At 36.6% G+C, this 57,671-nt stretch carries 52 protein-coding genes, 5 tRNA genes, 1 rRNA gene and 1 pseudogene (1 of these 59 running past the window's edge); 47 read left to right on the top strand and 12 right to left on the bottom strand.

Features of this window, described 5'->3' with window-relative positions:
* The 3 genes from yaaA to dnaA all read right to left on the bottom strand — a co-directional run.
* Positions 1–58 carry the start of a S4 domain-containing protein YaaA gene (yaaA, locus tag J0N78_RS21775; protein WP_209125226.1) on the bottom strand. 164 nt of this gene lie to the left of the window's left edge, so 58 of the gene's 222 nt are visible here — the first part of the coding sequence; it begins with the start codon at positions 56–58; its stop codon lies off the left edge, out of view.
* A 268-nt stretch (positions 59–326) separates the two neighbouring features.
* Positions 327–1,469: a DNA polymerase III subunit beta gene (gene dnaN / locus J0N78_RS21770; protein ID WP_209125225.1), complete on the bottom strand. Its 1,143-nt coding sequence runs from the start codon at positions 1,467–1,469 to the stop codon at positions 327–329.
* Between the two features lie 166 nt (positions 1,470–1,635).
* The gene (dnaA, locus tag J0N78_RS21765) at positions 1,636–2,988 is read right to left on the bottom strand and encodes a chromosomal replication initiator protein DnaA (RefSeq protein ID WP_247747479.1); all 1,353 of its coding nucleotides are present in this window, start codon (positions 2,986–2,988) and stop codon (positions 1,636–1,638) included.
* A gap of 654 nt (positions 2,989–3,642) precedes the next feature.
* Here dnaA and rpmH point away from each other — a divergent pair.
* The 12 genes from rpmH (at position 3,643) to J0N78_RS21705 (ending at position 15,716) form a co-directional block, all read left to right on the top strand.
* A complete protein-coding gene (gene rpmH, locus J0N78_RS21760; protein WP_209125223.1) occupies positions 3,643–3,780 on the top strand; it encodes a 50S ribosomal protein L34 in 138 nt (45 codons plus the stop codon).
* A 113-nt stretch (positions 3,781–3,893) separates the two neighbouring features.
* On the top strand, positions 3,894–4,244 hold the full coding sequence (rnpA, locus tag J0N78_RS21755; protein WP_209125222.1) for a ribonuclease P protein component: 351 nt from the start codon (positions 3,894–3,896) through the stop codon (positions 4,242–4,244).
* Between the two features lie 118 nt (positions 4,245–4,362).
* The gene (gene spoIIIJ, locus J0N78_RS21750; RefSeq protein WP_209125221.1) at positions 4,363–5,130 is read left to right on the top strand and encodes a YidC family membrane integrase SpoIIIJ; all 768 of its coding nucleotides are present in this window, start codon (positions 4,363–4,365) and stop codon (positions 5,128–5,130) included.
* A complete protein-coding gene (jag, locus tag J0N78_RS21745; RefSeq protein ID WP_209125220.1) occupies positions 5,127–5,747 on the top strand; it encodes an RNA-binding cell elongation regulator Jag/EloR in 621 nt (206 codons plus the stop codon). The genes spoIIIJ and jag overlap by 4 nt, the downstream gene beginning before the upstream one ends.
* A 318-nt stretch (positions 5,748–6,065) precedes the next feature.
* Positions 6,066–7,442 (top strand): tRNA uridine-5-carboxymethylaminomethyl(34) synthesis GTPase MnmE, encoded by a 1,377-nt coding sequence (mnmE, locus tag J0N78_RS21740; protein WP_209125219.1) that lies wholly within the window; start codon positions 6,066–6,068, stop codon positions 7,440–7,442.
* A gap of 21 nt (positions 7,443–7,463) precedes the next feature.
* Entirely contained in the window at positions 7,464–9,353 is a 1,890-nt protein-coding gene (gene mnmG / locus J0N78_RS21735) for a tRNA uridine-5-carboxymethylaminomethyl(34) synthesis enzyme MnmG (protein ID WP_209125218.1), read from the top strand.
* Between the two features lie 16 nt (positions 9,354–9,369).
* Complete coding sequence (gene rsmG, locus J0N78_RS21730; protein WP_209125217.1) at positions 9,370–10,086, top strand: 16S rRNA (guanine(527)-N(7))-methyltransferase RsmG; 717 nt, start codon at positions 9,370–9,372, stop codon at positions 10,084–10,086.
* Between the two features lie 546 nt (positions 10,087–10,632).
* The gene (gene noc / locus J0N78_RS21725) at positions 10,633–11,520 is read left to right on the top strand and encodes a nucleoid occlusion protein (protein WP_209125216.1); all 888 of its coding nucleotides are present in this window, start codon (positions 10,633–10,635) and stop codon (positions 11,518–11,520) included.
* A gap of 349 nt (positions 11,521–11,869) precedes the next feature.
* Complete coding sequence (locus J0N78_RS21720; RefSeq protein ID WP_209125215.1) at positions 11,870–12,643, top strand: ParA family protein; 774 nt, start codon at positions 11,870–11,872, stop codon at positions 12,641–12,643.
* The gene (locus J0N78_RS21715; protein WP_209125214.1) at positions 12,624–13,475 is read left to right on the top strand and encodes a ParB/RepB/Spo0J family partition protein; all 852 of its coding nucleotides are present in this window, start codon (positions 12,624–12,626) and stop codon (positions 13,473–13,475) included. Before J0N78_RS21720 ends, J0N78_RS21715 begins: the two co-directional genes overlap by 20 nt.
* Before the next feature lie 310 nt (positions 13,476–13,785).
* Positions 13,786–14,940 carry an aminotransferase class V-fold PLP-dependent enzyme gene (locus J0N78_RS21710; RefSeq protein WP_209125213.1) on the top strand — a complete coding sequence of 385 codons (1,155 nt, stop codon included), beginning with the start codon at positions 13,786–13,788 and terminating at the stop codon, positions 14,938–14,940.
* Positions 14,941–14,981: 41 nt separating this feature from the next.
* Positions 14,982–15,716 (top strand): DUF554 domain-containing protein, encoded by a 735-nt coding sequence (locus tag J0N78_RS21705; protein ID WP_209125212.1) that lies wholly within the window; start codon positions 14,982–14,984, stop codon positions 15,714–15,716.
* A gap of 18 nt (positions 15,717–15,734) precedes the next feature.
* Here the strand turns inward: J0N78_RS21705 and yyaC are convergent, their stop codons facing one another.
* Complete coding sequence (gene yyaC, locus J0N78_RS21700; RefSeq protein WP_209125211.1) at positions 15,735–16,385, bottom strand: spore protease YyaC; 651 nt, start codon at positions 16,383–16,385, stop codon at positions 15,735–15,737.
* A gap of 155 nt (positions 16,386–16,540) precedes the next feature.
* Here yyaC and J0N78_RS21695 point away from each other — a divergent pair, with 155 nt between their 5' ends.
* From J0N78_RS21695 to J0N78_RS21635, 13 genes are all read left to right on the top strand, one after another.
* Positions 16,541–17,554 carry a YkvI family membrane protein gene (locus J0N78_RS21695; protein WP_209125210.1) on the top strand — a complete coding sequence of 338 codons (1,014 nt, stop codon included), beginning with the start codon at positions 16,541–16,543 and terminating at the stop codon, positions 17,552–17,554.
* A 161-nt stretch (positions 17,555–17,715) separates the two neighbouring features.
* Positions 17,716–17,913, top strand: a complete 198-nt coding sequence (locus J0N78_RS21690) for a DUF951 domain-containing protein (RefSeq protein WP_209125209.1) — start codon at positions 17,716–17,718, stop codon at positions 17,911–17,913.
* Positions 17,914–18,128: 215 nt separating this feature from the next.
* Positions 18,129–19,226, top strand: a complete 1,098-nt coding sequence (ychF, locus tag J0N78_RS21685) for a redox-regulated ATPase YchF (RefSeq protein ID WP_209125208.1) — start codon at positions 18,129–18,131, stop codon at positions 19,224–19,226.
* A gap of 121 nt (positions 19,227–19,347) precedes the next feature.
* Positions 19,348–19,632, top strand: coding sequence for a 30S ribosomal protein S6 (gene rpsF, locus J0N78_RS21680; protein ID WP_209125207.1), 285 nt, complete (start codon positions 19,348–19,350; stop codon positions 19,630–19,632).
* A gap of 44 nt (positions 19,633–19,676) precedes the next feature.
* Positions 19,677–20,177: a single-stranded DNA-binding protein gene (ssb, locus tag J0N78_RS21675; protein ID WP_209125206.1), complete on the top strand. Its 501-nt coding sequence runs from the start codon at positions 19,677–19,679 to the stop codon at positions 20,175–20,177.
* A gap of 81 nt (positions 20,178–20,258) precedes the next feature.
* On the top strand, positions 20,259–20,495 hold the full coding sequence (gene rpsR, locus J0N78_RS21670; protein ID WP_209125205.1) for a 30S ribosomal protein S18: 237 nt from the start codon (positions 20,259–20,261) through the stop codon (positions 20,493–20,495).
* Between the two features lie 953 nt (positions 20,496–21,448).
* On the top strand, positions 21,449–22,354 hold the full coding sequence (locus J0N78_RS21665) for a dihydrodipicolinate synthase family protein (RefSeq protein WP_209125204.1): 906 nt from the start codon (positions 21,449–21,451) through the stop codon (positions 22,352–22,354).
* 37 nt (positions 22,355–22,391) lie between these two features.
* A complete protein-coding gene (gene rbsK, locus J0N78_RS21660) occupies positions 22,392–23,294 on the top strand; it encodes a ribokinase (RefSeq protein WP_209125203.1) in 903 nt (300 codons plus the stop codon).
* Positions 23,295–23,411: 117 nt separating this feature from the next.
* The gene (locus J0N78_RS21655) at positions 23,412–24,428 is read left to right on the top strand and encodes a LacI family DNA-binding transcriptional regulator (RefSeq protein ID WP_209125202.1); all 1,017 of its coding nucleotides are present in this window, start codon (positions 23,412–23,414) and stop codon (positions 24,426–24,428) included.
* A 33-nt stretch (positions 24,429–24,461) separates the two neighbouring features.
* Positions 24,462–25,430, top strand: a complete 969-nt coding sequence (locus J0N78_RS21650; RefSeq protein ID WP_209125201.1) for a C-terminal binding protein — start codon at positions 24,462–24,464, stop codon at positions 25,428–25,430.
* Positions 25,431–25,457: 27 nt separating this feature from the next.
* Positions 25,458–26,516: a DctP family TRAP transporter solute-binding subunit gene (locus J0N78_RS21645; protein WP_209125200.1), complete on the top strand. Its 1,059-nt coding sequence runs from the start codon at positions 25,458–25,460 to the stop codon at positions 26,514–26,516.
* A gap of 95 nt (positions 26,517–26,611) precedes the next feature.
* Complete coding sequence (locus J0N78_RS21640; RefSeq protein ID WP_209125199.1) at positions 26,612–27,106, top strand: TRAP transporter small permease; 495 nt, start codon at positions 26,612–26,614, stop codon at positions 27,104–27,106.
* A 12-nt stretch (positions 27,107–27,118) separates the two neighbouring features.
* Positions 27,119–28,384 (top strand): TRAP transporter large permease, encoded by a 1,266-nt coding sequence (locus J0N78_RS21635; RefSeq protein WP_209125198.1) that lies wholly within the window; start codon positions 27,119–27,121, stop codon positions 28,382–28,384.
* A gap of 179 nt (positions 28,385–28,563) precedes the next feature.
* On the opposite strand, the gene J0N78_RS21630 is transcribed toward J0N78_RS21635, so the two are convergent.
* Positions 28,564–29,055 carry an Lrp/AsnC family transcriptional regulator gene (locus J0N78_RS21630; protein ID WP_209125197.1) on the bottom strand — a complete coding sequence of 164 codons (492 nt, stop codon included), beginning with the start codon at positions 29,053–29,055 and terminating at the stop codon, positions 28,564–28,566.
* Between the two features lie 243 nt (positions 29,056–29,298).
* Between J0N78_RS21630 and J0N78_RS21625 the strand changes: the two genes are divergently transcribed.
* The 21 genes from J0N78_RS21625 (at position 29,299) to rlmH (ending at position 48,241) form a co-directional block, all read left to right on the top strand.
* Complete coding sequence (locus tag J0N78_RS21625; RefSeq protein ID WP_209125196.1) at positions 29,299–30,216, top strand: DMT family transporter; 918 nt, start codon at positions 29,299–29,301, stop codon at positions 30,214–30,216.
* Positions 30,217–30,436: 220 nt separating this feature from the next.
* A complete protein-coding gene (locus J0N78_RS21620; RefSeq protein WP_209125195.1) occupies positions 30,437–31,366 on the top strand; it encodes a YybS family protein in 930 nt (309 codons plus the stop codon).
* Between the two features lie 35 nt (positions 31,367–31,401).
* Entirely contained in the window at positions 31,402–33,366 is a 1,965-nt protein-coding gene (locus J0N78_RS21615) for a DHH family phosphoesterase (protein WP_209125194.1), read from the top strand.
* Between the two features lie 3 nt (positions 33,367–33,369).
* Positions 33,370–33,813 carry a 50S ribosomal protein L9 gene (gene rplI / locus J0N78_RS21610; protein WP_209125193.1) on the top strand — a complete coding sequence of 148 codons (444 nt, stop codon included), beginning with the start codon at positions 33,370–33,372 and terminating at the stop codon, positions 33,811–33,813.
* Positions 33,814–34,085: 272 nt separating this feature from the next.
* Positions 34,086–35,450, top strand: a complete 1,365-nt coding sequence (gene dnaB / locus J0N78_RS21605) for a replicative DNA helicase (protein ID WP_209125192.1) — start codon at positions 34,086–34,088, stop codon at positions 35,448–35,450.
* A gap of 369 nt (positions 35,451–35,819) precedes the next feature.
* The gene (locus tag J0N78_RS21600; protein ID WP_209125191.1) at positions 35,820–37,106 is read left to right on the top strand and encodes an adenylosuccinate synthase; all 1,287 of its coding nucleotides are present in this window, start codon (positions 35,820–35,822) and stop codon (positions 37,104–37,106) included.
* A gap of 340 nt (positions 37,107–37,446) precedes the next feature.
* Positions 37,447–37,522 (top strand) — tRNA-Lys (locus tag J0N78_RS21595).
* 15 nt (positions 37,523–37,537) lie between these two features.
* Positions 37,538–37,612, top strand: a tRNA-Glu gene (locus J0N78_RS21590).
* A gap of 25 nt (positions 37,613–37,637) precedes the next feature.
* Positions 37,638–37,713, top strand: a tRNA-Asp gene (locus J0N78_RS21585).
* A 10-nt stretch (positions 37,714–37,723) separates the two neighbouring features.
* Positions 37,724–37,839, top strand: a 5S ribosomal RNA gene (rrf, locus tag J0N78_RS21580).
* 12 nt (positions 37,840–37,851) lie between these two features.
* Positions 37,852–37,927 (top strand) — tRNA-Phe (locus J0N78_RS21575).
* Between the two features lie 95 nt (positions 37,928–38,022).
* A tRNA-Thr gene (locus J0N78_RS21570) sits at positions 38,023–38,098 on the top strand.
* Between the two features lie 418 nt (positions 38,099–38,516).
* Entirely contained in the window at positions 38,517–40,022 is a 1,506-nt protein-coding gene (locus tag J0N78_RS21565; RefSeq protein WP_209125190.1) for a peptidoglycan DD-metalloendopeptidase family protein, read from the top strand.
* 189 nt (positions 40,023–40,211) lie between these two features.
* On the top strand, positions 40,212–40,916 hold the full coding sequence (gene yycF, locus J0N78_RS21560; protein ID WP_209125189.1) for a response regulator YycF: 705 nt from the start codon (positions 40,212–40,214) through the stop codon (positions 40,914–40,916).
* 2 nt (positions 40,917–40,918) lie between these two features.
* Positions 40,919–42,748 carry a cell wall metabolism sensor histidine kinase WalK gene (gene walK / locus J0N78_RS21555; protein WP_209125188.1) on the top strand — a complete coding sequence of 610 codons (1,830 nt, stop codon included), beginning with the start codon at positions 40,919–40,921 and terminating at the stop codon, positions 42,746–42,748.
* Positions 42,738–44,081, top strand: coding sequence for a YycH family regulatory protein (locus J0N78_RS21550; protein ID WP_209125187.1), 1,344 nt, complete (start codon positions 42,738–42,740; stop codon positions 44,079–44,081). The genes walK and J0N78_RS21550 overlap by 11 nt, the downstream gene beginning before the upstream one ends.
* A complete protein-coding gene (locus tag J0N78_RS21545) occupies positions 44,068–44,838 on the top strand; it encodes a two-component system regulatory protein YycI (protein WP_209125186.1) in 771 nt (256 codons plus the stop codon). Before J0N78_RS21550 ends, J0N78_RS21545 begins: the two co-directional genes overlap by 14 nt.
* A 32-nt stretch (positions 44,839–44,870) precedes the next feature.
* Entirely contained in the window at positions 44,871–45,665 is a 795-nt protein-coding gene (locus tag J0N78_RS21540) for an MBL fold metallo-hydrolase (protein ID WP_209125185.1), read from the top strand.
* Positions 45,666–46,138: 473 nt separating this feature from the next.
* Positions 46,139–47,356, top strand: coding sequence for a S1C family serine protease (locus J0N78_RS21535; RefSeq protein ID WP_209125184.1), 1,218 nt, complete (start codon positions 46,139–46,141; stop codon positions 47,354–47,356).
* Positions 47,357–47,530: 174 nt separating this feature from the next.
* Positions 47,531–47,692: a CxxH/CxxC protein gene (locus J0N78_RS21530; RefSeq protein ID WP_209125183.1), complete on the top strand. Its 162-nt coding sequence runs from the start codon at positions 47,531–47,533 to the stop codon at positions 47,690–47,692.
* A 69-nt stretch (positions 47,693–47,761) separates the two neighbouring features.
* Positions 47,762–48,241 carry a 23S rRNA (pseudouridine(1915)-N(3))-methyltransferase RlmH gene (rlmH, locus tag J0N78_RS21525; protein WP_209125182.1) on the top strand — a complete coding sequence of 160 codons (480 nt, stop codon included), beginning with the start codon at positions 47,762–47,764 and terminating at the stop codon, positions 48,239–48,241.
* Between the two features lie 208 nt (positions 48,242–48,449).
* Here rlmH and J0N78_RS21520 read toward each other — a convergent pair whose 3' ends face one another.
* From J0N78_RS21520 to J0N78_RS21490, 7 genes and pseudogenes are all read right to left on the bottom strand, one after another.
* Positions 48,450–49,061: a hypothetical protein gene (locus tag J0N78_RS21520; protein ID WP_209125181.1), complete on the bottom strand. Its 612-nt coding sequence runs from the start codon at positions 49,059–49,061 to the stop codon at positions 48,450–48,452.
* Positions 49,062–49,395: 334 nt separating this feature from the next.
* A complete protein-coding gene (locus J0N78_RS21515) occupies positions 49,396–51,261 on the bottom strand; it encodes a glycoside hydrolase family 15 protein (RefSeq protein WP_209125180.1) in 1,866 nt (621 codons plus the stop codon).
* A gap of 419 nt (positions 51,262–51,680) precedes the next feature.
* Positions 51,681–52,769: a GerAB/ArcD/ProY family transporter gene (locus J0N78_RS21510; RefSeq protein ID WP_209125179.1), complete on the bottom strand. Its 1,089-nt coding sequence runs from the start codon at positions 52,767–52,769 to the stop codon at positions 51,681–51,683.
* A gap of 38 nt (positions 52,770–52,807) precedes the next feature.
* A complete protein-coding gene (locus tag J0N78_RS21505; RefSeq protein WP_209125178.1) occupies positions 52,808–54,004 on the bottom strand; it encodes a Ger(x)C family spore germination protein in 1,197 nt (398 codons plus the stop codon).
* 65 nt (positions 54,005–54,069) lie between these two features.
* The gene (locus J0N78_RS21500; RefSeq protein ID WP_209125177.1) at positions 54,070–55,608 is read right to left on the bottom strand and encodes a spore germination protein; all 1,539 of its coding nucleotides are present in this window, start codon (positions 55,606–55,608) and stop codon (positions 54,070–54,072) included.
* Between the two features lie 254 nt (positions 55,609–55,862).
* Positions 55,863–55,965 (bottom strand): annotated as a pseudogene (locus J0N78_RS21495) (Cys-tRNA(Pro) deacylase); the annotation flags it as partial.
* Positions 55,965–56,690, bottom strand: coding sequence for a hypothetical protein (locus J0N78_RS21490; protein ID WP_209125176.1), 726 nt, complete (start codon positions 56,688–56,690; stop codon positions 55,965–55,967). The pseudogene J0N78_RS21495 and the gene J0N78_RS21490, both read right to left, overlap by 1 nt.
* Before the next feature lie 397 nt (positions 56,691–57,087).
* On the opposite strand from J0N78_RS21490, the gene J0N78_RS21485 reads away from it, so the two are divergent.
* Positions 57,088–57,351: a hypothetical protein gene (locus J0N78_RS21485; RefSeq protein ID WP_209125175.1), complete on the top strand. Its 264-nt coding sequence runs from the start codon at positions 57,088–57,090 to the stop codon at positions 57,349–57,351.
* The last annotated feature ends 320 nt before the right edge of the window (positions 57,352–57,671 follow it).

Genomic DNA, 57,671 nt, shown 5'->3' with positions numbered 1-57,671 from the left:
CTTTAAGTAGTTGACCTAAAGTAATATATTCAGAATCAATGACGATTTCTTTTGGCATAGAGATCTCTCACTTCCTTTGATTTTAAATACCATAGAGTGCAATTTAAAGTTAGAAAAAAATAATTCCTACAGAAAATGGTAAACGTCAATATATTTCTTTATTTCTCTAAAAAATTTTTAACTTTCTTCAAGCGCAAAGATAAAACAGCAATCTCTTCGGCAATTGCTGTTATTCATCCGTTTCCCTTTACTTTTTATTTGGGTAATCAAGTTTCTTTATCTCTATTGTACTAAACTATTAGTAGAACGCCAATAGCTGTTCATCATTAATACGTTCTGACAGGTGAAAATAAATGAAGCGCTAATTCATGCTCTGTCGGGCGGATTACAAATGGACTCATCGCTCCAGTAAATACAATATGAATCTCCTCACTATCAACAACCTTCAACGCATCTATAACATTTTTACCATTAAAGGAAATTCTTAGTTCCTCACCGTTTAACCCGTTACTTTTTATTTTTTCTGTAACTTTCCCAATCTCTGGTGTAATTGATGTAATTTCAATTTCATTCTCTTCAAGTGTCTTTAAATTAATGACATTATTTTTACCTTCTCTTGAAAGTAACAAAGCTCTTTCTAACGTTTGTAAAAATGGCTTTGTGTTAATTTTAAATTCAGTTTTCGAATGGGTCGGAATCATATTTTTGGTTACTGGGTACTTTCCGTCTAACAACCTAGAGAAAAACAATAAATTTTTTAACCGAAACAATACTTGACTTTCAGTAACAACAACATCAATTAACTCATCGCTATCTTCTAACACCTTACTTAATTCACTTAAGCTCTTCCCAGGAATTACAACATTTTCAAAATGTAAATCACTGTTAGTTGTTTCTACATTTGCTTTTCTTAACGCTAGACGATGGCTATCTGTTGCAGTACAGGTCAACTCGCTATTTTCCACTGTTAAGTTTACACCTGTCAACACCGGTCGTGTTTCCTGAGTGGACACTGCGAATCCTGTTTGTCGAATAATATTTTTTAATAAATCTTGTGGTAATCGAAAAACATGATGCTCTTCGACTTGTGGTAATCGAGGATACTCTTCAGGATCTAATCCATTCAAATTAAAAACAGCAGACCCTGAACGAATCGTTGTCGCAAATTGGTCTTGAACTGAGATTTCAATTTGATTATCCGGTAGTTTTTTAACGATTTCTGTAAAATATTTTGCTTGGAGAACGATACTTCCTTCGGCTAATACTTCAACTAAAATTTTTTCGTTTTCTTCTGTTGGAATAAAGCTTTCGATCGAAATATCTGAATCACTTCCCGTTAATGTGACACCTTCTTTTGTAGCAACAATTTTTATACCCGTTAAAATCGGAATTGTTGTTCGCGAAGATACAGCTTTTGATACATGTTGAACGCTATGTACGAATCGATCTCTATTAATTACAAATTGCATGATTGATCACCTTTATTATTAATTTATTTTTATTAAAAAAGTAATAGTAATAGTAGTAGGGCTTGTGAATTTGTGGATAAGTATAAAAAGAAGCGAAAGATAAAGCCTATACACATGTGGATAATGTGTGCATAGGCTAGGGTGAGTTATTCACAAAAGTCACAATTTAATTTCTAAGCTGCTCGATGATCTCTTGGATTTTTTGTTGAAGTTCATGATCTGTCGTAAGCAATTTTGAAATTTTTTCATGAGCGTGAATGACTGTTGTATGATCTCGGCCTCCAAATTCACTACCGATTTTAGGTAAAGAAGCATCTGTCAACTCACGAGATAAATACATCGCAATTTGACGAGGAAAAGCAACAGATTTTGTTCGTTTCTTTGCTTTAAAATCATCTAATTTGACACTATAGTGTTCTCCAACTGCTTTTTGAATATCAATGATTGTTAGTACTTTTGGTTTGGAATTAGGAATAATATCTTTTAATGCATCAGCAGCTAAGTCAGCATTCATATCTTGGTTAATCAAGGATGAATAAGCGACTACTCGAATAAGAGCTCCCTCTAATTCACGAATGTTCGTGTCGATTTGATTTGCAATATATAGCATTACTTCATTAGGGATATCTAAATTTTCTGCTTTTGCTTTTTTCCTTAAAATTGCAATCCGTGTCTCTAAGTCAGGAGGCGTAATATCAGTTATTAGTCCCCACTCAAAACGAGAACGTAATCTATCCTCCAATGTCGGAATTTCTTTCGGTGGACGATCACTTGAAATGACAATTTGCTTACTTTCTTCATGTAACGCATTAAATGTATGGAAAAACTCTTCTTGAGTTTGTTCTTTTCCAGCTAAGAACTGAATATCATCTATTAAAAGCACATCCACATTTCGATATTTATTGCGAAAATGAACAGCTTTATTGTCACGTATTGCGTTAATAAACTCATTTGTAAACTTTTCTGAAGATAAATAGACAACTTTTGCATTCGGATTATGATCAATGACATAATGGCCAATCGCGTGCATTAAGTGTGTTTTTCCTAAACCTACTCCACCATATATAAATAAGGGGTTATATGCTTTTGCTGGTGCCTCAGCAACGGCAAGAGATGCAGCATGAGCAAAGCGGTTCCCTGATCCAATAACAAAAGTATCAAATGTGTATTTTGGGTTTAGCATGCTTTTAGGGATATCACCATTTGATGGTAGAGGATCCTTAGGCAACTTTTTAACTTCCGGCTCAACTAGAAAATCATCTTCTAACTGATTTTTGGGAATAATAAATTTAACATTTAATTCGGATCCAGTAATATCCTCTAACGTTTCAGAAATAATACTTGAATAACGATTTTCTAACCAATCCCTTGCAAACTCATTAGGTGCTGTGATTATGATCGTATCACTTTCAATGTTATTTGCTTTTGTAGCCTTTAACCAAGTTTCAAAACTTGGCTTGCTCACTTTAACTTCCATCGCAGCTAGAGCTCGGTCCCATAAATCGTTTATGTTCTCCAAAGATTGTTCCCTCCTTTTCTTTAAGGATGAATTCCGACTTTCATAAAAATTAAATAAAAACTTGGCTTGTATCCAAGTTTTTATAGGATAGTAGCTTTTTTCTACTGTACAAGCTTTGTATAATGCAGTTTTTAAACGAATGAATAAGTATGCAATACACAGCATATGTGGAAAAAATGTATAATATAGTAGAAAAGCGTCGTATTATAAAATATAAACACTGTGTGGATAAGATAATAAACACCCTCTAATAACTATCCACAGGTTTATTCACAGGTTGTGGATAAGGTAAAAATTAAATAAAAATATCCACGGGTGAAAACAAATATATAATAGCAAAAAATATTAGGTGTTGCAACGGTTTTATCGATTTATCCACAGAATACTAGTACTTGTGTTTAGAATTTGCCCACAACACTAGATGATGTGTATAGGTTGTAAATAAACTTGAGGAAAAGTCAAAACTTGTCGATAAATGTTATCCACAAGTTGATATAAGAAGATTATTTCAGAAAATGAACTGGTGCTGATCGATGGTATTGAAAGATTTAACAGTAAAGAGAATTGTAGAGGTGTACTTGACAATTAGCTGTTATGTTCCTTATAATTTACAAGAATGTCTATGTTGAGTATATCCTCAGGGAGGTGTTATAGATGGGAAAACCAACGTTTCAACCAAATAACCGAAAGCGTAAGAAAGTTCACGGCTTCCGTGCGCGCATGAGCACACCAAACGGTCGTAAAGTTTTAGCTCGTCGTCGTCGTAAGGGAAGAAAAGTTTTATCTGCATAGGCCACTGGAATCTTCAGTGGTCTTTTTCACTAAAAAAGGACGGCAGAGGTCTAAATGTGGCTCTTTTTTGGTAGAATAAATAATTGTAATAAAAGATCGTTGGGGTGTAACGGATGAAGAAAGCTTTTCGTATTAAGAAAAATGAAGAGTTCTCTATGATATTTAATAAAGGGAATTCCGTTGCTAACCGTCAGTTTGTCTTGTATGTGCTTCATAAGGAGGGACAAACTCATTTTCGAATCGGATTATCTGTGAGCAAGCGAGTAGGTAATGCTGTTATGCGAAACAGAATTAAACGAATCATACGTGAGTGGTTTCATCAATATGAAGACAAGCTGTTACAGGATAAAGACTATGTCGTTATTGCCAGGAAACCGACAGCAGAAATGGACTTTTTTGAAATGGAAAAAAGTCTAGTTCATGTGTCTAAAAAAGCTGGTGTGTTTTTAAAAGATAATAGATGATAATGGCGGTACTCAACTTTAATAAAAATTTTATGTCCAAAAAGGAGGATGAAATTTATTTTTCTTTTTGGACAACCTCTAAAATGTAGATTTGGTGAATGACAAGGAGGAAATGTAGGTGTCGAGAAAGCTTGGTTTAACCTTGTTGCTTGTCAGTATGCTTGTTCTTCTTACAGGGTGTTTTGACTTAGAAGAGCCGATTAATGCTGAAAGTACTGGTGTTTGGGATCGCTACCTTGTATATCCATTATCTTGGTTAATCATTTATTTTGCAGATTTTTTTAATGATAGTTTTGGTCTGGCTATTATAGTAGTTACTATTTTGCTACGTACATTAATTCTACCATTAATGATCAAACAAACGAAAAGTGCAAAAGCAATGCAAGCGATACAGCCAGAAATGCAAAAGTTACGTGAGAAATATAGTGCAAAAGATCAAAAGACACAACAGAAGCTTCAACAGGAAACAATGAAAATGTTCCAGGAAAAAGGAGTCAATCCCTTAGCTGGTTGTTTACCTTTATTTATTCAAATGCCGATCTTGCTTGCATTTTATCATGCTATTATGCGTACACAGGAAATTGGACATCAGCAATTCTTATGGTTCTATCTTGATGTTCCTGATCCAATTATACTTCCGTTGATAGCTGGTATTACTACTTTCGTTCAGCAAAAATTGATGATGGTAACGGATAATCCGCAAATGAAAATTTTATTATACATGATGCCGATCATGATTTTTGTATTTGCGATGTTCTTCCCAGCAGCGTTAACATTATATTGGGTAGTAGGTAACTTATTTATGATTGCACAAACTTACTTTATTACCGGCCCGAATGCAGGGAAAAAAGAAGAACCAGTAAGTGCAGGGGGAAAGAAGAAGTGAAAAAAGTGACTGCATCTGGAAAAACTGTTGAAGAAGCTGTTCAAAAAGCATTAGTAGAACTAAATACAACAAGAGATGAAGTAGAGATTCAAGTGATGGAACAACCTCAAAAAGGATTATTTGGACTTTTTGGCGGTAAGCCAGCAGTGGTTGAAGTTAAATTAAAACCCAATTCGGTCGAAGAGGCGATGGATTTTCTCCAAGTCTTAATCGAAAAAATGGGTGTCCAAGTGAATATCGACATAAAAACGGAAAATCGAGAGACCATTTTTGACTTACAGGGTGAGCAAATTGGTACACTGATTGGAAGAAGAGGGCAAACGTTGGATTCGCTTCAGTATCTAGTGAATTTAGTGGCTAATCGAAATTCAGATGGCTTTTTACGGATTCGCCTAGATGCAGAAAACTATCGCGAACGAAGAAAGCAGTCGTTAGAGCAATTAGCTGATCGACTTGCAAAGAAAGCGATCCAAACGAAAAAGCCGGTCAAATTAGAGCCTATGCATGCTCATGAACGGAAAGTAATTCATACTGCACTTCAAAATATTAAAGGGATAGCAACATACTCTGAAGGACAAGAGCCTCGGAGATATATTGTTATTAATCCAAATAAATAAAAAAGAACCAATAAGTGTCTGTGTATCTCTAGAAGAGGTGTCAGGCACTTTTTTTAACGAATAAGAAAGAATAAATTTTGAGCTTACCGCAGTAATAATTGTAATGAGTATATGAATGTTGTTGATTGAAAAAACATTATCCACATGTGGATAATGTTTTTCTTAAGGAAAGATAGGTTAAAATAGAAGGAGAGTTGTTGATATCTTTTTTTGAACGGCAATATGTGGTATTCTATTAATTTAGGGAAGTATGTTGAACGATAAACACAATAAAAATTATTTATCATATAAGATCATGGTTAGAAAAGAGGTGACAGAATGGAATTCGATACTATTGCTGCAATATCGACACCGATGGGAGAGGGAGCGATTGCGATCGTTAGACTATCAGGTGACGAAGCGATAAAAATTGCAGATAAAATTTTTAAAGGAAAAAAACGGTTAGTGGAGGTTGAAAGTCATACGATCCACTATGGATATATTATTGATCCGAATACAGAGACCAAAGTTGAAGAAGTAATGGTTTCTGTATTAAAAGGACCAAGAACGTTTACGCGTGAAAATATTGTCGAAATCAATTGTCATGGTGGATTAGTATCTGTCAATCGTGTATTGCAGCTCGTGTTAAATGAAGGGGCGCGATTAGCGGAGCCTGGGGAATTTACCAAACGAGCATTTTTAAATGGAAGAATTGATTTGTCACAGGCAGAAGGAGTCATTGATTTAATTCGAGCAAAAACGGATCGAGCGATGAATGTTGCTCTAGGTCAATTAGATGGACGTCTTTCGAAAAAAATTAAAACATTACGTCAAGCGTTATTAGAAACCGTTGCTCACGTCGAAGTAAATATCGATTATCCTGAATACGATGCTGAAGAGATGACGAATCAGTTATTGCTCGAAAAGGCCCAGTTTGTTCACCTAGAAATTGTCAAGCTATTAGATACGGCAGCACAAGGAAAAATATTAAGAGAAGGCCTTGCAACGGCAATTATCGGGAGACCAAATGTTGGAAAATCCTCTTTACTAAATAGTTTAGTCCATGAAAATAAAGCGATTGTAACCGATATTCCAGGAACAACACGAGATGTTATTGAAGAGTACGTCAATGTCAGAGGTGTTCCATTACGGTTAATTGATACAGCGGGAATCCGTGAAACGGAAGATATTGTTGAAAAAATTGGGGTCGAACGGTCTCGTCAAGCATTAAAAGCAGCACAACTTATATTGTTAGTGTTGAATTATAGTGAAGAATTAACAATAGAAGATGAAGCATTATTACAAACAATTGACGGTATGGATGCCATTATCATCGTAAATAAAACCGATTTACCTCAAAAAATTGATCTTGAGCGGGTGAAACAGCTTTCTAAGGGTCGACCAGTTGTCACAACGTCGTTATTACGAGATGAAGGTGTCGATGAACTAGAAGAGGCCATTAAAGAATTGTTCTTTGTTGCAGGGATTGAAGGGGAAGATGTAACGTATGTTTCCAATTCACGACATATTGCGCTTTTAAATCAAGCGAAGAAATCAGTAAATGATGCGATCCAGGCAATTGAAAATGGTATGCCTGTAGACATGGTTCAAATAGATATTACACGGACGTGGGAATTATTGGGTGAAATCATCGGTGACAGTGTACACGAAAGTTTGATTGATCAATTATTTTCTCAGTTCTGTTTAGGGAAATAATAAAAAGGAGATGAAAACCACATGCAGTATCAAGGTGGTGAATTTGACGTTATTGTTATCGGTGCTGGCCATGCAGGCTGTGAAGCAGCGCTTGCAGCAGCGCGAATGGGTGCAAACACCCTTATTCTAACTTTAAATTTAGATGCAGTCGCTTATATGCCGTGTAACCCTTCTGTCGGGGGACCAGCGAAAGGGATTGTTGTCCGGGAAATTGATGCTTTAGGCGGCGAGATGGGTCGAAATATTGATAAAACACATATCCAAATGCGTATGTTAAATACAGGGAAAGGTCCTGCTGTACGTGCATTACGAGCTCAAGCGGATAAATTTATGTACCAGCATGAAATGAAAAAAACACTTGAAGATGAAGAAAACCTATTGCTTCGGCAAGGTATGGTTGATCGGCTAATTGTCGAAGATGGTGTTTGTAAAGGCGTCATTACGAATACAGGTGCAGAATACCGTGCTCAAGCTGTCATAATTACGACAGGAACATATTTAAGAGGGAAGATCATTCTCGGGGATTTAGCGTACGAAAGTGGTCCTAACAATATGCAGCCATCGGTGAAGCTCTCGTATCACCTTAAAGAGCTAGGGTTTGAAATGGTACGTTTTAAAACAGGAACACCACCACGGGTCAATAGTAGTACGATTGATTATTCGAAAACGGAAATACAGCCTGGTGATGATGTCCCTCGATCGTTTTCTTATGAAACGACAAAATACATTACGGATCAATTACCTTGTTGGTTAACATACACGAGTGAAGATACTCATCATATTATTAATAATAATTTACACCGGTCACCGATGTACTCTGGTGTGATTGAAGGAACAGGTCCAAGGTATTGTCCTTCGATTGAAGATAAGGTTGTGCGGTTTAATGATAAACCTCGCCATCAAATTTTCTTAGAACCTGAAGGGCGTAATACGAGTGAAGTTTATGTACAAGGGTTTTCTACAAGTTTACCTGAAGATGTACAGCTAAATATGTTAAAGACAATTCCTGGTCTTGAAAATGTACGAATGATGCGTCCTGGGTATGCGATTGAGTATGATGCGATTGTTCCAACACAATTATGGCCGACGCTTGAAACAAAGAAAGTGTCAGGGCTATTTACAGCAGGTCAAATTAATGGAACATCTGGCTATGAAGAGGCTGCTGGTCAAGGCATTGTTGCTGGGATCAATGCGGCAAGATATTCCCAGGGAAAAGATGGCATTATTCTTGACCGCTCACAGGCTTATATCGGAGTACTTATTGATGATTTAGTAACGAAAGGAACAAATGAGCCGTATCGTCTGCTCACGTCACGTGCAGAGCACCGTTTGTTATTACGACATGACAATGCTGATTTACGACTCACTGATGTCGGGTACGATATTGGACTTATTCCTGAAGAACGGTATGAGCGATTTAAAGAGAAGAAAATGCTAATAGAAGAAGAGAAGAAGCGGTTAGAGGCTGTGATAATCAAGCCAAGTGACGATGTGCAGGCCTTATTGAGTGCTGCGCAGTCCTCTCCTTTGCATGATGCAGTCCGTGCATTGCACTTATTAAAAAGGCCTGAAATCAATTATTCTCATATCCACGAGCTTGCTCCGGCAGAAAAAGAAATATCAGATGATGTTCAAGAGCAAGTAGAAATTCAAATTAAATATGAGGGTTACATCGAAAAACAGTTACAACAGGTCGAACGAGCGATGAAAATGGAAGATAAAAAAATTCCAGAAGATCTAGACTATCATGCAATTTCAGGATTAGCGACAGAGGCGAAACAAAAGTTAAGTCAAGTTCGTCCGTTATCTGTCGGCCAAGCTTCACGAGTATCCGGAGTCAACCCAGCGGATATTTCAATTTTACTTGTGTATTTAGAGCAAGGTCGACTTGCAAAGGTAAAGCCATCTTAATCAATTTGGAGGATCTATGAGTAAAGAACAGTTTCAGCGTATGGTTGAGGAGAAGGGGATCTCTCTTTCTCCTACACAACTTGAACAATTCAATATTTATTACCAAACATTAGTTGAGTGGAATGAAAAAATGAACTTGACAGCGATCACTGAAGAAAATGAAGTGTACTTAAAGCATTTCTTTGATTCGATTTCAGCCGCATTTTATTATGATTTTTCAAAGCCGTCTAAGATAATAGACGTAGGAGCAGGTGCTGGCTTTCCGAGTATCCCATTGAAAATTTGCTTTCCACAGCTTCACGTTAGTATCGTCGATTCATTAAATAAACGGATTGGTTTTTTAAATCATTTGGCTGATCGCTTACATTTAGACGATGTATCATTCTTCCATGACCGAGCTGAATTATTTGGGAAAAATAAAGATCACCGAGAAAAATATGATATAGTTATGGCTCGAGCTGTAGCAAGGATGCCTGTACTCTCTGAACTTTGTCTCCCTTTAGTTAAGGTTAGCGGTACATTTATTGCAATGAAAGGTGCAGGAGCAAGTGAAGAATTAAAAGAGGGGAAAAAGGCAATTTCTTTATTAGGTGGCAAGCTTGTGAAGGACGAACGTTTCTTGCTACCGTTTGAAGAAAGTGAACGTCATATAATCATTGTAGAAAAATTAAAATCAACACCTAATAAGTATCCTAGAAAACCGGGAACTCCAAATAAGCAACCAATTATATAATATTTTTAAAAATTCCTTCTTTTGGCAGGGAATTTAGTGGGCTGTTGTAGAAATGAATACTTTATAGTTTTATTATTGAATAGAAGTACAACAGCTCAGCTTTTTTGAACCATTTTTGTTTTAGTAATTATTATTATTATATGAAATTACCAATAAATGTAAAATAATAGTTTTAGTTTATAAATAAGATAGACATATGTACTAGTTTCATAGCAGGAATTGAGATGGAAGATGTTTCACGTGAAACATTGAAATAGGAATAAATACTTGACGTAGCAATTAAAACCAAGATATAAAAGACTTATAAGATAATAGCAGGAACTTTGTATGATCCTATCGAAATTAAATATAAATATGTGTTCAAAAAGGAGGACAAAAAGAGCCAAGAAGATCGAGGCGGCGAAGCTTCGAGCAGCACAGTGTATGTTTTTAATACATGAGGAGCGCAGAAGCAAGATAACGAAGAGATTCGACAGCTATTTTTCCAGGACTATTTGAACAACCTCTATAATATAGACGGTATTATTCAGAAGGTGGTGTCAGGCGATGAAACAGCCGTTTTCACGCCTATTCGGCTTCGGAGAGAGAAATGAAGAAGAAGTGGAAACAGGTGAAGAAAGAGGAGAAAGTGAAGCACGTGATGAAAAAGAAGAAAAAGAAGAAGTGAAACAAATTCCTATTCATGAAATTGTTCCAAATCGTTTTCAGCCACGTACTGTTTTTGATAATGAGAGAATTGAAGAATTAGCACAAACGATAAAAACACATGGTGTGATTCAGCCGATCGTTGTGCGTCAACGAGACGGTCAATATGAATTGATTGCTGGTGAAAGACGTTGGAGGGCTGTAACTAGTTTAGGGTGGGCTACGATTCCTGCCATCATAAAGGAGTTTAATGATTCACAAACAGCATCTGTCGCATTAATAGAAAACTTACAACGTGAAGGTTTAACTGCTATTGAAGAGGCCATTGCTTATGCGAAACTGCTGGAATTGCACGGACTTACACAAGAAAGTCTTGCGCAGAGATTAGGTAAAGGACAGTCTACAATTGCGAATAAACTACGACTGCTTCATTTGCCGCAGTCTGTTCAAGATGCCATTTTAGAACGGAAAATTACGGAAAGACATGCTAGAGCATTAATCTCATTAAAAAACGATGAATGGCAAGAGCAAATTTTAGCAGAGATAATCGAAAAAGGGTTAAATGTTAAGCAAACAGAAGAGCGAGTAAAAGCTAAACTAGAAGCTGCTGAAAATCCTACTAAAAAGAAAAAGCCAAAACATAAGCTATATTCAAAAGATATGCGTATTGCTATGAACACGATTAGGCAATCGGTAGACATGGTTATGAAAACTGGATTAGCCGTAGATACGGCAGAGGAAGAAAATGATGAATTTTATCAATTTACGATTCGGATTCCGAAGAAATAATCTATCATTATGATAGATTATTTTTTTTTGGATCGACAGGCTCCAGTCCATACGTCGATCAGCAGGCCCCTTCCGCTTTTCTTTGTCTAGCTGCAGCGTCCAGCGTCTAGTGGACTTCGCTCCTCCTCCTTACGATAAGTCAACATCGTCTCGATGACTCTCGCCGTGTTTCCTTTATCTCATACGGTGGGGCTCCAGTCCATACGTCGCTAAACGGACGCTTCCGCTTTTCTTAATTAGGAGAATAGAAGGAAAATAGAAAAAAATTTTAATTAAAGAAAACAATAAAAAACATTTCGTGATAAAATGAAATTGAAAGTGTGTTTTTGAGAAGAAAGAAGGTGTCAGGATGGGGAAAATCATTGCGGTAGCCAACCAGAAAGGTGGGGTTGGAAAAACCACAACTGCAGTTAACTTAAGCGCCTGCTTAGCATATATCGGAAAAAAAGTTTTACTAGTAGACATCGATCCTCAGGGGAATGCCACGAGTGGTGCTGGGGTAGAAAAGGGCGATGTTGATCAATGTGTTTATGATATTTTAGTTGAAGATGTTCCTACAAATGAAGTAATTAAAGTAACGAATGTAGAAAACCTACATATTATTCCTTCAACCATACAGTTATCTGGAGCAGAAATTGAGTTAGTCCCTACCATTTCTCGTGAAGTTCGCTTAAAACGGGCTTTGTCGACAGTAGCTGAAGAGTATGATTATATGATTATTGATTGTCCGCCTTCATTAGGATTATTAACAATCAACGCTTTAACAGCGGCTGACTCTGTTTTGATTCCTGTTCAATGCGAGTATTATGCGTTGGAAGGATTAAGTCAGTTATTAAATACGGTAAGACTCGTGCAAAAACATTTAAATACCGACTTAGAAATCGAAGGTGTTCTGTTGACAATGTTAGATGCTAGGACAAACCTTGGTATTCAAGTCATTGATGAAGTGAAGAAGTATTTCCGTGAAAAAGTATTTCAAACGATCATTCCACGGAATGTTCGACTAGGTGAAGCACCGAGCCATGGTCAACCTATTATTATTTATGATCCGAAGTCGAGAGGTGCCGAAGTCTATTTAGAATTAGCAAAGGAAGTGGTAGCTGATGGCCAAAGGGTTAGGTAAAGGGCTTCAGGCTTTTTTTCCAGAAGCAGCTAATGAAAAAGAAGAGAAGGTTCAAGAAGTAAAGGTTAAAGAATTACGTCCCAATCCGTATCAGCCTCGAAAACATTTTTCGGAAAAATCACTTGAAGAATTGAAGGAATCAATTCAAAATCATGGGATTCTTCAACCACTAATTGTAAGAAAGAGCATTAAAGGCTATGAAATTGTAGTTGGTGAAAGAAGATACCGAGCTGCTATCGAAGCTGGACTTGAAACGGTTCCTGTTGTCGTCAGAGAATTAACCGAAGAAAAAATGATGGAATTAGCTTTAATTGAAAATTTACAACGAGAAGATTTAAATCCAATTGAAGAAGCCGTCGCTTATGAAAAGTTAATGCAACATTTACAAGTCACTCAAGAGCAGTTGGCCATTCGATTAGGTAAAAGTCGTCCACATGTAGCTAATCACCTTCGTTTACTACAACTTCCAAATGTCGTACAACAATTGATTCAAGATAGTAAATTGTCTATGGGACATGGTCGTGCCCTATTAGGTTTAAAGGATAAAAGTACTTTATCGGCTTTACTTGAAAAAGTATTACAGGAAAAACTTAGTGTTAGGGAATTGGAAAAACTCGTCCAAAAAATTAATGAGAATGTTTCACGTGAAACAAAAAAGGAAAAGGAATCGAAATCTCCGTTTTTAAAGTCGAAAGAAGAGTCACTACGGAATTTTTTTGGAACATCAGTTACAATCAAAAAAGGTAAACATAAAGGAAAAATAGAAATTGATTTTTTCTCAGAAGATGATCTTGAGCGAATATTAGTATTATTAGATAGAGAAAATGAATGATAAAAAGTAGTAGGATAGAGTCATCAAATATTGATGGCTTTTCTTTATTCTTAGATAGGGGTGTATAAATTTCAAGTGTGTCTAGCATCAGCACCCAGCGTCTAGTGGACTTTGCTCTCCTCCTTATGATAAGTCAACATTGCCTCGTTAGCACTCGCCGTGTTTCTTTTATCTCATACGGAAGGCGTAAGGATATACGCCGCTGAACGGGCGCTTATGCATTTCTTAAATTAAGGACTAATTTTTTGCTTTAAGATGTGGACTTAAGATAAACTTTCTTAATGAACTATATGTAAAGTAGGTGAAATTTATGAGTTATATTTACTTTGATCAAGCAGCGTCTTCGTTTCCAAAACCTCCAAAAGTTGGCGAAGCTGTTTTAGAAGCAATCACAGAATATGGGGCCAACCCAGGTAGGGGAGGACATACATTGGCTGTACGTGCCAATGATGTGATTTTTAACACGCGAAAAAAGTTAGCAATGATGTTTGGAGAGCGAAACCCAGATAATGTTTGTTTTTATTTAAATGCGACGCAAGCATTAAACCAAGCGATACAAGGGATTCAGTTTGAAGAAGGAGACCATGTTATATCGACTAGCTTTGAACATAACTCCGTTCGTCGTCCATTAGAAAGACTGAAGGAAACTAAGGCGATTAAAGTTTCATATATTGAACCTAAGGTGAATGGGCAGACATTATTAGAATTAGTAGAACAGCAAATCAATGAAAAGACAAAAGCTGTCGTAGTAAGTCACGGTTCCAATGTAACGGGAACGATTTTACCTGTTGAAGAAATTGGTAAAATTACAAAACAACATGGTATTCTTTTCATTGTAGATGCATCGCAAACCGCTGGTATACTACCTATTCATATGACAGATATGAATATTGATATATTGGCTTTTCCTGGTCATAAAGGACTGATGGGACCTCAAGGTACGGGTGTTTTAATTATTAAAGAGCATGTTGATTTAGTTCCTTTAATTTATGGAGGGACAGGCAGCCATTCAGAAGATATCCACCAACCTCTAAAAAGGCCAGAACGGTTTGAAAGTGGTACGTTAAATACTCCGGGGATTGCGGGTCTATTAGCTGGAATAGAAGAAATTAACTCCATCGGACTCGACCATATTTATGAACATGAAGCTAAATTAACAACTTATTGTATCGGAAAGTTATCAGAGATTGAAGGCATTCGTATGTTTGGACCGGGTTTAAATGAGCCACGGTTAGCTGTTATTTCTTTTACAATAGAAGGGATCGACGTTCATGAAGCAGCGATGATTCTTGATCAACATTATCATATCGCTGTCCGAGCGGGGTTACATTGCTCACCGTTAACTCATTCCATAATGGGTACAAATCAAGTAGGGACAATTCGAGTGAGTTTTGGTCTTTATAATACAATTGAAGAAATTGATCGTTTTATAGAAGCGATAAAAGAGATAAAGTCTTTCTTTTAGGTTTTTTAAAGAAAGATAACATTAAAAAGGGTGGAGACATAATGGTTTTATTAGGAACAATTGTTAATGGGTTGGCGATTATATTTGGAGCACTTTTAGGTTCACTTGTCAAAAATATTCCAGAACGAGTAAAATCCACTGTAATGCAAGCGATTTCTTTGGCTGTTATTGTATTGGGAATTGGTATGGGATTAAAAAGTGAGCAATTTTTAGTTGTCATTGGCAGTTTAGTAATGGGGGCACTACTCGGTGAACGTTTCGACTTAGAAGAAAAGTTAAATCGGTTAGGAAAATGGTTAGAAAGAAGAGTAGGTGCAAAAGAGAACGGGAGAATTGCAAAAGGTTTTGTAACAACGACATTAATTTATGTAGTTGGGGCTATGGCAATCATTGGAGCTATGGATAGTGGACTTCGTGGCGATCACTCTGTTTTATATACAAAATCAATGCTTGATGGGTTTTCTGCAATCATTTTTACGTCTGCATTAGGTATAGGTGTTATTTTTTCAGCTTTACCAGTGATGATTTATCAAGGATCAATTGCAATATTTTCAACACAAATCGATCGTTTCATTCCGACAGAGTTAATGGCTTCATTTATTGTTGAAATGACTGCTACTGGCGGAATTATGATTATTGCAATTGGCTTAAATATTTTAGGGTTAACGCAAATTCGTGTAGCTAACTTATTACCTTCCATTTTAGTAACCGCAGTTTTAGTAACTAGCGTATATTACTGGACCTCAATCATCGCATTCTTTTCATTTTTTGGATAATAGAAAGAAACTCATCTACTATAGATGAGTTTCTTTGCGTTCTCGAAGAAATAGATTTGGTTTTAATGATTGTAATAGATTTGTTTTCTGTTCTAACCGTTGAGAGAGAGTATGATCCGTTAAAAATAAACTTGAAGCGACTAGTGATGCCATTTTCATGACCGTATGCAGGCGAGTATTTTGAAGAACAAAATATTCCATCATTCCACCAACATTTACGATGCCGGTAATGTGAATATTACCAACTTCAGGTAGCTTTTTGTTAACAGCCGCTCCTGGTTTTACAGGACCATTTGCTACTGTAATATGGCCAACACTATTCAAACGTCCTAAACAAGCATCAATTCCGATGATATAAGGATTTCTATGATTCTGCTCGATTTCCGTTAACTTCTCTTCTAAATTAACTGCATGAACAGGATACTCAAGAGTACCATAAACTGTGAATTTAGAAAGCTTTCTCTCGGAAAGTTTTGTGCCAATTAAAGGGCCTAGGGAATCTCCAGTAGAACGGTCTGTACCGATGCATACAATGACAAGCTCTCGATGGGAATAAGGGATTAATAATTCAGCTAATTGCTTAGAAATCGAATGCTTTGCATTAGGCTCATCCATATGAAAACGAGAAGGAGGAGCTTTCTTAGGGAAAATATTTCGATTAAGAATCATATATCTCTCTCCTTTGCAATAGTAGTATCAGTATACGGATATTTTTTCCTTTCTATACATAAAGAGAGAAGAAAAGGTAGCAAAGTTATAGATACTATGGAAACTATCCTTTCTGTTTTGTTAAAAGTACAAGCATTGGAAGGAGAGACAATAACTTGGTGACGAATGGGCTGAAGTGGTTATTTTTAATTATCGGAACAATGATTGGTGCAGGCTATGCTTCAGGAAGAGAGCTTTGGGAATTTTTTGGAAGTGAAAGTGGACTAGCAATTTTTTTGTTTGCGATATTATTTATTGTTTGTTGTACAGTCATATTGAAAATAAGCTACAACTCTGGATCCTCACACTATATTCCAGTGCTACAAACTTTAATGGGAAAGCAGTTTACTAAAGTATATGATGTTATGATTGTCCTATATTTATTTTCTACAACAGTTATTATGCTCGCGGGTGGGGGAGCAACTTTAGAAGTGATTCATTTACCCTATTGGTATGGAATTGGTATTATTTGTACTTTATTAATCTTATTATTTGTATGGGATACAAAAGGAATGACATCAATGAATGCCTTTGTCATACCAGTGTTAATTGTCTGTTTATTAACCGTGTTATTTGCATTTCAATATATGAAAGGATTCCCGATTGAGTTTTTATTTCATGAACAAAGAAATTGGCCAGCAGCATTAACATTTACTGCGTTAAATATTTTACCTCTTATCGCCGTATTATCAGCTATAGGAAAAGAAATAAAATACGAAGGGGAAATTTGGATTGCGAGTGTGGGGAGTGGACTGATTTTAGGATGCATTTCTTTTCTTTATAATGAATCGTTACTTCAGGTGGCAGGAGAGATCATCCTATATGAAATCCCACTATTTGCAATTTTAAAACATTATCCATACTATATGGTCATATTAATGTCAGGTTTATTATGGATTGCGATATATACAACAGCGGCAGCTGGAGTGTTCGGCCTTGTTTCACGATTTAGAGAGTATGTTAAGCTGCCTGTTTGGCTATTAGCAACCGTACTTTTATTAATGATGATCCCACTAACTACATTTGGTTTTTCGACATTGATTTCAATCCTATACCCGCTTTATGGAATTTTGAACTTATATGTATTAGCTTCAATCCTTCTATACCCTATTTTAAAACGGAAAACGTAAAGCTCTTCAGCTGTACGTAAATCGATCCCTAAAGTAATATGGTTTACGAAAACGGCTAAATTTAATAAAGAAATTTGTGAATACGATTCCTACTTTTTGTTATAGTAGTGTATAATAACGTTAAATTGGACGAACGTCTCTGAAGTAGAGGAGAGCGATTCATGAGCGATAAAAATTTTGAAATTAATGACATTGTTGAAATGAAAAAAGCCCATCCATGTGGAGAAAATCGTTGGAAAATTATTCGTATGGGGATGGATATTCGAATTAAGTGTCAAGGTTGCAATCATAGTGTGATGTTACCTCGTAGAGAATTTGGTAGAAAATTAAAAAAGATTATTGAAAAAGGGGAAAAATAGTACCCGACGAGAAGCTGACTAATTCATAAAGTGTTGGACACTCATTGCGTTATATAGGATTGATATGGTAGTAGCTATGTAATGGTTTCAATGAGTGGGAAAATACTTAGTTAGTCAGCTTCTTGTTTTTTTTTTGAACTATCTCTATAATTGTGAAAGGTATAAAGATAATGGCGATTTTATGCAATTTTTTAATCTAAAGGAAGTGATAACCGATGGCTTTAACAGCTGGTATCGTCGGTTTACCGAATGTTGGTAAATCAACTTTATTTAATGCAATTACACAAGCAGGAGCAGAATCAGCAAACTACCCATTCTGTACGATTGATCCTAATGTTGGTATGGTTGAAGTGCCAGATGTTCGTCTTAATCGATTAACAGAGCTCGTACAACCGAAAAAGACGGTCCCAACGACGTTTGAGTTTACTGATATTGCTGGGATTGTTGAAGGGGCAAGTAAAGGGGAAGGGCTAGGAAATAAGTTTTTATCTCACATTCGACAAGTTGATGCAATTTGTCATGTTGTTCGTTGTTTTGAAGACGAGAACATTACTCACGTATCGGGCCGTGTTAATCCTATAAATGATATTGAGGTTATCAATTTAGAATTAATTTTGGCTGACTTAGAGTCGGTTGATAAACGAATTGATCGTGTAGGAAAGATGGCGAGACAAAAAGATAAAGAAGCAATGGTTGAGCATGAGGCATTATTGAAGTTAAAGGAAGCTTTTGAAAATGAAAAGCCTGCTCGTAGTGTGGACCTTACCGATGCTGAAAAGAAAATTGTATATGGACTTCATTTGTTAACGATGAAACCGGTATTATATGTAGCGAATGTAAGTGAAGAAGATTTACTAAGTGGCGATAATGAATATGTTAAAACTGTAAAAGAGTTTGCAGCAAGTGAAAATTCAGAAGTGATTGTGGTTTGCGCAAAAATCGAATCAGAAATTGCTGAATTAGATGGTGAAGAAAAAGCGATGTTCCTAGAAGAGTTAGGTATTGAAGAATCTGGTTTAGATCAGCTCATTCGCGCATCCTATCATCTTCTTGGTCTTCGTACATACTTTACCGCGGGCGTACAAGAAGTTCGAGCATGGACGATTAAACAAGGCATGAAAGCACCACAAGCCGCGGGTGTGATCCATTCTGATTTTGAACGTGGATTTATTCGTGCGGAAGTTGTAGCTTACAATGATTTGGTAGAGGCAGGTTCCATGACAATTGCCAAAGAAAAAGGAAAAGTCCGTCTTGAAGGAAAAGAATATATCGTTGAAGATGGAGATGTGATCCATTTCCGATTTAATGTTTAAATTCAATACTTGTATAGTACAATCTACTCTGGTATAATAATTCAATGTGAGTAAATGACATTAGTTTTTTGCTCCTTGCTCCACGAAATGGAGCCGTTAGACCAAAAGGAGGTGACGAGGAATGCGTAAATACGAAATTATGTACATTATTGCGCCAAACCTTGATGAAGCTGCTACAAAGGAAATTATTGAGCGATTCAATGGCGTATTAACTAATAATGGTGCAGAAATCGAGAAGGTTGAAGAAAAAGGTAAGCGTCGCTTAGCTTATGAAATCAATGACTTCCGTGAAGGTTATTATGTTTTAATCAACGTAATGGCTAATCCAGAAGCAATTGCTGAATTTAACCGTCTTGTGAAGATTAACGAAAACATTATTCGTTTATTAATCGTTAAAGACGAATAGTAATAGACAATCAATAAAAGTGAAAGTCCTTGGGAGGGGTTCTGATGATTAACCGTGTCGTCCTTGTTGGGCGTCTAACAAAAGACCCAGAGTTACGTTATACTCCAAATGGTGTAGCAATCGCTAACTTTACTCTTGCTGTAAACCGAACGTTTACAAACCAGCAAGGAGAAAGGGAAGCAGATTTCATTAATTGTATTGTTTGGAGAAAGCCGGCTGAAAATGTAGCAAACTACTTAAAAAAAGGAAGTTTAGCTGGAGTCGAAGGCCGTATTCAAACACGTAGCTATGATAATAATGAAGGTCGCCGAGTGTATGTTACAGAAGTTGTCGCAGATAGTGTACAGTTTCTTGAACCGAGAGGCTCAGGTGGTGGTGGTTCTCAAGGAAATGACTTTTATAGTCGAGGACAGGCACCTGGTGGGCAAGGAGGATACGGGCAACAGAATCCAAGTCCAAATCGTAACCAATCTAGGTTGGACGAGGATCCGTTTGCATCAGATGGTAGTAGCATCGACATTTCGGATGATGATTTACCTTTCTAATCGCAAATCAAAACTCCCGATAATTTACAACTAACGTGAATTGATTATATAACACAACTTATAAAAGAAGGAGGAATTACGATGGCTCGTAGAGGACGTGGACCAAAACGCCGTAAAGTATGTTACTTTACAGTAAACAAAATCGAGAAAATCGATTACAAAGATACAGATCTTCTTAAAAAGTTCATTTCAGAGCGTGGTAAAATCTTACCTCGCCGTGTAACTGGAACTTCTGCAAAATACCAACGTCAATTAACGACTGCAATTAAGCGCGCTCGTCAAATCGCTTTATTGCCGTATGTGAATGAAGTAAACTAATTGACAAAAATAAGTATTAGGCATGATAGAGATACATTCTCTGTCATGCCTTTTTATTTAAGAATAAGAAAATATAAATTTCGAGGATGTCTAGCTGCAGGTGTCATCGGCTCGAGGTCGCTTCGGTCCATCAAACGTGTCTAAAAGTCAAGACACTAATTGCTGGCCCCCAGCGCTTGTCGCCGATAAGCAGACACCTTGCGCTTTTCTTGTCTAGCTGCAGCGCCCAGCGTCTAGTGAGACTTCCCTCACCGCCGTACGATAAGTCAACATCAATTCACTAACGTTCATTGTGTTTCCTTTATCTCCTGCGGCTCAGTCCAGTCCATACGTCGCTAAACGGGCGCTTGCGCTTTTCTTGTCTAGCTGCAGCGCCCAGCGACTAGTGAGACTTCCCTCACCGCCGTACGATAAGTCAACATCAATTCACTAACGTTCATTGTGTTTCCTTTATCTCCTGCGGCTCAGTCCAGTCCGTACGTCGCTAAACGGGCGCTTGCGCTTTTCTTATGAGGAGCAGTTTTTTTTAGAATTATTGTATTTGTCGATAATAATTAAAATTTATGATGTAAGTGGATAATCATGGAGGAGCCGTATGCGATGACCCGAACGTACGGATCTGTGAGAGGCGGATGAATTTATTCATGCGCCTATTCTATTTTTTGAAAAATGCATAATTCAATCTCATGAAAGGGTAACTTAGATAGGATACTAACAAAAAAAGATAAAAATTTTGAGAAAACCGTTGAAATTTTAAAATAATCAGTTTATAATTTCAATTAAGGAAAACGTTTCCCTAAACAGTTGTAGCTAATATTCTTGTAAATTAAGGCATATATTTTTAAATGTTTAGGTTGTTAGCGGTTTCAAATATAAGATAAGGAAAACGTTTTACTGAAATTTATTAGCAAAATGAGTAAACTACACGATAGCTAAAGGGGAGAATATAAGTTTTGAAAAAACTATATGGTGTAACAACAGCAATGATTACTCCTTTCAACCAAGATGGAAAGGTTGATGTTGAGGCGATTAAGTCTCATACCGAATTTTTAATTTCTAAAGGTGTTAACTGCTTATATCCACTTGGTACAACGGGTGAAATGCTTAGATTAAGTGTTGAAGAGAGAAAATTAGTAGCTTCAACAGTTGTGGAAGCAGCAAGAAATCGAGTGACTGTTTTTATTCATGTTGGGGCAATGAATCAAGAGGACACAATTAGTTTAGCTAAACATGCACATGAAATTGGTGCAGATGGGATTGGTATCGTAACTCCGATATTCTTCAGTGCGAATGATCGTGAGCTAGAAGAGTACTTCGTAACTGTATCATCAAATGTGCCAAGCGATTTCCCAATTTACTTATACAGTATTCCGCAGTGTGCGGCAAATGATATTACACCAGAGGTTGCCCAAAAAATTGCTGGCAGATGTGAAAATGTAATTGGAATCAAGTATAGTTATCCAGATTTCCTTCGTGTCGGTGAATATCTTCGCATTAATAACGGGAATTTCTCTGTTTTACCTGGAGCAGATCGTCTTTTCTTAAGTGCTTTAGCTATGGGATGTGACGGGGTTGTCTCTGGAGTATCAAGTGTTTATCCAGAGCCTTTCGTCAATGTATATAGTGCCTATATCGAACAAAAGTTAGATGAAGCTAGAGAAGCTCAAGTTATCGCTGTTCAATATTGTGAAACTTTAAAAAACGGAAGCAACATGTCTTATTTTAAAGAAGCCTTAAAACTGAGAGGAATAAATGCAGGTTTCATGAGAGCCCCTCAGCTTGATTTAACTGATAGTGAAATAGAAGCATTAGATCAACAATTAAAACGCTTACCTCCAGTTAGTCCTTTAAATGTATAGGAATATGTAAGCTTTAATCAAGTGTTGGAGGTGGACAATGAGGCAAAAGCCGAGAGTGACTGTAGTCGGTAGTATTAATATGGATTTAGTAACAAAGGCAGATCGATTTCCCAAGAAGGGTGAAACGATTTTAGGATATGACTATAGTCAATATCCTGGTGGGAAAGGAGCTAACCAAGCTGTTGCGGCTGCTAGGTTAGGAGCCGACGTTTCCTTCATTGGTTGTGTTGGAAACGACCTGTTTGGAGAAAAATTAAAACAGATTCTCGTAGAGGAAGGTATTAACATTGAAGGGCTTGCTGTCAGTGAAAAAGCACCTACAGGAGTGGCTCAAATTACGGTCGCAGAAAAAGAGAACTCCATCATTGTTGTACCAGGAGCTAATCACGATCTAAAAAGGGAATGGTTAGAAAAACATCGCGCGAAATTATTGTCATCGGATATTCTGTTAGTTCAATTAGAAATTCCTTTAGATGTTGCAGAAACGGTGATTAACATTGCTGATGAAAATGAAATTCCAGTTATTTTAAATCCTGCACCAGCCCAAAGGTTAGACGATAAGTTGCTAGAGAAAATTACCTATCTCACACCTAATGAAACGGAGATTCGAGTGATCAACGCAGATGACGAGAGTAATTTTGATAAACAACTTGATACCTTATTAGAACGGGGGGTACGTACGGTCATCCTGACTAGAGGAGAAGCTGGTGTCATTTTTACAAGTCAAGAAGGATTACAGTTTAAAGATAGTTTAAAAGTGGAAGCTGTTGATACAACGGGTGCTGGAGATACGTTTAATGGCGCATTAGCGGTGGGGGTTGCAAAAGGCCACTCTGACTGTAAGGCGGTTGAATTTGCGATTAAAGCTGCAGCGCTATCTGTGACAAAATTTGGAGCTCAGTCAGGTATGCCTAGGTTAGAGGAAATCGAGAACGCTTAACAAAGTAAACTAACGAAATGGGAAAAGGTTTCAGTGAAAAGAACATGTAGGATTAAACCTCTCATAAGGAGTAAACTGCTATAATAAAAAAAACGTTTTACTTCCGGAGGTTGATGTATGGGTAAAGTAACAATTAAAGATGTGGCTAAGCAAGCGGGTGTCTCTATTACGACAGTTTCTAAAGTGATCAATGGCAAAGGAAATTTGAGTAAAGAGACACGTGACCATGTAATGAAGGTTGTAAAAGAACTTCAGTACAGTGTCAATGCAAACGCTCGTAGTTTGAAAGCGGCAAAAACGAATAAAATTGGAGTCATCGTTTCAGACATCTCGAATCTATTTCTTATGTCGATTGCGAAGTCGGTTGAGAATGTGATTCGTTCGATTGATTACCATATGGTGTTAATGAGTCATAACGACGATAGGGATACGGAACGTGAGCTTTTACATCTCATGTTAGAGCAACAAGTGGATGCGCTTTTTCTGTTTCCTACAGGAGGGAATGCGGATCTGATCGAGAACATTCTAAGTCGTAAAATACCTATTATTGCTGTGGACCGAGAAGTGGACGGGGTTGAGACAGATTACATTGCCGACGATCATTATTATGGGTCTTTTGAATCAATTGCTCACCTTCATTCATTAGGACATGAAAAAATTGCTTTTTTATATGGACATCGAAAAAATTCGATTGGGCGAGAGCGTTATGACGGTGCAATCGACGCATTCAAACAATTTAATATTCCGATAGAAGAGGCTTATATCAAGTGTGCAAACTTTTCAGAACATGAGGCATTTCGAGCAACAACAGAATTGTTGTTACTCCCAACTCCTCCGACTGCTATTTATAGCTCTAACAATACGATGACGGTAGGTGTCCTTAAAGCAATAGAGGAACAAGGCTTACGTTATCCTGATGATATTTCTGTAATTGCGTTTGCTGAACCATCACAGTGGGAGTTATTAAAACCATCTTTAACATTAATGACTCAAGCTTTACAGCGTATTGGTGTCGAGGCAGCAATTATGCTAAAAAATAGGTTAACGATGGAAGAGGATTATCCTCCAAAAAGAGTAATCATTAAACCTAAATTGCAAATTAAGGATTCGACTGCACCACCTAAAGCAACATAAAACGACTAAATGAAAAAAGGAGTGGGGAGAAGAATGAAAGTAGTCGTAACTGATATTACTTTTAATGATTATGAGGAAGAAAAGAAAGTATTTGATGCCATTGGTTGTGAATTGATTATTAAAGATTGTAAAACCGAAGATGAAATCATCGAAGTTGCTAAAGACGCTGATGGACTTCTTAATGCTGCAGCTCAAGTAACACGAAGAGTAATTGAATCATTACCTAATTTAAAAGCGGTTTCACGCTATGGGATTGGCGTTGATACCATCGACACGGAAGCCGCTTCTGAACGTGGTGTATATGTAGGAAATGTTCCAGATTATTGTCATGCTGAGGTTTCCGACCATGCTCTAGCGTTAATTTTAAGCTTTGCTAGAAAAATTGTTGTATTAAATTACAATACCAAAACGAAACATACATGGTCTGTTTTTGATGAAGCGCCAATTCGGAGGTTTTCCACTCAAACAGTAGGTCTAGTTAGCTTTGGTAATATTGCAAGGTCGTTATGCAAAAAGTTACAGGCGATTGGCTTTAAAGTCATTGCGTCGGACCCATATTGCAGTCAAGAACTAGCTAGAGAGTATGATGTTGAGCTTGTTTCTATGGAAGAGCTAATGAAACGTTCTGACATAGTCAGTGTTCATGCACCGCTTACGAAAGAAACACACCATTTTATTAACGAAGAGCTTATTAATTTAATGAAGAAGGATGCGTTTATCGTTAATACAGGTCGAGGACCTGTTATTGATGAGAAAGCCCTTGTAAACGCTTTAAAAGAAAAGAAAATTGCTGGTGCGGCATTAGATGTTATTGAGGTGGAGCCGATTGATCCTAATAACCCTCTCATCCAAATGGATAATGTCATTCTTACACCGCATGCTGCTTTTTACTCTGAAGAGTCTTGCAACGAAATGAAACGAAAAGCCGCACAAAATATTGCGGATGTCCTTTTAGGGAAAGAACCGAAATATTGGGTGAATAATAAGGAATTTGTTAAATAAAAATTAAAAACTTTGGGGGAATGAGACATGTTTAAATTTAAAAAGTTATTATCACTAGGAGTCGTTACATCACTTGCTTTTTCATTAGCAGCTTGTGGAGGAGGAGAGACATCGCCATCCACTTCAGAATCTAGTGGAGGAAGCGATGCTCCGGTTCAAGAAGAGGAATATGTTCTAAAAATTGCAGCAGGTACGATGAGTCCAGAGTTCTCTCTAGCTAAAACATGGAGGTATTACGAAGAAGAGCTAGAAGCACGTTCAGACGGTAGAATCAATGTAGAACTTTACATTTCAGGTGAACTTGGTGGGGACCGTGAATTATCAGAAGCGGTACAGATGGGTGAGATTCAAATGGTTGCCCCGTCAACAGGCGCTATTACAGGATTTAGTTCAGCCTTTAACATTTTTGACTTACCTTTCTTATTTAAAGATCGTGAAACAGCATATACCGTTTTAGATGGCGAACCTGGTAAGAAGGTGCTTGGAACCTTAGATGAAATCGGCTTAAAAGGATTAGGTTATTTTGAAAACGGATTCCGTAACTTAACAAATGATGTTAAACCAATTGAAACAGCAGCAGACATCGAAGGTTTATCTGTACGTACAATGGAAAATGATATGCATATTGAGGCATGGAGATCACTTGGAGCAAATCCAACTCCAATGTCATTTGAAGAACTGTACACTGCCTTGCAACAAGGAACTATTGATGGACAAGAAAACCCGCTTGGATTAATCCGTGATATTAAATTGTTTGAAGTACAATCACACCTTGCTATGACAAATCACGTTTATAGTCCATATGTTATCTTAATGCACAAAGGCTTCTATGATAGTTTACCAGCAGATCTCCAACTAATTGTTGAAGAAGTAACTACAGATGCTACTGAATACAACCGAGGTCTAACTTTAGAAGAGGAAAAAGATGCAAGAGAAACGTTAGAAGCAGAAGGTATGCAAATTACAGAATTACCAGCAGAAGAAATTGCAAAAATCCAAGAAAAGATGGAGCCAATTTATGACCAATTTAAAGATAGAATTGGTGAGGATCTATTAATGGAGTTTCTTTCTATGACAAAGCAGTAATATTAAATGATTTTTTACAACAAGCTCGGGAACAAAGCTTTACCCGGGCTTTCCTTTTAAGGGAAGCCATGTTTGTCTTCGAAGGAGGAAGGCTGATGATTAAAAAATTAAATGAAAGTTTAGAGGAATATCTCTTAGTTTCTTTATTGGCTGTAGCTGTTTTTTCAGTAGCTTTACAAATCTTTATGAGATATGTCATCGGAAGCTCGCTTTCATGGTCAGAAGAATTAGCTCGTTATTGTTTTATCTGGCTCATTTACATTGCTATTGCTTACGGAGTGAAAAAAGGTCGTCATATTACGTTTGATACAATCTATGATATTCTACCTGACAAAGGAAAAAAGGTCATAGAGCTAGTGGCAACTATTATTTTTGGCTTATTTGCGCTCACGATGATTTATTACGGATATAAAGTTGTGATGCAAATTGCTAGCTACGGTCAAACGAGTCCAGCTATGGGAATTAGTATGGTACTTGTTTATTTAGCTGCACCTGTAGGAATGCTGTTAACTACTTTCCGAGTTGCTCAAAATATTTGGCTGATCATTAAAAATTGGAATAAGCCCATTGTTAAGGAAGAATTGTTTTAAGGAGGGACCATTATGGTTGCTTTAGTATTATTTGGTACATTTATCCTTCTATTTATGATAAGAGTACCTATTGGTATAGCATTAGGTGTAGCTAGTTTAATTACCATTTTTTATAGCGGTGGGATCACCCCGATGTACTTAGCTCAAGGGTTAATTACCTCGACTGATTCATTCCCATTAATGGCTGTTCCGTTTTTTATCTTAGCAGGTGAAATTATGGGACAGGGCGGGATTTCCCGAAGACTATTTAATTTTGCTAAAGTCATTGTCGGAAATATCACAGGGGGGTTAGCCATTGCAACGGTGGTGACATGTATCATCTTTGCCGCGATTTCAGGCTCAGGTCCAGCAACTGTAGCTGCAATTGGAGGAATGGTTATTCCTTTGATGGCACAGCAAGGCTATGATAGAAAATTTGCAACAGCACTTGTTGCTTGTGCGGGGACAATTGGAGTTATTATTCCTCCAAGTATTCCGATGGTTATTTATGGAGTATCTTCCACGACATCGATTGGAAACCTATTTATCGCAGGAATTATCCCAGGCCTTTTCATTGGCTTATTATTAATGCTGTATAGCTATGTGTATGCAAAAATGAATCAATTTGATGTAGGAGCCGATCGTTTCGATTTCAAAGAGCTATGGACTAAAGCAAAAGATGCCTTTTGGGCTATCCTCATTCCTGTAATCATTCTTGGAGGGATTTATGGTGGAATCTTCACACCAACGGAAGCTGCTGTTGTTGCGGTTGTTTATGGTCTAATCATTGGCGTATTTGTCTATAAGGAATTAAAGCCAAACATGCTCTTTAAGGTTTTCGCTAATTCAGCGTTAACAACAGGGGTTATTCTTATCATTACAGGGACGGCAACAGCATTCGGGCGAATTTTATCATTAGAGCGAATTCCAGCGATGATTGGATCAGCGATTACAAGCATTTCTGATAACACAATTGTCATTCTGCTTCTAATCAATGTGTTCCTCCTTTTAGTTGGTACGTTTATGGACACCCTTGCAGCTATTATTATATTAACGCCGATTTTATATCCAATTGTTACGCAAATGGGGATTGATCCAGTACATTTCGGAATCATTATGGTTGTAAATCTAGCCATTGGTTTTATCACGCCTCCTTTAGGAGGAAACCTATTTGTTGCGGCAGGTATTACTAGATTAGCGATATGGGATATAGCCAAGGCTGCTTTACCTATGTTCATCTTAATGGTGTTAGCGCTTTTATTAATCACCTATTTCCCTAGCTTTAATTTCTTAATGTAGAAGGGAGTGGTGGTCTCTACTTCGACCACCAACCTTCCTCACCTTCATCCAGATCCATCGATAATTGAATTGGGTATGTGAATGAAGTAAACTAATTTTGTCTAAATGAAAGGTATAGTAGGGATATTAAATTCCCTACCATACCTTTTTATTATGTGTAATATTGTTTCACTATTAGGTTAAGCATCACCTTCCTCATTCCATATAGGGAAGACTGTAGAATACTTAATTTCCCTTAAAGCTAAGCTCGTTTGAATCTTAGTGACACCAAGTTCATTTAACTTCCTAATAAAAGTTTGTAAATCCTTCCGATCTCTGTTAGCGACTTTTAATATGTAATCATACTCACCCGTTAAACAATGACACTCTAATACTTCGGGCATCTTTTTTAATACATTCTCTAAACGATCCAGCTTTTCTGCTTGATGAATATTTGTACTAATAAAAATAAAACATAATAAATCAAAACCAAGCTTCTCTGGATCTAAAATGGCAACTTGTCGATTAATATATCCTTCGTTTTCCAAACGCTTGATCCTTGAATGTACAGCAGGAGAAGATAAATTCACACGTCTTGCTATCTCCGCATTACTTAACTGCGCTTGCTTTTGTAATATATCTAAAATTTGAATGTCAATATGATCGAGCACTTTACTAACGATCGATTCCATTCCTAAATCCCCCTTTTCGATTATTCAAAAAATACCCCTTTTTACATGTGAAAATAAAATTAAATTTCATTAAACGGGATAAAAACTTTAATTTATTTCGAATTATTTATATTATACAAAATTTTATATTGAGTATTAAGTAAAAATGTTAAAATTATTAAAAATATAAATGAGATATGCTTATTTTTTCTTTTACTAAGGATTTTAACTTTAATTTAAGGCTCATTTAAAAAGGAGGTAAATATGCGCTATTTCTATTTTTTGTTACTACTTTTAACAAGTTTATTATGGGCAGGGAACTTTATTGTAGGAAAATGGCTTGTTGGCCACGCTTCTCCAATGACTTTAACAAGTTTAAGATGGGTAATTGCTGTTATTTGTCTCATACCTATGGTTTGGTGGACAGAAAAAAAGATACTCCCACCACGTCAGGCAATACTGCCTTTAATGTTTATGGGAATTACAGGAGTCGCACTATTTAATGTTCTACAATTTGTTGCCTTAGAGCAAACGTCGGCTACTAACGTAGGCTTAATTTCCACGTTAATTATGATGTCAATTGCTATTTTTTCTGGTTTGTTTTTAGGAGAAAAACTAAATCTACTTCAAATCGTTTCTATGCTCTTTTGTTTAGTAGGAGTACTTCTAGTTCTAACAAAGGGAAATAGCAATCTATTATTTTCGTTACAATTTAATATAGGAGATTTATACATGATGGCTGCTGTATGTATTTGGGGGATATACGCTGTATTTAGTAAATGGGCAATGATATATACGTCACCGATGATGGCTACATTATATTCTGGTATATTTGGACTAATCGTTCTTGTACCGTTTAATAACGCTAATTTTACTGTATCTAATATAAATGCTTCTTTTATATATAGTATTTTATATACAGGTGTTGTTTCTACTGTAGTATGTATTGTGCTTTGGAATCTCGGTGTACAAAAATTAGGCGCTACGACTTCAGGAATTTTCTTGAATTTCAATCCTATTTTCACGGCCGCATTAGCTTTTGTGTTTTTAGGTGAACAAATGACATGGATACAAGTAATTGGTAGTACGATTGTCATTATAGGATGTTGTTTATTTACATACTTTAAGGAAAAGGTAATAACAACTAGAAAATTAGTTAAAGCAAGCTTGCAAAGCTCGTGAAGTAAATAGTAATGTTGTACAAACAGAATAAAAATCGTTTAGTTGATCCCAATTTCTCAAATACATGAGAGATTGGGGTTTTAGGGTTTCACTCAAAAATCTTTATTAAATGTTTTTTGGTAACATAATAACTAGTGCATGAAAGAACGTTTCACTTCCTTTCTTTAACTTTAATTCAAACTAGGGTAAAATATGATGAGGTAAAAAGTGAGGTGAAAATGTGAAGAAAACAAAAGCCTTAACGGAAGGGGCACTATTAGCAGCCTTGTTTGGCGTCGGTATAATCGCACTACTATTTATACCATTCATATCTATGGTTTTAATTTGGTTTATGCCTATTCCATTTATTATTTATGTACTTCGCCATGGGCTAAAGTCTGGCGTACTGTTCTGGGTTGTGACGTTGTTTCTAACGTTTATTATCTCTGGGTTACCTGGATTTCCTATCCCATTATTTTTCGGAGCTGGTGGTATTGTTGTAGGAGAGCTTTACCGAAGAGAGAAATCAGGGCTAGCTGTGCTACTTGGTGGAAGTTTAACGTATATTGTAAGTATTATATTATTTTTTATCGTTAGCATTGTTTTGTTAGGTATCCATCCTTTACATACAACTCAAGAATTAATGCGTCAATCGATTGAGACTGCAGAAAGTATGTTGGTAGGAATGGGGCAAGAAACAAATGAACAGTTGGTTGCGTTTTATGAGTTTATTGATATGCTTGGTGAATTAGGTCCATTGATAATTATTTTAATGGGGGTAACAACAGCACTTTTAACTCAAGTATTTTCAAGAATGATTGTAAAGCGTTTTTATCCAAAGGTCTCTTCTCTACCGCCTTTTAGGGAGTGGACGTTTCCGAAGTCATTTTTATGGTATTATTTAATTGTATCAATTTTGGTGTTAATTGAAGTACCAGAGACTTCATTTATTTATATAGTATTAATTAATTTATTTCCTTTACTTGGATTTATTATGACAGTTCAAGGTTTATCGTTTCTGTTTTACTATTGTCATGTGAAAAGAGTGCCGAAAGTTGTGCCTATTTTAGTAGCAGTCTTTTCACTGCTTTTACCTATGTTCCTGTTTATAATAAGAATATTAGGTATTGTGGATTTAGGTTTTGATTTACGTAAACGAGTAAAAAAGTAAAATTTAGTTAGGAATTTAAAGTAGGAGTTGACAATATGCCTAAGTTCTTGATGAATCGGTGGCATGGTTATCACGTAATTTCCTTATTTACTGTAGCAGCACTTTTTATCGGGATATTAACTTACTATCAATGGCAAGTAGGAGTTATGGGCTTTTTCATCTTAGGAGTTTTATTAATTTATACGATCCAAGCGAGAATTTCTTTTGAACAACAATTAGAAGAATATATCTCTACTTTGTCGTATCGCATTAATAAAGCAGGGGAAGAAGCTGTAGTTAACTTGCCAGTAGGTATATTACTTTATAATGAGGAAAATGTCGTGCAATGGGTCAATCCGTACATAACTCAAGTATTCGGAGATACATTCATTGGAAGGCCATTAATTGAACTATCAGAACCCCTTTTATCCATAATTGAAGAAGGTCATGAAGAAGAAATTATTTCATTAGATGGACATTTTTTTCGGATTGAACTGAAGAAAGATGAGCGGCTCATTTATTTCTTTGATGTTACAGAAACAGTACAAACGAAAGACATGTATGAAAAAGACCAGACTGTCTTTGGGCTCATCTATTTAGACAATTATGATGAAGTAACACAAGGGATGGATGACCAAGTTCGAAGTAAATTGTCAAGTCAAGTGACTGCGACGTTAAATAAGTGGGCGAGTGATTATGAGATATTACTTCGCCGGACGGGTTCTGATCGTTTTTTAGCCATTTTTAATAAGCAAACATTAAAGTTACTTGAAAAGACGAAGTTTGGAATCCTTGATGAAATAAGAGAAGTAACTGCGAAAGAGAAAATCCCAATTACGTTAAGTGTAGGAATTGGAAGTGGTGAGGGAACGACGAGAGAGCTTGGAGCCCTTGCTCAATCTAGTTTAGATTTGGCGCTTGGTCGCGGTGGAGATCAAGTTGCGATTAAAGAAAAGAATGGTAAAGTACATTTTTATGGTGGTAAGTCGAATGCGATGGAAAAACGCACTCGGGTAAGAGCTCGTGTCATCTCCCATGCACTAAGGGATTTTGTCGTTGAAAGTAATAAAGTAATCGTGATGGGGCATAAAAATCCTGATATGGATGCTATCGGGGCAGCTATTGGGGTTCTTAAGATCGCAGAAGTGAATGGAAAAGAAGGATATATCGTATTAGATCGAGAAGAGATTCATTCTGATGTCCAAAAATTGATGGAAGAAATTGAAGAGCATGATTATTTATGGTCACACTTTGTCACACCTGATGAAGCAGTAGAGATGGCAAATGATCAAACACTGCTAGTTGTTGTGGATACACATCGACCATCACTAGTTATTGAACCGAAGCTACTAGATCGGGTCGATCGAATTGTTGTCCTCGATCATCATCGTCGTGGTGAGGAGTTTGTTGCTGATCCTGTTCTTGTCTATATGGAACCATATGCTTCATCAACAGCTGAGCTAGTAACCGAATTACTTGAATATCAACCGAAAAAATTAAAAATGGATATATTAGAAGCTACAGCGCTATTAGCTGGAATTATTGTTGACACGAAAAGCTTTGCTATTCGAACAGGATCACGAACCTTTGATGCCGCTTCGTTTCTAAGGAGGAATGGTGCAGATACCGTCCTTGTTCAACGATTACTAAAAGAAGATATGGATCAATATATTAAACGTGCTAAGTTAGTGGAATCTGCTATCATCTATCATGATGAAATTGCGATTGCAAAAGCAGCAGAAGATGATATTTATAACCAAGTGTTAATTGCTCAGGCGGCAGATACTTTATTAATGATGGATGGGATAGTAGCAGCATTTGTTATCTCAACCCGTCAAGATGGGCGAATCGGAATTAGTGCTCGCTCGTTAGGTGAAGTCAATGTCCAGTTAATTATGGAGCAATTACATGGTGGTGGTCATTTAACAAATGCTGCAACGCAATTAGATGATATGTCATTAGATGAAGCTGAGGATATGTTAAGAGCTGCAATTGATGAATACTTTAAAGGGGGAAGTTAACCAATGAAAGTCATTTTTCTTGAAGATGTAAAAGGAAAAGGTAAAAAAGGAGAAGTAAAAAATGTAGCTGAAGGTTATGCTCGAAATTTCCTTTTTCCGCAAAATTTAGCGGTAGAAGCTTCAAAAGGGAATGTAAAAAATCTTGAAGCGCAAAAGAAAAGTGAAGAAAAGAAAGCTGAGGAAGAATTGTTAGAAGCAAAAAAATATAAAGAAGAGCTAGAGAGTATAACAGTTGAAATCAAAGCTAAAAGTGGTGAGGGCGGACGACTATTTGGTGCTGTTTCAACGAAGCAAATTGCTGAGGAATTAGCAAAGCTAAAGAAAAAAGTAGATAAGCGTAAAATAATGCTTGATGAACCAATTCGTTCTTTAGGGTATACGAATGTTCCAATTAAAATTCACCCTGAAGTAGTAGCGACAGTTAAGGTTCACGTAACCGAACAATAGAATGAAGTTCAATAAGTCCGGGAAAAATCTCGTCGGTAGAAGAACTTAGCGGATCCTTTAGTCCTCTCATGTGAACACCTATAAAAAAGAATATACAAAAATGGTTGATTTTAATAATCAACCATTTTTGTGTTTTATGGTAGAATATATGTCTGAGATCAAAAGATACAAATATAAGATAAAAAATGTAAACCGTAAAAATAGTAAAAATTACGAGTGATAAATTTTATATAGTTTTTATGGAGTTGTGTTACGGAGAGGAGGAAGAATAAATGAGTGATTTATTTGCTGACCGTACCCCTCCCCAAAATATTGAAGCGGAACAGGCTGTACTTGGGGCGATTTTTATAGAAGAACAAGCTTTAGTCACTGCCTCAGAACGATTGATACCAGAAGATTTCTATCGTTCTGCTCACCAACGAATCTATGAAATTATGCTTTTTTTAGCAGAAAAGGGAGAGCCAGTTGACCTCATTACCGTTACCTCAGAGCTTCAAGACCGAAAGTGGTTAGATGATATTGGTGGAGTTTCGTATTTAAGTGATTTAGCCAATGCGGTTCCAACTGCAGCAAACATTGATTATTATAGCCGGATTGTCGAAGAAAAATCATTATTACGCAGACTGATTCGTGTGGCTACGAACATTGCTGCAGATGGGTATACGAGTGAAGATGAAGTTGATGCCATTTTAGATACTGCAGAAAAAACCATCCTGGATGTCGCACAACGGAAAAATTCAGGTGCGTTTATATCGATCAAAGATGTCCTTGTCGAAACATATGATCGCATTGAAATGCTCGAAAAACAAACAGGTGAAATTACTGGGATACCAACAGGATTTGTGGAACTTGACCGGATGACAGCAGGTTTTCAGCGAAATGACTTAATTATCGTTGCAGCCAGACCTTCTGTAGGTAAAACAGCCTTTGCTTTAAATATCGCCCAAAATGTCGCCACAAAGACGGATGAGAACATTGCGATTTTTAGTTTAGAGATGTCAGCAAGTCAGCTCGTTCAGCGTATGTTGTGTGCAGAAGGAAATATCGATGCGCAAAAGATGAGAACTGGACAACTAGAGCCAGAAGATTGGCAAAAACTAACGATGGCGATGGGAAGTCTTTCAAAGGCAGGAATCTACATTGATGATACGCCAGGTGTTAAAGTAAATGATATTCGTGCCAAGTGTCGTCGTCTCAAACAGGAGAAAGGTTTAGGCATGATTTTAATCGACTATTTGCAGCTCATTCAAGGAAGTGGAAGAGGTGGCGAAAATCGTCAACAAGAGGTCTCTGAAATTTCACGTACATTAAAAGCCATTGCAAGGGAATTAGAAGTACCGGTTATTGCACTTTCTCAGCTGTCTCGTGGAGTAGAATCAAGGCAGGATAAACGGCCGATGATGAGTGATATTCGTGAATCAGGAAGTATCGAGCAGGATGCCGATATCGTAGCGTTTTTATATCGTGATGACTATTATGATAAGGAATCAGAGAATAAAAATATTATTGAAATTATTATTGCAAAACAACGTAACGGTCCAGTTGGCACAGTCGAACTAGCCTTTGTCAAAGAATACAATAAATTCGTGAACTTAGATCGACGCCATGAGGAAAGCAGTATGCCTCCAGGCGCTTAGAGTTCTAATAACGGAACAGAAGTAGAAAACATCAAAAAACTTACCAGTTAGAGACAGAAATCGCACCGATTTTGTCTCTTTTTTTACGTATAGTAAGCATTAGGGTATTTCAATATGTGAAATAATGGTTAGATGATTATCTGTTTAGTGAGACCGAATCGAATAGACGAATATTTACTTTCTTTTGTACTTAGGTTTTACGTGAGTGCATTGTATTGATTACGAACAAACAAATAAAAATAAATAAATAATGTTCGGGTTTTATTGACTTTAGAGAAGTAAATTGATAAACTAGCTATGGTTTGAGTAAGATCACTAATTTTTACACAACATACATAGAGGTGTAAAAGCAATTGTGGAGGTGCAGAGATGTCATCAGTAGTAGTTGTTGGAACGCAATGGGGAGACGAAGGAAAGGGTAAAATTACAGATTATCTTTCTGAAAAAGCAGAAGTAGTTGCTCGCTATCAAGGTGGAAACAACGCAGGACATACAATTGTTTTCAATGGAGAGAAATATAAACTACATTTAATTCCTTCAGGGATCTTTTATAAAGATAAAGTATGTGTGATTGGAAACGGTATGGTTATCGATCCAAAAGCACTCATTGAAGAGCTAAAGTATTTACATGATCGAAATGTCGATACGAGTAATCTTCGAATCAGTAATAGAGCACATGTCATTCTACCATATCACCTTAAGTTAGATATTGTGGAAGAAGAACGTAAAGGTGAAAATAAGATTGGTACGACGAAAAAAGGGATTGGACCTGCTTATATGGATAAAGCAGCTCGTATCGGGATCCGAATTGCTGATTTACTGGATCGTGAAGAGTTCGATAAAAAAGTGGAGCGTAACTTAGAAGAAAAAAATAGAATGTTTGAAAAGTACTATGAGGTTGAAGGCTTTAAAAAAGAAGACTTCTTAGATGAGTACTATGAGTATGGTCAACAGATCGCACAATACGTTTGTGACACATCAGTTGTTTTAAATGATGCATTAGATGATGGCCGCCGAGTACTTTTTGAAGGCGCACAAGGAGTTATGCTTGATATTGACCAAGGTACGTATCCTTTTGTTACTTCTTCTAACCCAATTGCTGGTGGAGTAACGATCGGTTCGGGTGTTGGTCCGTCAAAAATCCATCACGTAGTTGGTGTTTCTAAAGCTTATACGACTCGTGTAGGTGATGGTCCATTTCCAACAGAACTACATGATGAAATTGGTGATCGTATTCGTGAGGTCGGAAATGAATATGGAACAACGACAGGTCGTCCACGTCGTGTAGGCTGGTTTGACAGCGTAGTAGTTCGTCATGCTCGTCGTGTAAGTGGTCTTACGGACTTATCATTGAACTCAATTGATGTATTAACAGGAATTAAAACATTAAAAATTTGTACAGCCTATAAGTATAAAGGCGAAATTATTGAAGAGTTCCCAGCTAGTTTAAAAATACTTGCTGATTGTGAGCCTGTATATGAAGAGCTGCCAGGTTGGGAAGAAGATATTACAGGTGTTCATTCATTAGATGAGCTTCCTGCCAATGCTCGTCATTATGTTGAACGTGTATCTCAATTAACTGGAATACCACTAACGATTTTCTCAGTAGGTCCAGATCGTAACCAAACGAACTTAATCCGTGGTGTATTTGTTTAAAACCTAAAATTAGAGGCAAGAATAGGTGAGAGCTTATTCTTGTCTCATTTTAAATTTTAAAAAGCCCTTGAAATGAAATGAATTTTACAGTATTCTATTAAAGGTTGTATACAGTCTTTGAAGTAACTCTGTTAATAAGCCATATAAAATGAAAAACTTTTTTAAAAAAGTACTTGCTAACGAAAAGTATTTATGTTAATATAATTCTTGTCGTTGAAAAACTTACCGTAGTTCCGACACAGCAAGCTACGAAGCAAAGCTAGTAGAGGAAGGAACAGGTAGGACAGCGAAGCGACACATCGTCCGAAACGACATGAGAAACTACATGAATTAACTTCATGAGCCATTAGCTCAGTTGGTAGAGCATCTGACTTTTAATCAGAGGGTCGAAGGTTCGAGTCCTTCATGGCTCACCACTTTTACTTAAAAGTGGCCCGTTGGTCAAGCGGTTAAGACACCGCCCTTTCACGGCGGTAACACGGGTTCGAATCCCGTACGGGTCACCAATTTTTATAAGTTAAATATGATGCTGGTCCCGTGGTGTAGCGGTTAACATGCCTGCCTGTCACGCAGGAGATCGCGGGTTCGATTCCCGTCGGGACCGCCATAATAAAAAGTTTGGTGATGATGGCAAAGAGGTCACACCCGTTCCCATGCCGAACACGGAAGTTAAGCTCTTTAGCGCCGATGGTAGTTGGGGGATTCCCCCTGTGAGAGTAGGACGTCGCCAAACTTTTTATATTTAGGCTCGGTAGCTCAGTCGGTAGAGCAATGGACTGAAAATCCATGTGTCGGCGGTTCGATTCCGTCCCGAGCCACCACTTTATAGAGAATAGAAGTAGGAAAGTGGTAAGTCAGTATTCCTACATATTTAATAAAATTTCAAGATCTTACCTCAGACCTTTACATGCAAAATGCCGGGGTAGCTCAATTGGTAGAGCAACTGACTTGTAATCAGTAGGTTGGGGGTTCAAGTCCTCTCGCCGGCACCATTTAGTTCTATTTTTAAAAATTGTAAATATAATAAAAATAACAATACACCACTTTGTCGGTGTATTTTTTGTTTTTCCCGTTTAACTGGCGCTAAAATTCCCCCTTTAGGGCTTTTAAGAAACAAGAAAGGTAAAGTAAACCTTTGAATGAACACAGACTAAGAACGTCCCGTCCTGTGACAACGGCTGTTTGACCAGCATTTTACTGGCCTCAGTAACAACCTGTACATTTGTATACAGACTAATATTCAGTGGGAGATGAAGGAAAGCCCCATATGAATGAAGCTTCACTTTATTACAATTTTATTTCATTTTAAATTATCAGACACATCTTGCATATCTTGTGCTAAAATGATAAAAGTTGTAGAAGTCTGTCAATAAATAAATTTTGTGTTTAAAGGTTTTATGGGAGGATATTATGCATCTGTTAAAGACATTACGTGCTGATTATACTAAACGGAAAAAGCACAATAAATTAGTAGATAAATATAAAAATATAATTAATAACTCGGTACATAAAGTAAAGCTTGCTACAAGTATTGCTGCATGTTCTGCTCTATTATTAGCAGCGCCGACAGCTCTAGCAAATGAAAGTAACAATCTATTAAAAACGATATACCATGTATATGTTGAGGGTGAACGAATTGGATCGATTAATGATACACAGGCTTATGAAGAGCTAGTTAGTGAAAAAATCGATCAGTATAATGAAAAATATCAATCTTTAAATCTAGTTATTGGGGAAGATGTTAAACTGATCCCGGAACGAGTTTTCGAGGCAATGACAAGTACAGAGCAAACGGTAGATAAATTAGATGAAATTTTAACGGTAAAGGCGGAAGCTGTAGCCATCAAGTTCGATGATGAGACGGTTTTATTTGTTGAGGAAGAAGAAACAGCTAAAGAAGTTTTGCGTGAATTTAAATTGCAGTACGTTTCAGCAGAAGAGTTAGAAGCTTATGAAACACGTACAGAAGAGGATGAGGCACTAGTAGAACCTAGTGTTGGTGAAACGGAAATAAAGGAAATAACATTATCAGCAGAAGCAGAATATGAGAGCGGATTCGCTCACCCAGATGAACTATTATCTGTAGATGAGGCAGTTAAAATGTTAAACCTCGGAACATTAAAGGAAGATAAATATTCGGTTGCTGCTGGGGATGTTCTTGGGTCAATTGCAAGTGACCACCAGTTAAGTACAGATGAGCTTTTGAAATTAAATCCAGACATTACTAAAGATACACTTTTACAAATTGGTCAAGAAATGAATGTTACAGCTTATGAACCAGCTGTTACTGTAGAAGTTGAGAAGGTAAAAAAAGTAGAAGAAGAAATTACGTTCCAAACCGAGACAAAAGAAGACTCATCGATGTGGAAAGGTGATACGAAAGTTGTCCAAGAAGGAAAACCAGGGAAACGGATTGTAAGCTACGAAATAACACAGCAAAACGGGCAAACGATCAAACATCAGGTCCTAAGTGAAGAAATTGTCGAGGAAGCTGTTAATCGTATCATTGTTAAAGGAACAAAACAGTCGACATCGCGCGGTACGGGAAGTTTAGGTTGGCCAGCAGTCGGTGGTTACATTTCAAGCTATCAAGGTAATCGCTGGGGTCGCTTTCATAAAGGGATCGATATTGCACGACCTAGTAATTACAATATTTTAGCTGCAGATAATGGTACAGTCATTTCAGCTGGATGGCAAGGTGGATATGGGAATATCGTTAGAATTAATCATAATAATGGTATTGAAACATTATATGCTCATTTATCGTCGATTGATGTAAGAGCAGGCCAAACAATAGCGAAGGGCCAAAAAGTTGGCGTGATGGGGAGAACGGGTAATTCAACAGGTATTCACCTTCACTTTGAAGTGTATCAAAATGGTAAGCTTAAAAATCCAATGGATTACTTAAATCGTTAACATAAGCACAGAGGCTAGCGGTCATCAGCCTCTGTTTTTTTATATCTAGTTAAACGGTGGACGTTCGCATATCATTTTTAGCTAGGATTAGGTAACAAATGGTGAAAGCTATATATCTACTTTTGTGATCCGTTAATATGTTAAAATATGAACAGAAGTAAACGTTAATTTAGGTTAGGGGCGATAAGGATGGATAACCGCATTCTTGTAGTAGATGATGAAAAGCCGATTGCAGATATTTTGAAGTTCAGCTTAGAAAAGGAAGGCTTCAACGTTTTTTGTGCACATGATGGAGTTACAGCAATAGAGTTAGCTCTAAAAGAAATACCTGATTTAATTTTACTCGATATTATGTTGCCATATAAAGATGGAATGGAAGTTTGTAGAGAAATTCGAAAGAAACACGATATGCCTATTATTATGTTAACAGCAAAAGATTCCGAGATTGATAAAGTATTGGGACTTGAATTAGGTGCCGATGATTATGTAACAAAGCCCTTTAGTACACGAGAATTAATTGCTCGGGTGAAGGCGAATTTACGACGTCATAGTATTAAGCCTGAAGAACAAAATCAATTGAAGGAGATTGTTGTTGGTGATTTAGTCATTAAACCTGATGCTTACCTTGTGAAGCGTAGGGGCGAAGAAATTGAACTTACTCATCGTGAATTTGAACTTATTCATTATTTGGCGAACCATCTTGGACAAGTGATGACACGTGAGCATTTACTTCAAGCGGTATGGGGGTACGACTATTTTGGAGACGTACGAACGGTGGATGTCACGGTAAGACGACTGCGTGAAAAAGTTGAGGATAATCCTAGTTATCCAACTTGGATTATCACACGTAGAGGAGTCGGTTATTACTTACGTCATCCAGGGCAGGAGAGTTAAGAATGGAAAAAAAGGTCGGTTTTTTTAAATCGATTCAATTTAAATTAATTATTATTTATGTTCTATTAATTGTTATAGCGATGCAAATTATCGGCGTGTACTTTATACGTCAACTAGAAGATCAACTCGTTAATAACTACACAGAAATGCTCGATGAACGGGCAAATTTATTAGCTTATAACATAGAACAAGAGCTAGTAAAGCCTAGAGAAGATAATACTTCACTAGGAATCGATATTAATGTGTTGCTGCGGGAGTTTTTTCCTGTAGAAAACTCTGAGGCACAAGTAGTTGATATGAATAAGGTCGTATTAGCGACATCAAAAGCGCAAAACCGCCATATTGTTGGACAACAAAGTACCGAAGTAAGAGTTAAACGGGCACTGCTTGGAACAAAGGATACGGGATTTCTACGTGATCCTGAAACAGGGCATCGAATGCGTGTCGTTGCTTTGCCTGTTAAATCGGAATATGAAACCATAGGAGCTATTTATATTGAAGCTTCAATGGAAGAGATTTATGATCAAATGCAACAAATTAATAATATTTTGGCTAAAGGTACGGCTATTGCGGTAGCCATAACGGCTATTCTCGTAATATTAATTGCCCGGACGATCACAGGTCCGATAATTGACATGAAAAGACAGGCACAACGAATGGGAAAAGGTGACTTTACTAGACAAGTACAGGTGTATGGAAGAGATGAAATCGGACAGTTAGCAACGTCTTTCAACGATTTAACGTTTAAGCTAAAAGAAGCAAATGCTTCAACAGAAAGGGAAAAGAAAAAGCTAAGCTCCGTTCTGTCTCATATGACGGATGGTGTGATTGCAACCGATCACCGTGGCAATATTATTTTAATGAATAAGCGCGCAGAGCAACTGTTAGAGACGACAAGTGAAGAAGCTTATTCTCAACCACTCCCAGACGTTTTAAGACTATCTGAAACATTTTCAGCAAATGAAATAGATGACTACAGTGAATCTATTTTGCTAGATTTTAGTAATGAAGAACAAGACTTTTTACTGCAAGCGAGTTTTTCTGTTATTCAAAAAGATAATGGGCCGATTACGGGTATTATCACGGTTCTCCATGATGTTACAGAACGAGAAAAAATCGAACAGGAACGACGAGAATTTGTAGCCAATGTATCACATGAATTAAGAACACCACTTACGACGATGAAAAGTTACTTAGAGGCGCTTGAAGATGGCGCAATCGAAGATATAGAACTCGCATCAAAATTTTTAAATGTTACACAAAATGAGACGGAACGGATGATTCGCCTCGTCAATGATTTACTACAGTTATCGAAAATAGATAGTAAAGATTATCAATTTGTTTTTGAAGATGTGAACTTTAACCAATTTATTCACAATATTATCGATCGATTTGAAATGATGGCCAAAGAAAAAAACATTCAATTTGTTCGGACGATCCCGCTAGAAGTGTTGTATGTAAAAATGGATAAAGATAAAATTACCCAAGTGATTGATAATATTATTTCTAATGCGATGAAGTATTCACCAGATGGAGGGAATGTCTCTGTTCAGCTGCTTTACCAGGGAAATAATCTACGTCTTAGTATTTCTGATGAAGGGGTTGGGATCCCACGTGATAGTCAAATCAAAATATTTGATCGGTTTTACCGAGTCGATAAGGCAAGAGCAAGAAGTATTGGTGGGACAGGCTTAGGTCTTGCGATAGCAAAAGAGCTCGTTCATGCGCATCGAGGTGAAATTTGGGTAGAAAGCGAGTACGGGAAAGGGACAACGATTCATTTTACATTACCGTATTCAACCTTTAAGGGAGGAGAGTCCAATGAAGTATGAGAATATTAAATCGGCAACACTGACTTTTCTTGTGCTGCTAAGCCTCGTTTTAACTTGGCAAATTTGGACTTTCCAGCCTGATTATGCATTACTAAAAGATACAGACTACGTAAATAATCCACATTTAAATGAGGAAAGAAATGTATCTGAGGTGATTGTACCAGAACAGGTTATTTTTCATGTGGAAGATGGGCACTCATTGTTAAGTAGTACCGACCCACTTCATACGGAGCTATATGAACAATGGCTGACGAGTCGAATTGAAGATATTTCAATGATATCTAATTTAACAATGAATCAAGTCGCAGAAAAATCAATTGAGCTCGTATTTCCTACAGCAATTCCAGGTGATATTTTTTTAAGTCTGTTTCCTAATTTAGATGAAGAATTTTTGATGCCATTAGATAATGTTGATCGGGTGTATATTTACTCGAATCCTGATACTTTAAAAGTACATTATCGTATCGTCTCAAATACCGAACATAAATTTGCTGATATCGAAACAGCGTTTTCACCAAGTGACTTTGAAGAAAACTATGTGTCCAAAGCTCAAGAGTATATGAAGGTTTTTGCTTTTCCAGTAGGAACACAGCAAGGACAATGGCGAAAAAAGCTTTATTTACCTGAAGAACCGATAACGGTCGAAAATATGTCTTATACGATAACCCCTGTTTCTGTCGATGTATTTAAACAGCTACTGTTTAATGATCCTTTTTCTGTAAAATACTTTAGCCAAGGTAATGGAGAAGAGTCTTATACTGACGGAAATCGTTTAATTAATATTATTGATAGTGGAAATTTTATGGATTATATTAATCCGATTTATAGTGAAAATCCAGAACGAGGCAGTAGAAATGTAATTGTCAGCAGTATAGACTTTATTAATGGACATGGGGGTTGGACCGATCAATATGTTCTGTATGACTGGATTTCAAATGGTATGAAAGAAGAAGTAAAATTCCGTCTAACGGTAAATGGATACCCTATCATCTCAATGGGTGGCTACGACGTAATGAGTTTGCATGTTTTTCGAACGGGAAATCAAACATCCAGATATGTAAGACCTTTATTTGATTTAGATAGTCAACCGATTGATTCTGCAAAAACGATAGTGAATTTACCTTCTGGCTATGAAGTAGTTGAGTATTTAGAAAAACAAGATTTCTTTGATCCAGCTCTTTTAGAACGAATTGCGATTGGCTATGAAATGAAGAAGTGGAATGCATTCGTGACGATGGAACCGAATTGGTATATTTTTTATGATGAACTGTGGCAAAAAGTATCACTGGATGATTTAAATGAAGGTGAGGTAGACGATCGTGGATTGGAGTAGAGCAAAGACTATTTTTATCATCACCTTTATTCTTCTCAATAGCTTTTTATTCTATCAGTTACGAGAGTTAAACCATGCCAATCAGATCAACCTTATTATCGAAGCAACTTTACAGGAACGTTTAAAAGAGATGAATGTAACGATTGATGATACAGTTGAAGAAGAAATTCAATCTGGCTTTTTAATTGTTGGTAAAAATATAGAAATTTCAGAAGATGCAGTTAAAGGTCTAAAGGGACAAGAGATTACATTCGTAAACAAAACGAAAATGATTTCTCGACTAGATGAGCCATATCCATTAGATCAGGGATCTATTAGGCAACAAGTCGATCGATTCCTGAGTGAATTCGTGTTAAATGGTGAGTTTTATGAGTTTAGTAGCCAAGAAGAAGAGCGTAATCAGTTGATGTTTATACAACAATATGATGGGAAAGTGATGTACTCCTTTGATGAAGCCCCTTTAATTCTACAACTTAATGATAAAGAGCAAATTGTTGCTTACCAGCAAGTAATATATGAAGTAGATGAATCAGGGAGGGAGCAAGAGTTCCTTTCTGGATTAAAGGCGATTGAAAGACTATTAAATGAGCATTTGATAAGTGCTAATCAAACAATAACAGAAGTTGACTTCGGCTATTATAGTTTCTTTAAGCAATTAGGAGACGTTCAAGTGTTTGCACCGATGTGGAGAATTTCTGTTAATGGAAAAGATTACTTAGTAAATGCGATTGATGGATCAGTACAAGATGTTTTTTAAACGATAAGGATAAGATTACTGGAGTGGATAAAATGACTTTGCAATACAGTGTCCTAGCTAGTGGTAGCTCAGGCAATGCACTTTATGTAGCAACGGACGAGCAGCGTCTTTTGATTGATGCTGGGTTAAGCGGAAAAAAGATGGATGAGCTGTTAAAATCGATTGGATGCAGCCCAAAAGAATTAGATGCCATTCTTGTCACTCATGAACATAGTGACCATATTAAAGGAGTAGGAATACTAGCAAGAAAGTATGATCTTCCAATTTATGCGAATGCAAAAACGTGGCAGTCGATGGAAAAAGACTTAGGTACAATTTCTACAGAGCAAAAATTTCATTTTGAGCGTGAAGAAGTCAAGCAGTTTGGAGACCTTCAAGTGGAATCGTTCGGTGTTTCTCATGACGCGGCTGAGCCGATGTTTTATGTTTTCCACCACGCAGGAAAAAAATTAGTGCTTGCTACCGATATGGGTTATGTGAGTGAACGAATAAAAGGAACGATACAAAATGCCGATGTATTTATTTTTGAAGCAAATCATGATATTAATATGCTTCGTATGGGTCGATATCCATGGAGTGTTAAACGACGAATTCTTAGCGATGTAGGTCACGTCTCGAATGAAGACGCAGCGTACGCGTTAGCAGACGTCATTGGAGAGAAAACCTCACGCGTCTATTTAGCTCATTTAAGTAAAGATAACAATATGAAGGACCTAGCGAGAATGACGGTCAGTCAAATTTTAGATGAACGGGACTGTGGCCACGGTCACCAGTTTTCTTTATATGACACAGACCCTGAAAAAGCCACCGAACTGACGGCAGTGTAGTTTAGTTTGTGAGGAATACAGCAATGGATGGGTTCGCGGAACTATTTTATTTGAAATGAGTGGTATGAAGAGCGCAGACGTTTATCCGCCTGCGCTTTTTTTGGTTAGACTGATATTTCTAGAGTTAGACTGATATATCTGAGATTAGACCGATAAATTCGGAATTAGACTGATATATTTGAGATTAGACTGATAAATTCGGAATTAGACTGATATATTTCAAATTAGACCGATATATTGAAAAAGGATCAATCTAACTTCGATAAAGTTCCTATAGAACGGCGGGTTTGTAAACAAACGGTAAAAGGTAGCCTCTATTTTGCGTTTAAGTCTCTTTCTTTTTGGGAAATTTAGTACATAGTATGTGAAATATTCAAAAGTCTTTCTCCCATGTGGACTTTTTACTCATGGCTAATATAATAAAAGTAAAAGCAATTATTTTTATTAATCATAGATGAAGGATGGTGGCAGACATGGGATATTACGATGAACACTATTCTACTGAGACGAGACAGAAGCGCCGAAATGGAAAAGGACTAGGTCTGTCAGCGTTTGTTGGTGCTGTTATTGGAGGGCTAATGGTTCTATTTTCAGTTCCCGCGCTCTCGCAAATGGGACTTCTTCCTTATGATAATGATCAGGGAGAAGCAATAATTGGTGAAGTAGTTGAAAAAACACCAGATGGTCTTGAGCAAACGGTAAACGTATCAGTAAATACGGATATTACGGAGGCTGTCGAAAAAGTGTCGGATGCAGTGGTTGGTGTCATCAATCTACAGCAATCGAGTTTCTGGTCAGAAGACGTGAATGAAGGTACAGGATCTGGTGTCATTTATAAAAAGGCAAATGGGAAAGCATTTGTTGTAACCAATCATCATGTTATTGATGGAGCAAGACAAATTGAGGTAAGTTTAGCAGATGGAACTCGCGTTGAAGCTAAGTTATTAGGAGCCGATGTCCTTACTGACTTAGCTGTCCTTGAGATAGACGATGAAGGAGTCACTACCGTTGCTGAGTTTGGAAACTCTGAAACATTACGAGCCGGTGAACCAGCTATTGCGATTGGAAACCCATTAGGATTACGATTTTCAAGCTCTGTGACGCAAGGAATTATTAGTGCAAAAGAAAGAAGTATTCCTGTAGATTTAACAGGAAACGGCCAAGTGGATTGGCATGCCGAAGTTTTACAAACTGATGCTGCAATAAATCCGGGTAACAGTGGAGGCGCATTAATTAATATTCAAGGGCAAGTTATTGGGATTAACTCAATGAAGATCAATCAGACAGCAGTGGAGGGAATAGGCTTTGCCATTCCTACGGCGGTTGCAGTACCTGTGATCAATGACCTTGAGCGTTTTGGTGAAGTTCAGCGTCCGCAGCTAGGCGTCGGGATTCGTTCTTTATCCGAAATTCCAGGCTATCACTGGCAAGAAACATTAAAGCTCCCTGCTGAAGTGAAAGCGGGAGTGTTTATTACAAGTGTCGCACCAATGTCCCCAGCCGAAAGAGCAGGGCTGAAGGAATATGATGTGATTGTAGAAATTGATGGAACAGTAATTGAAAATAGTCACGATTTACGCAAATATTTATATTCGCAAACAAAAATTGGCGATGAAGTACAAGTCACGTTTTATAGAGAAGGTAAAAAGGAAACGACTAAAGTACAACTAGCTGAGCAGCAAAGCTTTTAAATTGTGGATAAAGGCAAAGGAGAAAAGATCTTTGCCTTTTTTATATGGTCTATAGTTATCCACAGCATTTTAGAAATCATTTTATATATCCACAAGTAAGATGAACACGGGAAGGATATGTTATAATAAAAAGCCGAAAAGTTTAAAGAGCGGATCTTGAAGGGAGTCATAACTTTGAAATACTTATCTTGTAAGGACCACGTGGAACTCGCGATGGAGCACATTATTGATGAATGTGAAGCAGCTCCTAATATGGAAATTTTATCAGAACAACAAAAATTATCCACAACTTGCTCGTTCTGTGAACAAGAACCAATCTATAGAATTACAGATTAATGGGAACAAGTGTGTTGATATGTGGATAAGTCATGTGGATAACTGTGGATTTGTGGAAGGAGACAACCTGTGAATATCTCAATTATTACGGTAGGGAAACTAAAAGAAAAATATTTAACATTGGGGATAAATGAATATTTAAAACGTTTAGGCGCGTATGCAAAGGTAGAAATTATTGAAGTTCCTGACGAAAAAGCTCCTGAACAATTAAGCGAAACTGAAATGCAACAAATCAAGCAAAAAGAGGGAGAAAAAATTCTAGCAAAGGTCCAACAAGATGCCTATGTCATTTCACTTGCGATTGAGGGAAAGCAAATGTCTTCCGAGCAGTTAGCATCTGAACTGGACAAGCTAGCGACGTATGGAAAAAGTAAAATTGCTTTTATTATTGGCGGCTCATTAGGATTAAGTGATGAAGTATTGAAACGCTCCAATACGCAACTATCCTTTTCAAAGATGACGTTTCCTCATCAGTTAATGCGGTTGATTTTAGTCGAGCAGGTGTATCGGGCGTTTAGGATTAATCGGGATGAACCGTATCATAAGTAACAGCGAAATGTATTATTGATAGAATTATTTAAGGAACTCCGCTTTTAACTTTGATAAAGTAATTCTGATAATAACAGAAAAAAAAGCAAATAGTGTATCTTTGAAGATGTTATTACAATAATAATTACAAGAGCTTCCTTCAGAATAGGGGGCTCCTTATTTATATTCTTTAGCCACTCGTCCCAGGAACCTTTTCAAATCGTCAACCTCAAGTTTCACAAGAAGCTAATCTTTTTAAAATGTTTTCTATTACATTCGTTAAATTACCATTTTTGTATTGTTGGATAAAATCACGATATAAAAATTCTATTATATCATTTACACTGAAGGTCATTTCTGGTTCTAAACTTGCTAAATCATTTAGAATTACCTCAAGCCTTAGCGCTTTTTTTCTTTTGATTGTACAGTCTATTACCTTTTTTCTTTGTACCTCGTTATTGATATGTAGTATTTCACGTTCTCCTCTGTAATGGTAGATTTCGATAGGCTGTTGAATTCCTGAGTGTAACTTTCGATACAATTCATAAAGATTTTTACTATGTTTTGCCTGATAGAGAAAATCATCTAAAAGGATGCTGATCAAATTTTTTTGTGTAAATGGTTTTTCAATTAATTCAGAAACATCTTCACAAATAAGCTCTCCTCGAAGAAATTCTGAAACTGGAACAGAAATCGTATATTTAAGATCAATGGTTAGAGCAAACTTTCGTGATAGATTATGAACTAATTTGTCAAAAAGTCCTGTAGGAGTATATGTTAATTCATTAAGTTCCTCTTCATATAGAGTATATAATCTTTTATTAGTATAGGTTTTACTCATAATATTTCCCTGCTTTCTAAATTATCATGGAGAATTATCTTATATCAATTTGTTATTGCTAGTCTATTCGAGAGAGGGAAATGGTAGAACGTTTAAAATAATAAGTTTTTGTATAAACTATTATCAATACAAACAACGAAAAAAGATAGGAGAGAAATTGTATGACTTCTAAAAAGAAAGAAAAGAAAAATAGTCTCGAGAGAATCGATAAAAAATTATTAAAGCAATTTGCCAATATAGCTAAAAAATCAAAAACAGTTACATCTTTTAAAGCAAGATAAATACATAACCTAAGTTGTTCTGAGTTACTCTTTATTAAAAAATCAGGAGGATCTTAACTATATAAACTTTTATATAACAATAGTGATCTTATTACACCTGATTGAGAATAACTTGGCATCCCAATCCCTCTTGGACGGCCTCTGCTGTACAATAATTCGGGTAAAAGGCCGCAAAAAGCACTGTTATTGTAATTATGGTTAAAATACTTCCAGGCTTCGTTTACATCATTGTTAACTAAGAATGCTTCACCTAACCAGAACGTTGGACCGGTCCATGGCTTTAAATCGCCTTCTTCTGTTGTTAAACTCTCATGTCTCCAAATACCTCCAATGAAGGGATCTTCAAGTCTTTGCTGAATGGCTTTAAGTGTCGGTTTTAGCCATTCTTTTGGAAATATAGGAAATTCAGAGAAGAATAGAGTAACAGATGCATCTAATAATTTTGTTTCCATAGACCGAGTGACTATTCCGTTATGGACGTTGTGCTTAGAAATTGCCTGAATTAATTCAAAGGCTCCTTGTCTAAATCGACTCGCTTTCTCATTTTTGAAGATAACTTCCGCCATTTCGGCTGCTCTTATTAATCCAAATGCTGAGATAGCTGATGTCCATGTCATATGTTCGAATTTTTCTCCTAAATGCGGTCCAAAGGTTTCCCAAATTCCTGCATCTGGGAAGATAAGTCCGCTTGAATCACGATTTTTCAAAATCCATTCGGCCGATTGGCTTATAATTGGCCACAGATCATGTATAATTGTATGGTCTTTTACTAACGACCAAACCTGCCATATTCCGTATAATATGAGTCCAGTAGTATCGTTTTCAAAAGCGTGTTCGTTCGGTAAACGTGTTACAACATTATATGCAAAATAATAGTTTCCATCAGGACGCTCTATTAAATAACTAAGTGTCGCGTATAACGACCTTACTGCGTCTTCTAGATGTTCCGCTAGCGCTAAAGTAGATGCAATCCACAAGCTATCACGAATCCATACATTACCTTGATAAGGTTTAAATCCAATGATAATAGGAGTTCCATCTTTCTGCAGGCTCATTTTTGTTAAAGTGTTACTAACTCTCCAAAAATATTCCAGATCAGGTGAAAGTGTATCAATCTCTACTGTTTTATTGTGCCATGTTTGCCATCCTTTTAATGTTTGTTCTTGACTTTGATTAATTTGAACCAATGTATTCTCTAATTCATGAAGGGCCTCCTCTTTAGAAGCACCTGATGCAAATACCTGAAAGACAGGTTTGCTGTATGATAGACTTGGGACCTTTTGAGCGGAAATTGTAAAGACTAGGGGAACAGGGACTAAACTGTGTTCAAAGATAGTTACCTGACCTCCAGTTACTGCTTTAGAAATATCGCCTGCTATTCCTTCAGCAGAGGGGGAAACAGTGGTTGCAAGCCATTGGTTTTCAGAGATTCGAGAAATAAAGGTGTTATCAATTCTTTGAACAATGTTTTTTAAATGTACGATAGGGAAGATCGATGCTTCAGAAGGGTTGCTGCGGAGAGTTTTAACTTCGATAGAGCGGATGAAAGAGTTTCTCTTAGGAGGAGCCCATGTTTTTGTCCTGACTACGGTATTCCCTTTATGAGAAACGACTTCATATATTCCATAACCATGAATGTATCTCGTACTATTTATTGAAATAATTTCCCCGATTTGTCCCAACTTTTCTTTAATGATTCCATATGGATCATACCAAATTTTCTCATTCTGATCTTTAGCTAGTATATAAGAACCAGGATAATCAAAAAGTGAACTTGACATGTCAAAGTTTCCGAAAAAAATTTGACTTATTTTATCAACTGGACGACATCCAACATCATACTGCTGAAGCCAAGCTAATACATTACCATTTGAAATAGGAACATGATTATCTTGATTTTTACCAATAAAATAATGCATTCAATTTACTCCTTTATGATGAAATTCTGGTTATCAATAATAATATTAAAGATTTGGGATTTTTATGTTAGATTCATAGGGGAAAGAATTAGAAGAAGTCTACCCATTTTAAAAAAGAAAATTAAAGCCATCAAAAGTAGCGGTATATTTCCAAATGTAAGAATAATTTCTCAATCCCCATAAAACCCGTAATGATAAGAGTGATCGATCATATGTTTAGGGCCACTGTACTAAATAGAACAGTGCCCCTTTCGTAATTGCTGTATGAAGGCATGGTAAAAGTTACTTAGTTTAAACGACGATGTAGTAGTTTCTAGCTATTAATATGCTTCAACTCTTGTCTTATTGGCTGAAGAACACCAGACCATGAGTAAGTGACCGTTACCTTAATGGTACCAAATGAACTATTTCCAGAGAAGTCACTGTGACAATAATTGAAATTTTGCAATTAAAAAAAGAAAAAGTGGGAATATAAATCCAAAAAATATTGAAATTATTAGCCAGCTGGTTTTTATAAACTCTGTAAAAAAAACGACATTGGGAAAAAACTCCATTGATAAAGTAATGACGATAATTCCTAAGGCTACTGAAAGCAGACGAGTGTTTTTTATCCCAAATGTTTGTGCGAATAAAGTAATAGAGACATAAAAGCAAATGGATAATTTAAAAAAGATAGTGATGATCCAAATGCTAGAAATAAATGCTTCTGGACGCTGGATGAAATTAAAGATACTAATTTGTTGTGCAAGTATGAAGCCAGGATAATGTACAGATGAGGTTGCTTCTGCACCTATAGTAGAGATTGTAAGAAATGTGCTTAGAATTAATAGGAACCCTCCAATTGTAAATCCTAAAAGAAACGGATTCTTCTTTCTTGGTTCTTTTATGACATGAGGATATATAATTAACAAAAGTACAAGTTCCAAAAAAGCCGTACCGATTAACGTTAGCGACCCATCAAAAACGGAGATTACTCCTTGTTCGAGAATGGGTTGTATTTTTTCAAATTTAATCTCTTTCATAATAAAAAAGACAAAGAACAATATAAATGCATAAAGCCAAGGCATGAAAATTTCACAAGTTCGAGCAATATTCTCAAGGCCATAGCAAACACCGAAAATGACAACACCTAAAAAAAGAACATGAATAGCTAAAATAGGGGTTTCCGGAAGCGCGGTAATGACCATAAAATTTCCCAAGGTACGCACTAGTATAATGGAGGCTACCAAAGAATAAGCAAAATACAGTAATGAAACGACTTTTCCTATTGCCTTGCCAACAGTAAAGTAACAAAATTCTATAAAGGATGCATTACGGAATAAGTTAGCTATTAAAAGGTATAACCAGACAAGTATCATTCCTCCTCCAAATCCGACAATGGAGGAAATCCAAGCATCTTGCTCTGATTTTTGAGCAAGAAATACGGGTGTGATTAAAATGGAATTTCCAAGGCAAAACATGATGACTAGCTTTCTAAATTGACTTGCTGCTATCTTCTCCTTAAGCAAGTAATTCATCCTTTCATTTGAATACCGAAAAAAACTTCTTATTTTTTCATTCTTTCAAGGAATGATTTATTTGTTCGGAATTCATGAATAATTGAAGCTTTTACCTCAACATTTACGGCTAAGTTTTCGTAGATATCTTCCCATTGATTTTTATGCTCATTCCAGTATGTTGGATTTGAACGGTGAACAATATTGCCAAAACCAAAAATATCTGCTCGATATGACTTTTGTGCTTTGTGTAAAGCGGCCTCAATTTCTTCTTTAATTTGTTTCTCGGTTTCTCTTTCTAAATATTGAATAGGTTCACGTGCTGAAAAATCCATCTCACAACCAACAAAAGTCAAGGCGCCCTCAACTTCAATATGCATATTAATAGAAGGGTTTCCATTTAGGAGCTTAAATTTGGTATCCTCGCTAGTTTCAAATACTTCTACATTTACATACTCTTCATTATTAAGACACGGAATGCTAATCGCAGTACTTTTAATATTTCCCTGAGTATAGTTATAACCTTTGCTTTCACTTTCATTTAACCAACCAACAAGTTTATCTTCCTTAAACACACCGAAACCGACGTATTCAAACTGAGCATATGGACTAATCCTCACCCGATTTTCTTGGTTTTCTCCCTTTGTTTGATCTCCTGCGATTTCAATTCCTGTTAGAACCACTTCTTTTCCTCCACTAAGCAATTCATCGGTAAGTGTTCTCATCGTGACAGCGCCTGTTTCCCCCCAAACTTGGGATGAAACATCCAAAGAAATGTTTAGTTTACTTGCTGGAATTTGTTCTAGTGGAGAGTAGACTTCCAAAATCTTTGCTGCTTTTTCCCCTTTCGCAATAACAAAATAGAAGTCTTTACCATAATCATGATCTCGTAAAAAATGATCAAGAAGTTCTTGTATTCCTTCTTTGGCATATTCTTCGCCAAGAATAATAATTTGTAATTGTCCAATAAATAGCTTTCTGGTACTTTTTGTTGTCATTTTTCGCATCGCTTCCTGTACACCATATCCTGACTCTTGATAAATAGTAACAGGAGAATCAGGTAAGGGTGAATCTCCTGCTAATGCATTTGGATTAAGAACTTGATTTGTAATGAGATGCTGCTTGCCTTCCTTATCAATGCCCATAGCTAATGTAAAGGCTAAATCGTTCAATTCTTTGTAATTCCAACATCCAGAAAGGATAACGAACGTTGAAAGAATAACTAATAAAATTTTTCTATTATCCACTTGCCATCGCCTCTTGTTATTTACGTGATGTTAAACCTTATTTCTTTGTATGGTTAAAAAATGAGCTATATTTTATTAGAGGATTTCTTCATTTTTGACCATGGAACGCGCAAGATCGTATCTTTAAAAATTTTTTTCTTAACACCTGCGAATGGTTTCATAAACGGTTCACCAAACGAACGCAAACTACATAAATGTTGAACCATCAATAACAACCCCATAATAATACCAAAAAGACCAAAAGTTGCCGCCAATATCATCATTCCAAAACGTAAGATACGAAAAGCATTAGCCATATTATATGAAGGAATCGCAAAACTCGTTATGGCTGTAATTGCAACTACGATGACCATTGCCGGTGAAACTATTCCTGCTTCTACAGCAGCTTGACCAATAACTAAAGCACCTACAATTGAAATCGCTTGACCAACCGCTCTTGGCATCCGAACACCAGCCTCGCGTAGTAATTCGAAAGTCCCCTCCATTAGGAAAGCTTCAATAATTAATGGAAAAGGAACGCCTTCACGCTGCTGAGCTAAAGCAATTAAGAGTGGACGTGGTAAAATTTCATAATGATAAGTCGTAATAGCTATGAACATGGAAGGTGCTAATAATGCTGTAAATATTGAAATGAACCTTAGGATTCGAATTAACGTCGAAATATCAGAACGCTGATAATAATCTTCGGATGCTTGAAGAAACTGCGGGAAAATGGCAGGTACAATGAGAACAAAAGGAGTACCATCAACTAATATAGCAATCCGTCCTTTTAAAAGAGCAGCTGCCGTTACATCTGGTCTTTCCGTATTATAAATGGTAGGAAAGGGAGTATAAGTATGGTCTTGAATTAATTCTTCAATGTAGCCACTTTCTAAAATTCCATCAATATCTATGCGATTCAGGCGAATTCGTACTTCTTGTAAAACGGTTTCTTCTACTATTCCATGAAGATACATGATAGCAACGGTTGTTTTTGTCACTGTTCCAATTAGTAATTGCTCTAACCAAAGATTCGAATCCTTAATTTTACGGCGAATTAAAGCAGTGTTGAGGCGAATATTTTCAGAAAAACCTTCTCTAGGTCCTCTTATCACTGTTTCTGAAGAAGGCTCTTGAACACCTCGTTCTTCCCAACCTTTTAATCCAACAAGGAACCCTGCCTGAAACCCATTCAATAAAATCGCTGGATCTCCGGATAAAATGCCTATCAACAACGTATCCATATCACTAATTTCTTTTATTTCACCTATCGGAAGGATTAATTCTTTTAATTTTATTAAAGGGTCTATTAAAGGGTCTTCGAAAAATTGATGATCTAAATTATCATAAAGACGTATCGATTCAAGAACAAATTCATTTATGGATGTGTTATTTGAAAGACCATCAATAAAAATCACACATGCTTGAAGAAATTTCGTATTATCAATGTAGGTTTTTCTTATAATTAAATCAGAACTATTTCCAAGTGAATTTTTCACATAATCGATATTTTCTTGCAAAGTTGAATAGAGTAGGAGGGTTTTTTTATCAGAATAATCTGTCAAATCCGCTTGTATTGAATCCTTTTTATTACCTGCCTGTTTTATTCTTTTTAAACGGCGCATCACTTCCACCCCCATTTATTAGATTTACCTTGATGGGGTTAATTATGTAAATAAAACAATATAAATCCATTATTTGAAAGAAAGGGTAACCTTGACTTTTTTTAAAACTCCTGAAGCCTCTTTGAAAGTTGTATACCCCTAAAAAGTATATGTAAATTTATAGAAAAAACGGCAGCGTTGCTGCCGTTTCAGACTATTGATACTCCCTTCAGATATTACGGAAAGGATTTCTATTTTATATTGCTTCTTTCTCAGCTTGCTTGTGCCACAAGCGTTTTATATACTATGCCAGATTCTCTTCCTATCTTTTGAGCAACTGAAACACCGTCAATTTTTCTATCTTGGACTATAAGACATTAAATATTTAAGTTTTTTTCTACTATCTTTTGCGTTTTTATGCTATCTTTCAGGAAAAGTAAAAAATACAATATCAATGTAACCGAAGTGAATAATGATACTAATCTAACTATTTGAATATATACCCATTCGATTATACCTGTATCTAGAAGAAATAAGAAAATATAGGCGCAGGCGTGAAGCGATGCAAAAATAACACTTAATAAACAAATGACTTTATACGTTTTTTTCTGCTCTTTCTTAAAAAGAATCAACATAAATGCAGCAATAGCTATGGCACCAAGCAGATGAAATAGGTCTGAGAAAAGGAAAATTCCCGTAATAAGAGCATCGCCCCCAACTTCAAAAGCAATTAGAGAATAATTAAATGCATCTAATATTTTACCTAACACTCTTAACGCAAAGCCTATCAGAATCATAAATATAATCTTCTTTAATCCAAAATGAATCCCTTGATTATAAAGAAATCGAATAAACATAAAGAGAAATAAAGCTCCGAGAACATTCAATATATCTGAAACGATAAAAACAGGGTATGACTCTATTGGTTCTGCCCAAGAATCATTTACAATATAAAATAACATCAATACAAACCATAAAAGCCCTCCAATTAATCCGAGCCTGGCATAATTCTCTAAGGATTTGTCTTTAAAACTGGTTAAAATTGAAATGTTGTTTGCAAAACTGATTTTGCCAGGATCCATTGAATCATTACTTTTCCCCATCATTATTCCCCCCTTATTGAAAGACGGAGCTTCTATTAAATCCCTGAATCCTGCTGTATGTCCTATGGCCTATGTAATATGTTTGACAGCCCTGTCTTTAGTCTAATTATATGCGAAATTATAACAAGTAATAATATTTATAGAAAAAATTCAGCGGTAGGTACAATCAAGTAAAGCAAATTTTTAAAGGGAAGTAGCTATAAGTTAACGGCTTGTAGCTAGCTTCCCTTTTATTATGGAAAAATTATAAAATCAATCTTTGAAAAATCTTTACCAATTCTAAGAGAAGTTTTACCTTTCCTAAGACTCTCTTTAATCTTTGAACACTATAATTTAGTTAGGGAAAGGGTTGAGGAACAGTAAAAGAGTCTTATTACGATTAAAGGAGAGATTAACAATGAAAATAATTGTCATTCATACTATCGGTGATACAGAAGGATTTGACCGTGCAGAAGAAAAAGCATTTCAAGAATTACAAAATGGAAGCCTTCAATTACCAGAGGGAGTTTCGCTTATTTCTCGTGCATTTAATCATCCTCGTACAAAACAAGTTTGTACATGGGAAGCTCCATCGATTGAAATAGTTGAAGAAATTGTTGAAGCTTTAGTTGGGCCATATAGTAAAAATGAATATTATGAAGTTGAGGTTGTGAATAGTTAATATATATCGTGGGAATGTCCATGATTATATTGATGGAGGAAATGTGTGGTTGCTTTAGGCTCTTACAGTGGAATTTTTAAGGCTACAGGAAAATGCATGAGAGCGGCCTTTGCTCATGTCTGGACGCAGGATGGAAAGATCACGACTTGTTCAGTATGTTGATAGTGCGATCGTAAGAGAAGTCCTTTGAGTTAAGAAAAGCGGAAGGTGTCTGTTTATCGGCGACAAGCGCTGGAGGACCAGCAATTAGTGTCTTGACTTTTAGACACGTTTGATGGACCGAAGCGACCTCGAGCCGATGACACCTGCAGCTAGACAAG

Origin of the sequence: Alkalihalobacillus sp. BA299 (assembly GCF_017745675.1) — a bacterium.
Classification (GTDB): domain Bacteria; phylum Bacillota; class Bacilli; order Bacillales; family Bacillaceae_F; genus Alkalihalobacterium.
Note: the sequence above shows the minus strand (reverse complement) of the source record. Positions and strands in the feature narration are given on the sequence as shown.

Bases quoted from the DNA above. Each gene is read 5' to 3' on its own strand.
- J0N78_RS21520 (WP_209125181.1), bottom strand. From the start codon at position 49,061: ATGAGTAAAACCTATACTAATAAAAGATTATATACTCTATATGAAGAG.
- J0N78_RS21600 (WP_209125191.1), top strand. From the start codon at position 35,820: ATGTCATCAGTAGTAGTTGTTGGAACGCAATGGGGAGACGAAGGAAAG.
- J0N78_RS21650 (WP_209125201.1), top strand. From the start codon at position 24,462: ATGAAAGTAGTCGTAACTGATATTACTTTTAATGATTATGAGGAAGAA.
- mnmG (WP_209125218.1), top strand. From the start codon at position 7,464: ATGCAGTATCAAGGTGGTGAATTTGACGTTATTGTTATCGGTGCTGGC.
- J0N78_RS21515 (WP_209125180.1), bottom strand. From the start codon at position 51,261: ATGCATTATTTTATTGGTAAAAATCAAGATAATCATGTTCCTATTTCA.
- J0N78_RS21565 (WP_209125190.1), top strand. From the start codon at position 38,517: ATGCATCTGTTAAAGACATTACGTGCTGATTATACTAAACGGAAAAAG.
- J0N78_RS21485 (WP_209125175.1), top strand. From the start codon at position 57,088: ATGAAAATAATTGTCATTCATACTATCGGTGATACAGAAGGATTTGAC.
- yycF (WP_209125189.1), top strand. From the start codon at position 40,212: ATGGATAACCGCATTCTTGTAGTAGATGATGAAAAGCCGATTGCAGAT.
- J0N78_RS21655 (WP_209125202.1), top strand. From the start codon at position 23,412: ATGGGTAAAGTAACAATTAAAGATGTGGCTAAGCAAGCGGGTGTCTCT.
- J0N78_RS21710 (WP_209125213.1), top strand. From the start codon at position 13,786: ATGAGTTATATTTACTTTGATCAAGCAGCGTCTTCGTTTCCAAAACCT.
- noc (WP_209125216.1), top strand. From the start codon at position 10,633: ATGAAACAGCCGTTTTCACGCCTATTCGGCTTCGGAGAGAGAAATGAA.
- ychF (WP_209125208.1), top strand. From the start codon at position 18,129: ATGGCTTTAACAGCTGGTATCGTCGGTTTACCGAATGTTGGTAAATCA.
- rplI (WP_209125193.1), top strand. From the start codon at position 33,370: ATGAAAGTCATTTTTCTTGAAGATGTAAAAGGAAAAGGTAAAAAAGGA.
- J0N78_RS21535 (WP_209125184.1), top strand. From the start codon at position 46,139: ATGGGATATTACGATGAACACTATTCTACTGAGACGAGACAGAAGCGC.
- dnaB (WP_209125192.1), top strand. From the start codon at position 34,086: ATGAGTGATTTATTTGCTGACCGTACCCCTCCCCAAAATATTGAAGCG.
- rpsR (WP_209125205.1), top strand. From the start codon at position 20,259: ATGGCTCGTAGAGGACGTGGACCAAAACGCCGTAAAGTATGTTACTTT.
- ssb (WP_209125206.1), top strand. From the start codon at position 19,677: ATGATTAACCGTGTCGTCCTTGTTGGGCGTCTAACAAAAGACCCAGAG.
- J0N78_RS21715 (WP_209125214.1), top strand. From the start codon at position 12,624: ATGGCCAAAGGGTTAGGTAAAGGGCTTCAGGCTTTTTTTCCAGAAGCA.
- J0N78_RS21550 (WP_209125187.1), top strand. From the start codon at position 42,738: ATGAAGTATGAGAATATTAAATCGGCAACACTGACTTTTCTTGTGCTG.
- J0N78_RS21490 (WP_209125176.1), bottom strand. From the start codon at position 56,690: ATGGGGAAAAGTAATGATTCAATGGATCCTGGCAAAATCAGTTTTGCA.
- J0N78_RS21630 (WP_209125197.1), bottom strand. From the start codon at position 29,055: ATGGAATCGATCGTTAGTAAAGTGCTCGATCATATTGACATTCAAATT.
- dnaN (WP_209125225.1), bottom strand. From the start codon at position 1,469: ATGCAATTTGTAATTAATAGAGATCGATTCGTACATAGCGTTCAACAT.
- rnpA (WP_209125222.1), top strand. From the start codon at position 3,894: ATGAAGAAAGCTTTTCGTATTAAGAAAAATGAAGAGTTCTCTATGATA.
- rpmH (WP_209125223.1), top strand. From the start codon at position 3,643: ATGGGAAAACCAACGTTTCAACCAAATAACCGAAAGCGTAAGAAAGTT.
- J0N78_RS21625 (WP_209125196.1), top strand. From the start codon at position 29,299: ATGCGCTATTTCTATTTTTTGTTACTACTTTTAACAAGTTTATTATGG.
- J0N78_RS21500 (WP_209125177.1), bottom strand. From the start codon at position 55,608: ATGCGCCGTTTAAAAAGAATAAAACAGGCAGGTAATAAAAAGGATTCA.
- J0N78_RS21540 (WP_209125185.1), top strand. From the start codon at position 44,871: ATGACTTTGCAATACAGTGTCCTAGCTAGTGGTAGCTCAGGCAATGCA.
- J0N78_RS21640 (WP_209125199.1), top strand. From the start codon at position 26,612: ATGATTAAAAAATTAAATGAAAGTTTAGAGGAATATCTCTTAGTTTCT.
- rpsF (WP_209125207.1), top strand. From the start codon at position 19,348: ATGCGTAAATACGAAATTATGTACATTATTGCGCCAAACCTTGATGAA.
- J0N78_RS21690 (WP_209125209.1), top strand. From the start codon at position 17,716: ATGAGCGATAAAAATTTTGAAATTAATGACATTGTTGAAATGAAAAAA.
- J0N78_RS21705 (WP_209125212.1), top strand. From the start codon at position 14,982: ATGGTTTTATTAGGAACAATTGTTAATGGGTTGGCGATTATATTTGGA.
- J0N78_RS21635 (WP_209125198.1), top strand. From the start codon at position 27,119: ATGGTTGCTTTAGTATTATTTGGTACATTTATCCTTCTATTTATGATA.
- rsmG (WP_209125217.1), top strand. From the start codon at position 9,370: ATGAGTAAAGAACAGTTTCAGCGTATGGTTGAGGAGAAGGGGATCTCT.
- yyaC (WP_209125211.1), bottom strand. From the start codon at position 16,385: ATGATTCTTAATCGAAATATTTTCCCTAAGAAAGCTCCTCCTTCTCGT.
- rbsK (WP_209125203.1), top strand. From the start codon at position 22,392: ATGAGGCAAAAGCCGAGAGTGACTGTAGTCGGTAGTATTAATATGGAT.
- J0N78_RS21645 (WP_209125200.1), top strand. From the start codon at position 25,458: ATGTTTAAATTTAAAAAGTTATTATCACTAGGAGTCGTTACATCACTT.
- walK (WP_209125188.1), top strand. From the start codon at position 40,919: ATGGAAAAAAAGGTCGGTTTTTTTAAATCGATTCAATTTAAATTAATT.
- J0N78_RS21615 (WP_209125194.1), top strand. From the start codon at position 31,402: ATGCCTAAGTTCTTGATGAATCGGTGGCATGGTTATCACGTAATTTCC.
- J0N78_RS21720 (WP_209125215.1), top strand. From the start codon at position 11,870: ATGGGGAAAATCATTGCGGTAGCCAACCAGAAAGGTGGGGTTGGAAAA.
- mnmE (WP_209125219.1), top strand. From the start codon at position 6,066: ATGGAATTCGATACTATTGCTGCAATATCGACACCGATGGGAGAGGGA.